The 57671-nt window shown below is 74.0% G+C and carries 26 protein-coding genes and 1 pseudogene (1 of these 27 running past the window's edge); 13 read left to right on the forward strand and 14 right to left on the reverse strand.

Annotation, left to right across the window (positions count from 1 at the left end):
• Positions 1-243 precede the first annotated feature (243 nt).
• The gene (locus ACZ4WH_RS32545) at positions 244-2754 is read right to left on the reverse strand and encodes an FtsX-like permease family protein (RefSeq protein ID WP_468187605.1); all 2511 of its coding nucleotides are present in this window, start codon (positions 2752-2754) and stop codon (positions 244-246) included.
• Complete coding sequence (locus ACZ4WH_RS32550; protein WP_468187607.1) at positions 2754-3557, reverse strand: ABC transporter ATP-binding protein; 804 nt, start codon at positions 3555-3557, stop codon at positions 2754-2756. Before ACZ4WH_RS32550 ends, ACZ4WH_RS32545 begins: the two co-directional genes overlap by 1 nt.
• Before the next feature lie 289 nt (positions 3558-3846).
• Here ACZ4WH_RS32550 and ACZ4WH_RS32555 point away from each other — a divergent pair, with 289 nt between their 5' ends.
• On the forward strand, positions 3847-4101 hold the full coding sequence (locus ACZ4WH_RS32555; RefSeq protein WP_468187609.1) for a hypothetical protein: 255 nt from the start codon (positions 3847-3849) through the stop codon (positions 4099-4101).
• A gap of 67 nt (positions 4102-4168) precedes the next feature.
• Here ACZ4WH_RS32555 and ACZ4WH_RS32560 read toward each other — a convergent pair whose 3' ends face one another.
• The 7 genes from ACZ4WH_RS32560 to ACZ4WH_RS32590 form a co-directional block, all read right to left on the reverse strand.
• Positions 4169-8032: a type I polyketide synthase gene (locus ACZ4WH_RS32560; protein WP_468187611.1), complete on the reverse strand. Its 3864-nt coding sequence runs from the start codon at positions 8030-8032 to the stop codon at positions 4169-4171.
• Positions 8033-8123: 91 nt separating this feature from the next.
• Positions 8124-23537: an SDR family NAD(P)-dependent oxidoreductase gene (locus ACZ4WH_RS32565; protein WP_468187613.1), complete on the reverse strand. Its 15414-nt coding sequence runs from the start codon at positions 23535-23537 to the stop codon at positions 8124-8126.
• A 67-nt stretch (positions 23538-23604) separates the two neighbouring features.
• Complete coding sequence (locus tag ACZ4WH_RS32570) at positions 23605-28353, reverse strand: type I polyketide synthase (RefSeq protein ID WP_468187615.1); 4749 nt, start codon at positions 28351-28353, stop codon at positions 23605-23607.
• Positions 28353-33908: a type I polyketide synthase gene (locus tag ACZ4WH_RS32575; protein WP_468187617.1), complete on the reverse strand. Its 5556-nt coding sequence runs from the start codon at positions 33906-33908 to the stop codon at positions 28353-28355. Before ACZ4WH_RS32575 ends, ACZ4WH_RS32570 begins: the two co-directional genes overlap by 1 nt.
• A 227-nt stretch (positions 33909-34135) precedes the next feature.
• Positions 34136-34984 (reverse strand): GRP family sugar transporter, encoded by an 849-nt coding sequence (locus ACZ4WH_RS32580; protein WP_468187619.1) that lies wholly within the window; start codon positions 34982-34984, stop codon positions 34136-34138.
• A gap of 193 nt (positions 34985-35177) precedes the next feature.
• A complete protein-coding gene (locus tag ACZ4WH_RS32585) occupies positions 35178-36128 on the reverse strand; it encodes a GlxA family transcriptional regulator (RefSeq protein ID WP_468187664.1) in 951 nt (316 codons plus the stop codon).
• Positions 36129-36151: 23 nt separating this feature from the next.
• The gene (locus ACZ4WH_RS32590) at positions 36152-36796 is read right to left on the reverse strand and encodes an HD domain-containing protein (RefSeq protein WP_468187621.1); all 645 of its coding nucleotides are present in this window, start codon (positions 36794-36796) and stop codon (positions 36152-36154) included.
• A 582-nt stretch (positions 36797-37378) separates the two neighbouring features.
• Between ACZ4WH_RS32590 and ACZ4WH_RS32595 the strand changes: the two genes are divergently transcribed.
• The 9 genes from ACZ4WH_RS32595 to ACZ4WH_RS32635 all read left to right on the forward strand — a co-directional run bounded on the left by ACZ4WH_RS32595 (position 37379) and on the right by ACZ4WH_RS32635 (position 50721).
• On the forward strand, positions 37379-39376 hold the full coding sequence (locus tag ACZ4WH_RS32595) for an AMP-binding protein (RefSeq protein ID WP_468187623.1): 1998 nt from the start codon (positions 37379-37381) through the stop codon (positions 39374-39376).
• A gap of 74 nt (positions 39377-39450) precedes the next feature.
• Positions 39451-40332 (forward strand): diiron oxygenase, encoded by an 882-nt coding sequence (locus ACZ4WH_RS32600; protein ID WP_468187625.1) that lies wholly within the window; start codon positions 39451-39453, stop codon positions 40330-40332.
• Positions 40332-40598, forward strand: coding sequence for an acyl carrier protein (locus tag ACZ4WH_RS32605; protein WP_468187627.1), 267 nt, complete (start codon positions 40332-40334; stop codon positions 40596-40598). Before ACZ4WH_RS32600 ends, ACZ4WH_RS32605 begins: the two co-directional genes overlap by 1 nt.
• A complete protein-coding gene (locus ACZ4WH_RS32610) occupies positions 40591-41412 on the forward strand; it encodes a class-II aminoacyl-tRNA synthetase family protein (protein WP_468187629.1) in 822 nt (273 codons plus the stop codon). Before ACZ4WH_RS32605 ends, ACZ4WH_RS32610 begins: the two co-directional genes overlap by 8 nt.
• A complete protein-coding gene (locus ACZ4WH_RS32615) occupies positions 41409-46760 on the forward strand; it encodes an amino acid adenylation domain-containing protein (protein ID WP_468187631.1) in 5352 nt (1783 codons plus the stop codon). Before ACZ4WH_RS32610 ends, ACZ4WH_RS32615 begins: the two co-directional genes overlap by 4 nt.
• The gene (locus ACZ4WH_RS32620) at positions 46757-47686 is read left to right on the forward strand and encodes a DMT family transporter (RefSeq protein ID WP_468187633.1); all 930 of its coding nucleotides are present in this window, start codon (positions 46757-46759) and stop codon (positions 47684-47686) included. Before ACZ4WH_RS32615 ends, ACZ4WH_RS32620 begins: the two co-directional genes overlap by 4 nt.
• A 7-nt stretch (positions 47687-47693) precedes the next feature.
• Entirely contained in the window at positions 47694-48458 is a 765-nt protein-coding gene (locus ACZ4WH_RS32625) for a 4'-phosphopantetheinyl transferase family protein (protein ID WP_468187635.1), read from the forward strand.
• Entirely contained in the window at positions 48455-49510 is a 1056-nt protein-coding gene (locus tag ACZ4WH_RS32630; protein ID WP_468187637.1) for a methyltransferase, read from the forward strand. Before ACZ4WH_RS32625 ends, ACZ4WH_RS32630 begins: the two co-directional genes overlap by 4 nt.
• Complete coding sequence (locus ACZ4WH_RS32635; protein WP_468187639.1) at positions 49507-50721, forward strand: M20 metallopeptidase family protein; 1215 nt, start codon at positions 49507-49509, stop codon at positions 50719-50721. The genes ACZ4WH_RS32630 and ACZ4WH_RS32635 overlap by 4 nt, the downstream gene beginning before the upstream one ends.
• 39 nt (positions 50722-50760) lie before the next feature.
• Here ACZ4WH_RS32635 and ACZ4WH_RS32640 read toward each other — a convergent pair whose 3' ends face one another.
• On the reverse strand, positions 50761-51387 hold the full coding sequence (locus tag ACZ4WH_RS32640; RefSeq protein ID WP_468187640.1) for a pyridoxamine 5'-phosphate oxidase family protein: 627 nt from the start codon (positions 51385-51387) through the stop codon (positions 50761-50763).
• A 101-nt stretch (positions 51388-51488) separates the two neighbouring features.
• On the opposite strand from ACZ4WH_RS32640, the pseudogene ACZ4WH_RS32645 reads away from it, so the two are divergent.
• Positions 51489-53197, forward strand: a pseudogene (locus ACZ4WH_RS32645) (CTP synthase).
• Positions 53198-53233: 36 nt separating this feature from the next.
• On the opposite strand, the gene ACZ4WH_RS32650 reads toward ACZ4WH_RS32645, so the two are convergent.
• The 3 genes from ACZ4WH_RS32650 to ACZ4WH_RS32660 all read right to left on the reverse strand — a co-directional run bounded on the left by ACZ4WH_RS32650 (position 53234) and on the right by ACZ4WH_RS32660 (position 55547).
• The gene (locus ACZ4WH_RS32650) at positions 53234-54463 is read right to left on the reverse strand and encodes a glycoside hydrolase family 88 protein (RefSeq protein ID WP_468187642.1); all 1230 of its coding nucleotides are present in this window, start codon (positions 54461-54463) and stop codon (positions 53234-53236) included.
• Between the two features lie 107 nt (positions 54464-54570).
• Positions 54571-55059, reverse strand: a complete 489-nt coding sequence (locus tag ACZ4WH_RS32655) for a GNAT family N-acetyltransferase (RefSeq protein ID WP_468187644.1) — start codon at positions 55057-55059, stop codon at positions 54571-54573.
• 44 nt (positions 55060-55103) lie between these two features.
• A complete protein-coding gene (locus ACZ4WH_RS32660; RefSeq protein WP_468187646.1) occupies positions 55104-55547 on the reverse strand; it encodes an ester cyclase in 444 nt (147 codons plus the stop codon).
• Positions 55548-55806: 259 nt separating this feature from the next.
• On the opposite strand from ACZ4WH_RS32660, the gene ACZ4WH_RS32665 reads away from it, so the two are divergent.
• Entirely contained in the window at positions 55807-56463 is a 657-nt protein-coding gene (locus tag ACZ4WH_RS32665; protein ID WP_468187647.1) for a maleylpyruvate isomerase N-terminal domain-containing protein, read from the forward strand.
• 16 nt (positions 56464-56479) lie between these two features.
• Here ACZ4WH_RS32665 and ACZ4WH_RS32670 read toward each other — a convergent pair whose 3' ends face one another.
• Positions 56480-57235: an FG-GAP repeat domain-containing protein gene (locus ACZ4WH_RS32670; protein WP_468187649.1), complete on the reverse strand. Its 756-nt coding sequence runs from the start codon at positions 57233-57235 to the stop codon at positions 56480-56482.
• A gap of 191 nt (positions 57236-57426) precedes the next feature.
• Between ACZ4WH_RS32670 and ACZ4WH_RS32675 the strand changes: the two genes are divergently transcribed.
• Positions 57427-57671 carry the 5' portion of a hypothetical protein gene (locus ACZ4WH_RS32675; protein WP_468187651.1) on the forward strand. 34 nt of this gene lie beyond the right edge of the window, so only the first 245 of its 279 coding nucleotides appear in the window; its start codon is at positions 57427-57429; its stop codon lies beyond the right edge, outside the window.

Below are 57671 nucleotides of genomic sequence, written 5' to 3' on the forward strand. Positions count from 1 at the left end.
GAAGGCCGCCCCAGGGGGAAAAAAGGGGGGGGAGGGGGGTGGTGGGAAAGAAGGGAACGCCCGACAGCAGCTCTTTGGGGGAAAGGCCCACCCCGACGGGGGTGTCCGGGGTGCCCCCCCCGCTCCCCCCCCCCCACGTGACCGGCACAGTCTTCATGTCCTCATGCTCCCATTCCCGGCCGCCGGTCATGGAGGGGCCGCCCCCGCTCGGGGGAAGCGGGGACGGCCCGGCCAGGGGGTGGCTCACGCGGCCTTCACCGTCTCCACGGCGGGGCTGCGCATGCCGCGCCAGGACGGCAGCAGGGTGGCGCCGAACACCAGCAGCAGCGATCCGCCGACGATGGCGAGGTAGATGCCGAGGGATCCGGACGGCAGGTAGGAGTCGCTCTTGACGAGGCTGTAGGGGACGATGGTCGTCGCGGAGGCCACGGTGCCGAGGACGGTGGCGACGACGCCGATCAGCACGCCCTCGACGGTCAGCATGCCGAGCACCTGGGCGCGGGTCGCGCCGGTGAGCCGCTGGAGGCCGAACTCCGCGCGCCGCTTCCGGGTGACCGACACCAGGGTGTTGACAACGGTGATCGCGGCGTACCCGACGATCATGGCGACGATGGTGTAGTTGGCGGACACCAGGATCTGCTGGATCTGGTTGTTCCGGCCGGCCAGCGAGGAGCTGTCGTCCAGTTCGGTGCCGGGTACCCGGGCGGCCAGCGCGGCGAGGCGCTCATGGACCTCGGCGCCACCACCGCGCGCGGTGCGGACCAGGATCTGGTGCGGCAGCCCGTCCCCGGTGTGCGGGGCGAGGGTGGCCGCGGGCAGCGTCAGGTACTCCTGCTTGGGGTTGTCGGTGTAGAGGGCCACGACGGTGGGGCGTACGGCGGTGCCGTCCCCGAGGTGCATCGGCAGCCGGTCGCCGACCTTCACCCCGTACTCCCGGGCCTTCTTGTCGGAGAGGGCCACCGTGTCGCCGCGCAGGCCGGTGAGGGAACCGGCGACGACGGGCAGGTCCAGGCTCTGCCGCACGCCGTCGGCGGAGACCCCGCGCAGGTCGACCTGGGCCGGGCCGCCGGGGCGGTCCACGAAGCCGCGGCTGGTGACGAACTCCGAGGCCGCTGCCACCCCGGGCGTGGCACGCACCCGGTCGACCACACCGGGCGCGAATCCGCCCGTCGTGGAGTCCAGGACGTAGTCGGCGAGGATGTTCCGGTCGTAGGAGGTCCGGGAGACGTGGTCCTCGGTGGACTGCATGTACAGGGTGCCGGTGGCGATGCCGATGAGCAGGACGATCGGCGCGACCGCCCCCGCCATGCGGACGTTGGCGGTGGCGGCGTTGCGCAGCGCCAGTTGGCCGGAGAGCCCGGAGAAGGCCCGGACCGGCAGGCGGAGCAGCGCCACCATGACCTTGGTGATGCCGGGGGCGAGCAGGGCGAGGCCGATGCAGAACAGCACGGAGGCGGGTCCGGCGGTGCTGGCGAGGGTGGGGCCGTCCTCCATGACGGTCGCGGTGGCGACGGCCAGGCCGATGCCGTTGGCGAGGAAGAACAGCGCGAGCAGCAGCCGGGGCACGCTGAACCAACGGGTGCCGGCGGTGGATTCGGCCAGCGCGGCGACCGGTTCGGTGCGGGCGGCCCGCCGTCCGGCGAAGCGGGTGGCGCCGGCCGCGGCGAGCACGGTGACGACCGCTCCGACGGCCATCGGCATCCATCCGGCGTGGTAGACGATCGCCGAGGACACCACGCCGCTGGCGGTCAGCACCCCGAACAGCAGCCGTCCGATGGCGTATCCGGGCAGCAGGGCGAGCAGGACGGAGCCCACCGACAGCACGGCCGTCTCGGTGAGGATCATGCGGCGCAGCTGGTGCGGGGTGGAGCCGACGGCGCGCAGCAGGGCCATCTCGCGGGCGCGCTGCTGGAGGGACAGGCCGAGGGTGGAGGCGACGCCGAACATGACGATCAGGACGACGGAGGAGCCGAAGACCGCCGCGAGGATGACGACGGTGCGCTTGCTGGACAGGGTGCCGGGCAGTTCGGCCAGTCCCCGGCGCTCGCCGGTGAGCACCTCGGCGCGGTCGCCGACCTCGGCGCGCACCGCGTCCGCGACCGCGGCGACCTCGGCCCCGGGGGCGGGGAGGACGCCGATGGAGTCGATCCGGCCACCGGCGAGGGCGCGGGCCTCGTCGTCCGTGAAGAACACGGCGGCGTCGGGGTTGTGGTCGCCGTGCTGTTCGGCGATGCCACTGACCAGGAACCTCCTGACCGTGCCCTGGACGACGATGTCGACGGAGGACCCCGGGCGCGCGCCGGCGCGCCGGGCGAGGTCCGCGTCGAGGACGGCCTCGCCGCCGGCGACGGGGGTTTTACCGGCGGCGAGGGTATAGGGGGTGAGCCGGGCGGAGGCCCAGCCGTGGCCGTACGAGGCCGACTTGCCGGTCACCGGCTTGCCGTCCTTGAGGACGGTGGCCGGGACCGACACGTCGCCGACGGCCGTGCGGACGCCCTGGACCCGGGCGACCTCGCCGACGAGGCCGGGGTCGATGCGGTGACGCTCGGTCAGGGCCGTGGAGTCGTAGGTCTGTTCACCGGTGACGACGACCGGTGCGCCGTTCAGGCGCTGCGGGTCGGCCGCCATGCGGACGCCCGTCTCCATCAGGCCGCCGCAGCCGATGACGATCGCGGCGCCGAGGAACATGGCGAGGAAGGTCGCGACGAAGCTCGTCCTGCGGAACTTCAGGGTGCGCAGTGCCAGGCGCCACATCAGTACCGCCCTCCCGAGGGCTGCGCCGCGCTCTGCCGGTGCGTGTCGTCCTCCCAGGCGCCGAGCCGGGTCATCCGGGCGGCGACGGCGTCGGCCGTCGGCCGGGGCAGTTCGCCGGCGAAGGCGCCGTCGGCGAGGAAGACCACGCGGTCGGCGTAGGAGGCGGCCACCGGGTCGTGGGTGACCATGACCAGCGTCTGGCGGGCGGTGTCGACGGACTCGCGCAGCAGGGCGAGCACGGAGGCGGCGGTGCGGGTGTCCAGGGCGCCGGTGGGCTCGTCGGCGAAGACCACGGCGGGGCGGGTCACCAGGGCGCGGGCGATGGCGACGCGCTGCTGCTGGCCGCCGGACAGCTGGGACGGCAGGTGGCCGAGCCGCTCTGCCAGGCCCACGCGCTGCACGACATTGCGGATCAGGCTCTTGTCGGGCCGCTGGCCGGCCAGTTGCAGCGGCAGGGTGATGTTCTGCATGACCGTCAGCGCGGGCAGCAGGTTGAAGGACTGGAAGATGAAGCCGATCCGGTCGCGGCGCAGCTTGGTCAGCCGGGTGTCGTCCAGGCCGGCGAGGTCGGTGCCGCCGACGGTGACCGTGCCGGAGGTGGGCTGGACGAGTCCCGCGGCGCAGTGCAGGAAGGTGCTCTTGCCCGATCCGGACGGTCCCATGACGGCGGTGAAGGTGCCGTCGGCGAAGCTCATGGTGAGCCCGCGGAGCGCGGCCACCTGGCTGTCTCCCCGGCCATAGGTCTTCGACACGGCGTCCAGCCGTACCGCCTCCGCCCGGCGGAGGTCGTGTGAAGTGTGCACTGGGGCTCCCCTACGAGATTTCGCGCTACTCACGCGGTGTCTGCGGACCACATTAGGAACGCCGGGCCCGCGGCACATTGGCATTGTCCGGCCGGTTCGAGGTAGAGGTTTCTCTACCTCGGACCGGAAGGTTTCGTCGGGGGCCCGCCACCTTTGTGCAGCGGTGTCATCACCCTTGTCCGCATATTTGACTCCCCTTGGAAAGGGCCGGTTGCCACCCGTGTCCCGGGGCGTGTGCGCGGGTACGGTCGAAACCGTCCGCAGAAATCCACGTAAGATGGGAAGTCCCATGGCCATCAGGCCTGAGCACGAACTGACCGCCCGGGTCCGGCCCGACGGATATCTTGAGCTGTTCTCCCGGCGCACCGGGAAGCGGCACCGGTGCGGCCCACGCGGTACGACGATGTGGCTGGCGCTCCAGCGGAGCGGCTGGCAGCCGGAATCGGCCGCGGATGAAATCGCCCTGCAATTAGGTGTCGATCCGGACAGTATCCGATGTGATATCCACGCGTGGTTGGCGCATTTCCGCGAGGCCGGCGAGTGAAGAAAAAGGCGGGGCGCGGGCGGCCTTTCGGCCGCCCTCGCCCCTTCTCTTTCGGCCGTCCCCTTTTTCAGGACGTGCGCCCGGCTTCCGTCGCCGTCAGCCACGACTCCACCGCCTCGGCGGTGGCCTCCGCGCGGTCCTCCAGCATCGTGAAGTGCGTGCCGGGTACGTCGGCCGGCTCGTGCTCCGTGGGCCATGTCGCCCGCCAGTCGCCGGTGCCGGTGGCGAAGGACCGCGTGGGCCGTACGAACAGCACGGGTGCCGTCAGGGCGCCGGGCAGGCAGTGCTGGATCAGGTCGCTGTAGCGGCTCATGGCGGCGAGGCGGGCGGTCCCGAAGCCGCCGAGGGCCGACTCGCGGTCCAGCATGCCGTCGAACATCTGCCGCCACAGGTCGTCCTTGCCGTCGTCCCCGGGCAGATAGGTGTCCAGCAGCACCACGCCGGCGGCCGGCTGTCCGGCCTTCTCCATGATCTCGGCCGCCGCGTGGGCGAACTGGCCGCCGGAGGAGTAGCCGACGAGCACGTACGGCCGCTCGTCCGGGCAGGCCCGGCGGATGCCCTCGACGACCACCTCCACCACCGCGTCCACGGAACGCGGCAGCGCCTCACCGGGGCCGAAGCCGGGCACCGCCGGCACCAGGACGTCACGGCGGCCGTGGAAGTGCCGGGCGAACCGGGCGTACTGGTGGGCGCCGCCGAGTGCCATCGGCGAGGGCAGGCAGACGAGCCGTGGGGCGGCGTCGCCGGTGGCCAGCCGCACCGGGTCGGCGACCGTACCGAGTTCGGCCAGGGAGGAGAAGCCGGGGAGGATCTCGGCGACGGTGCGCAGGAGGTCGATGGCCCGGTCCATCCGCCCGTCGGCCGCCGCGCGCCGCACCAGCCCGCCGACCGATTCGAGGTCACCGGCGCCGACCGGGTCCGGAGCGCCGTCGGCCAGGTGCCCGCGCAGGGCGGTGGCGAGGGCGGCCGGGGTGCGGTGGTCGAAGACGGCACCGGCCGGCAGGGTGCTGCCCAGTGCGGTACCGAGGGCGCCACGGAGTTCGGCCGCGGAGACGGAGTCCATACCGATCTCCAGGAAGACGGCGTCGGGTTCGACGGCCTCCGGTCCCGCGTGTCCGAGGATCGCTGCGGTCCGGGCCCGGATCACCTCGGTCAGCAGCGCCTCCTGCTCGGCCGGCGGGACACCGGCGAGCCGCTGTCGGAGCGGCTCGGCGTCCACGGCGCCGACGGCCGGCGCGGACAGCGCGGGCTCGGCCGCCGGAGGGGCGGTGAGGGCCACGTCGGCGTTCAGCCAGTACCGCTCGTGCCGGAACGCGTAGGTGGGCAGGTCGGCGCGGGCCGTACCGGGGAAGAGGGCCGCCCAGTCGGGGGCGAGGCCGTCGGTGTACAGCCGGGCCAGACCCGACATGAGGGCCACGGGCTCGCTGCCGTGGCGCCGGCCGAGGGCGACGAGGACGGCGCCGTCGGTGTCCGGGCACTCGCGGGCGAGGCCGGTCAGCACGGCGTCGGGCCCGAGTTCCACGAAGCGGCCGACGCCCGAGGCGGTGAGGGCGGCGACGGCGTCGGCGAACCGGACCGTCTCCCGCACGTGCCGCACCCAGTAGCCGGGATCGCGCAGCCGCTCGCCGTCGGCGGGGCGCCCGGTGAGGGTGGACACCAGCGGGATGCGCGGCTGGTGGTACGTCAGCTTCTCGGCCACCGCCCGGAAATCGTCGAGCATGCCGTCCATCAGCGGCGAGTGGAAGGCGTGCGAGACGGCGAGCCGCTTGGTCTTCGCGAAGCCCTCGGCGGCGGCGAGCACCGCCTCCTCCTCACCCGAGAGCACCACGGCGGACGGCCCGTTGACGGCGGCGAGCCCGACACGGTCGTCCAGCAGCGGCCGTACCTCGTCCTCGGTGGCCTGTACGGCGACCATCGCGCCGCCCTCCGGCAGCGCCTGCATGAGCCGTCCCCGGGCGGCGACCAGGGCACAGGCGTCGTCCAGGTCGAGGACGCCGGACACATGGGCGGCGGCGAGTTCCCCGACGGAGTGCCCGGCCAGGACGTCGGGCCGCACGCCGAAGGACTCCAGCAGCCGGAACAGGGCCACCTCGAAGGCGAACAGCGCCGTCTGCGCGTACCGCGTGCGGTGGACGGCGTCGGCGTCGTCGCCGGCCAGCACCCGGGCCAGGTCCAGGCCGAGCCGGGCGTCGATCGCGTCGAAGGCGTCGGCGAACACCTTGTAGCGGGCGCGCAGTTCGAGGCCCATGCCGAGGCGCTGGGCGCCCTGGCCGGTGAACAGGAACGCCGTACGGGTGCCGGCCCGCGCCCTGCCTGCGGCGGCCGTGGGGGCGGGCGTACCGTCGGCGAGGGCGCGCAGTCCGGCCAGGAGCTGGTCCCGGTCGGTGCCGGTGACGGCCGCGCGATGGTCGAAGGCGGTGCGGCGGGTGCCGAGGGCCCGTGCGACGGCCGCCGGGTGCAGCTCGGGCCGGTCCGCCAGGAAGGCGTGCAGGCGCTCGGCCTGCGCGGGCAGGGCCGGTGCGGAGCGGGCGGACAGGGGCCAGACGACCGCCGGGGCGTCCGGTTCGGCGTCCGCCGGGTCCTGCGCGGGCGCCTCCTCGATGATGGCGTGGGCGTTGGTGCCGCTGATCCCGAAGGAGGAGATGCCCGCGCGGCGCGAACGGTCCGTCCGGGGCCAGGGCTGTTCCTCCGTCAGCAGGCGCACCTGTCCCGCGTCCCAGTCGACCTTGGTCGACGGCTGGTCCACGTGCAGGGTCTTCGGCAGCACGCCGTTGCGCATCGCCAACACCATCTTGATGACGCCCGCGACACCGGCGGCGGCCTGCGTGTGCCCGATGTTGGACTTCACCGACCCCAGCCACAGCGGTCCGGTGCGCTCCTGGCCGTAGGTGGCCAGCAGCGCCTGCGCCTCGATCGGATCGCCCAGCGTCGTACCCGTACCGTGCGCCTCCACCACGTCCACGTCGGCCGCCGACAACCGGGCGGACGCCAACGCCTGCCGGATCACCCGCTGCTGCGACGGACCGTTCGGCGCGGTCAGACCGTTGGACGCGCCGTCCTGGTTGACGGCGGAGCCACGGACGACGGCCAGCACCTCGTGGCCGTTGCGCCGCGCGTCGCTCAGCCGTTCCAGCACCAGGACGCCCAGTCCCTCGGAGAAGCCGGTACCGGCCGCGTCGTCGGCGAAGGAGCGGCAGCGCCCGTCCGGGGAGAGGGCGCCCTGCCGGCTGAACTCCACGTACGTGCCCGGCGAGGCCATCACCGTCACTCCCCCGGCCAGCGCCAGGGTGCACTCGCCCTGCCGCAGCGCCTGCGCGGCCAGGTGCAGCGTGACCAGCGACGAGGAGCAGGCGGTGTCGACGCTGAGCGTCGGCCCCTCCAGGCCGAGGGTGTAGGCGACGCGGCCGGAGACGATGCTGCCCGAGCCGAAGCTGCCGAAGTAGTCGTGGTACATGACGCCCGCGAACACGCCGGTGCGGCTGCCGCGCAGCGAGACGGGGTCGATGCCGGCGTTCTCCAGCGCCTCCCAGGAGCCTTCGAGCAGCAGCCGCTGCTGCGGGTCCATGACGAGGGCCTCGTTCGGGCTGATGCCGAAGAACGCGGCGTCGAAGTCCCCGGCGTCGTGCAGGAACCCGCCCTCCCGGGTGGCGGAGCGGCCCGGCACGCCCGGCGTCGGGTCGTACAGGTCCGGGTCCCAGCCGCGGTCGTCGGGGAACGGGGTGATGCCCTCCGCGCCGTCCGCGACCAGCCGCCACAGGTCCTCGGGGGACCGGACTCCGCCCGGGTAGCGGCAGGCCATGCCGACGATCGCGATCGGTTCCCGGGCCGCCGCGGTCAGCGCGCGGTTGCGTTCCCGCAGCCGCTCGATCTCCTTCAGCGAGGCGCGCAGCGCCTCGACCATCCTGGTGTCCGGCTTCTCGGACTCGGCCATGGTCCTCTTCCTTGTCACGGGCGTCGTCACAGCACGTCGTCTCTGCGCGGCTTCACGGAACGCCGCCTCGGCTCGGCTCCACTGCGCGTCGTCACAGCGCGTCGTCGTCCCCGACGAGATCGTCGAGCGCCATGCTGATCAGGCTCTCGGCGTCCATCGCGTCGATCGACGCGCGGCCGGGTTCGTCGTCGTCGGCCGGCTCCGGCGCGGGCCGCAGTCCGGCGAGTTCGAGCAGGCTGTCCAGCAGTCCGGCCTCGCGCAGCCGTCCCACCGGGATCGCGGCGAGCGCGGCCCGCACGGTGTCCTCCTCGGCGCGCGGGCCGTCGCCGGTACGCGGGGTCAGCTCGCCGGCGAGGTGGTCGGTGAGCGCGGCCGGTGTGGGGTGGTCGAAGACGAGCGTGGCGGTCAGCCGGAGGCCGGTGGCCTCGTTGAGCCGGTTGCGGAACTCCACGGCGGTCAGCGAGTCGAAGCCGAGGTCCTTGAAGGGCAGGTCGGCCTCGAACTCCTCGATGCCGAGCACCGCCCGGGCCTCGTCCCGCACCAGCCGCAGCAGCCGTTCGGTCCGCTCGTCGGGCGCGAGCGCGGCCAGTTCGCGGCGCAGCGCCGACGCGGCGGCCGACGCCCCGGGCCCGGTCCGGCGCGGCGCCCGCACCAGGGAGCGCAGCAGCGGGGCGACCCGGGCGGCCTCGCGCGGGGCGAGGTCCAGGCGGGCCGGCAGCAGCACCGGTTCGGCGCGGCCCACGCCCGTGTCGAACAGGGCGAGCCCCGTCTCCGCGTCGAGGGCGAGCACCCCGCCGGTGGCCATGCGGCGGGCGTCGGTGTCGCCGAGCCGGTCGGCCATGCCGCCGCTGCCCGCCCAGGCACCCCAGGCCAGCGAGACCGCGGGCAGGCCGAGCGACCTGCGGTGGGCGGCGAGGGCGTCGAGGAAGGTGTTGCCGGCGGCGTAGCCGGCCTGGCCGGGGCTGCCGAGCAGGCCCGCGGCGGAGGAGAACAGCACGAACGCGGTCAGGGGCCGCTCGCGGGTCAGTTCGTGCAGGTGCCAGGCGGCGTCCAGCTTCGGCCGCAGCACCGCGTCCAGCCGCTCGGGGGTGAGCGAGGTGAGGACGGCGTCGGCGAGGACGCCCGCGGTGTGCACGACGGCGGAGACCGGGTGCTCGTCCAGGACGCGGGCGAGGGCGGCCCGGTCGGCGGCGTCGCAGGCGACGACGGTCACCTGGGCGCCGAGCGCGGTGAGTTCCTGCCGCAGGTCGGCCGCGCCGGGCGCGTCGGGTCCGCCACGGCTGAGCAGCACCAGCCGCTCGGCGCCGTGCGCGGTGACCAGGTGCCGGGCGACCAGCCGGCCCAGGGCGCCGGTGCCGCCGGTGACGAGGACGCCGCCGGAGAAGTCGGCCGGGGCGGGGTCGGCCAGGCGCGGCGCGCGCACCAGCCGGGGGACGCTCGATCCGCCGTCCCGCAGGGCCAGTTGGGGTTCGCCCGAGGCGACGGCGGAGGGCAGCAGACGGCGGGAGGCGTCGGTGTCGTCCAGGTCGGCGAGGACCAGGCGGTCGGGGTGTTCGGACTGGGCGGAGCGGATCAGGCCCCACGCGGCGGCGGCACCGGGGTCGGTGACGTCCCCCGGGCCGGTCGCACCGCGCGTCGCCACCACCAGGGTGGTGTCGGCGAACCGGGCGTCGGCCAGCCAGTCCTGCACCAGGGCGAGCAACTGCCGGACACCGGCCCGGACCGCGTCCGCCCCGTCGCCGCCGCTGTGCACGACGACCAGGGTGTCGGAGGCCTGTCCGGCGGCCTGGGCGAGGTCGTCGGCGACGGCGACCTCGGCGACCTCGCCGGCCAGGGCATCGGCCAGCTCCTGCCGGCCGGGGCCGAGAACGGTCCACCGCCCGGCCTGCGGGGCCGCGGGCACGGAGACGCGCACCCAGTCGAGCGCGAACAGGTCGTCGTGTCCGCCGGCGGCGGCCGCGGCGATCCGCTCCGGGTCCACCTCCCGCAGCGACAAAGACGCCACCCGGAGCACCGGCCGCCCGGTGTCGTCGGCGGCCTCGATGCGCACCGCGCCGGTGTCGGCCGGGGCGATCCGCACCCGCAGGGCGGTGGCGCCCGGCGCGTACAGCTCCACGCCGTTCCAGGCGAACGGCAGCGTCATGCGCTCCTCGGCTCCGGCGCGCAGCCCGATGGTGTGCAGGGCGGCGTCGAACAGCGCCGGGTGCAGGCCGAACGCGGCCCCGTCGGTAGGGACGGCGACCTCGGCGTACGCCTCGTCGCCGAGCCGCCAGGCCGCGCGCAGGCCCTGGAAGCGGGGCCCGTACTCGGCGCCCAGTTCGGCCAGCCGGTCGTAGACGCCGTCCAGGTCGACCGGTTCGGCGCCGGGCGGCGGCCAGGCCGTGAGGTCGTGGCCGGGCCTGTCCTCGGCGGGGCGGAGCGTGCCGGTGGCGTGGGTGGTCCACGGGTCGCCGTCGGCCGCGGCGGCGTACACACGGAAGGCGCGGGCGCCCGTCGCATCGGGTTCGCCGACCGTGCACTGGAGGCGGACGGCGCCGTCCTCGGGCAGCGGCAGCGGTTCGGTGACGGTCAGGTCCTCCACCGTGCCGCAGTCGACGCCGGCACCGGCGGCGAGGGCCATCTCGACGAAGGCGGTGCCCGGCAGCAGCGGCACCCCGCCGACGCTGTGGTCGGCGAGCCACGGATGGTCGGCGAGGGAGAGCCGGCCGGTGTGGAGAGTGCCGTCGGCGCCGGCGAGTTCGACGGCGGTGCCGAGCAGCGGGTGGTCGGCGGCCGGGCGGGGCAGGCCGACGTCGCCGGTCATCCAGTAGCGGCCGCGCTGGAAGGCGTAGGTCGGCAGGTCCGAGCCGTCCCGGTGGGGCAGCAGCGGCGCCCAGTCCACGGCGCGGCCGTGCACGTGCAGGGCGGCGAGCCCGGTGAGCAGGGCTTCGGTCTCCTCGCGGTCCTTGCGCAGCAGCGGTACGACGGCCGTCCCGTCGGGCAGGCACTCGCCGACCGCGGCGGTCAGCGCGCTGCCCGGGCCGACCTCCGCGAAGTGCCGTGCGCCGGCCGCGTGCAGGGCGGTGACGGCGTCGGCGAAGCGGACGGCCTCACGGGCGTGCCGTACCCAGTACTCGGGCGTGGACAGCTCGTCGGGGGCGGCCGGGGCTCCGGTCACGGTGGACACCAGCGGGATGCGCGGCGTCCCGTACGACAGGGGCGCGGCGATCTCGCGGAACTCGGCCAGCATCGGCTCCATCAGCTCCGAGTGGAAGGCGTGGCTGACGGCCAGTTCCCTGGTGCGCTCGAACCGGGCGGCCAGGGCACGGGCGGGTCCGGCGGGTCCGGAGACGACGACGGACGTGGGCCCGTTGACGGCCGCGATCCCCACGCCGTCCCCCAGCAGCGGCGTGATCTCGTCCTCGGTGGCGCGTACGGCGATCATCGTGCCGCCCTCGGGCAGGGCCTGCATGAGGCGTCCCCGGGCGGCGACGAGGGTGCAGGCGTCCTTGAGGTCGAGCACTCCGGCGACATGGGCGGCGGCGAACTCGCCGACGGAGTGCCCGGCGAGCAGGTCGGGCCGGACGCCGAACGACTCCAGCAGCCGGTACAGGGCGACTTCCACGGCGAACAGCGCGGGCTGGGTGTACTCGGTGCGCTCCAGCAGCTCGGCGGAGCCCAGGACGTCGGCGAGCGGCCGGTCCAGCAGCGGGTCGAGCTGTGCCCGGACCTCCTCGAAGGCGGCGGCGAAGGCCGGGAAGGCCGCCGCGAGGCCGGTGCCCATGCCCGGCAGTTGTGAGCCCTGGCCGGAGAAGAGGAAGGCGAGCCGGCCGTCGGTGGCGGTGCCGAGGACGCCGGCCCGCGGGGTACGGCCCTCCGCCAGGGCCCGGACGTCCGCGGTCAGTTCGTCGCGGGTGCGGCCGAGGACGGCGGCCCGGTGGCCGAGCCGGGTGCGGGCGTGGGCGAGCGCGCCGGCGAGGCGGTGCGGGTCGGCGTCCGGGGCGGCGGCCAGGTGCTCCAGCAGCCGTGCGGCCTGGGCGCGCAGAGCGTCCGGTGTGTGGCCGGAGAACAGCCACGGCACGAGGTCGGTCGGCGGCGCCGGGGACTCCTGGGCAGGTTCCTCGGCGGGCGGCGCGGCCTCGATGATCACGTGGGCGTTGGTGCCGGAGATGCCGAAGGAGGAGACGCCGGCGCGACGCGGGCGGCCCGGGTCGGGCCAGGGGCGGTTCTCGGTGAGCAGGCGGACGTTGCCGCCCTCCCACTCCACGTGCCGGGAGGGCCGGTCGACGCCGAGGCTGGCCGGCAGGGTCTCGGCACGCAGGGCCTCGACCATCTTGATGACACCGGCGACACCGGCGGCGGCCTGGGTGTGCCCCAGGTTGGACTTGACCGAGCCGAGCCACAGCGGGCGGTCCTCGGTGTGCTCGGCGCCGTACGTGGCGATCAGCGCCTGGGCCTCGATGGGGTCGCCGAGGGTGGTGCCGGTGCCGTGCGCCTCGACCACGTCGACCTCGGCCGCCGGGACGCCGGCCGCCCGCAGGGCGCGGCGGATGACGCGCTGCTGGGCGGGGCCGTTAGGGGCGCTGATGCCGTTGGAGGCGCCGTCCTGGTTGACGGCGGTGCCGCGCAGCACGGCGAGGATCTTACGGCCGTTGCGGCGGGCGTCGGAGAGCCGTTCCAGCAGCAGGACGCCTGCGCCCTCGCCGAAGCCGGTGCCGTCGGCGGCGTCCGCGAACGGCTTGCAGCGGCCGTCGCGGGACAGGCCCCGGTGCCGGCTGAACTCCACGAAGGTGCCCGGGGTGGCCATGACGGTCACGCCCCCGGCCAGCGCAAGGGAGCAGTCGCCCTGTCGCAGCGACTGCGCGGCCAGGTGCAGCGCCACCAGCGAGGAGGAGCAGGCCGTGTCGACGGACAGGGTCGGGCCCTCCAGGCCGAGGGTGTAGGCGACCCGGCCGGAGACCACGCTTCCGGAACCGAAGCTGCCGAAGTAGTCGTGGTACATGACGCCCGCGAACACGCCGGTGTCGGAGCCGCGCAGGGTGGCGGGGTCGATGGAGGCCCGCTCCAGCGCCTCCCAGGAGGTCTCCAGCAGCAGCCGCTGCTGGGGGTCGGTGACCAGGGCCTCCTCGTCGTCCATGGCGAAGAACGCCGGGTCGAAGTCGGCGGCGTCGTACAGGAAGGCGCCGTGCCGGGTGTAGCTGGTGCCGGGCCGGTCCAGGGTCGGGTCGTAGAGGTTCTCGACGTCCCAGCCGCGGTCGGTCGGGAACTCGCCGATGGCGTCCCGGCCTTCGGCCACCAGCCGCCACAGGTCCTCCGGGGAGGCGATGCCGCCGGGGAAGCGGCAGGCCATGCCGATCACGGCGATCGGCTCGTCTGCGGCGATGTCCCGGGGGGCGGTGCGGGCGGTGGTCTCGGCGAGGGTGCCGGTGAGTTCGCCGAGCAGGTGGCGGGCGAGTTCGGCGGGGGTGGGGTGGTCGAACACGAGGGTGGCGGGCAGCCGGAGGCCGGTGGCCGCGGAGAGCCGGTTGCGCAGTTCGACGGCGGCCAGCGAGTCGAAGCCGAGTTCCCGGAAGGCCAGGGTGCGGCCGACGTCCTGGGCGGAGCGGTAGCCGAGGATGGTCGCGACATGGCTCTGCACCAGTTCGGTGAGGAACGGTTCGCGCTCCGCCTCCAGCAGCCCGGCGAGCCGGTCCCGCAGACCGTCGGCGCCACCGCCCGCGCCCGGCCCGGTGGCCGCACCGGCCCGTCGTACGGGCACCAGGGCGCGGAACAGCGGGGCCAGGCCCTCGCCCTGGGCCCGCAGGGAGGCCAGGTCCAGCTTCACCGGCAGCACGGCGGGGTCGGCCCCGCGCAGGGCGGCGTCGAAGAGGGCGACGCCCTCCTCGGTCTCCAGCGGGGCGACACCGCCGCGGGCGATGCGCGTGAGGTCCGTCTCGTCGAGGGTGCCGGTCATGCCGCCGGCCTGCGCCCACAGGCCCCAGGCCAGGGAGTGGGCGGGCAGTCCGAGGGTACGGCGGTGCACGGCGAGGGCGTCGAGGTAGGCGTTGGCGGCGGCGTAGTTCGCCTGGCCCGGCGAACCGAGCGTGGCGGCGGACGAGGAGAACAGCACGAACGCCGCGAGGTCCGGGCCGGCGGTGAGTTCGTGCAGGTTCCAGGCGGCATCGGCCTTGGGCCGGAACACCGTGTCCATCCGCTCCGGCGTCAGGGAGGTGAGCACGCCGTCGGCGAGGACGCCGGCCGCGTGGATCACGGCGGTCAGCGGCCGGTCGGCCGGTACGGCGTCCAGCACGGCGGCGAGGGCGGCCCGGTCGGCGACGTCGCAGGCGGCGCTCGTCACCTCGGCGCCCAGCGCGGTGAGTTCGGCGACGAGGTCGTCCGGGGCGCCGCCGCGGCTGACCAGCAGCAGGTACCGGACGCCCCGCTCGGCGACCAGGTGGCGGGCGAGAATCCGTCCGAGGGCGCCGGTGGCACCGGTGAGCAGAACGGTGCCGGAGCCCAGGCCGGAGAGCTGACCGGCGTCCGTCCGCGTGTCGTCGGTGGCCGTCACGCGGGACAACCGGGGGACGTACCACGCGCCGTCACGGAAGGCCAGATGCGGTTCGCCGGTGGCCACTGCCTCGGCGAGGCGTTCGGCGTCCAACTCCTCCTCGGCCTCCGCCTCGGCCTCGACGAGCACGATCCGGCCGGGGTTCTCCGACTGGGCGGAGCGGACCAGGCCGCCGGCCGCGGCTCCCGCCGGGTCGGTGCCGGTGACGACGACCAGAGTGACGTCGTCGGCGGCGAGCCGGGTGCGCAGCTGGTCGAGGACCGCGTCGACGGCCGCCCGCGCCTCGGCGGCGCTCGTGCCGGCCGGGGCGCGCACCACCTCCGGTGCCGCGTCGGCGGGCGCGGCCGAGGGGGCCGGCACCCAGGTGACCCGGTACAGCGCGCCCGCGCGGGCCGAACGAGCGGCGGCGGCCAGGGCCTCGGTCCGCAGGGGCCGCAGGGTGAGCGCGTCGACGGCGGCGACCGGCGCGCCGGTGGGGTCGGCGAGCGTGAGCGAGACGGTGCCCTCGCCGGTGGGCCGGACATGGACGCGCAGCGCGGTCGCGCCGGTGGCGTACAGCCGTACCCCGGACCAGGCGAACGGCAGCAGGGCCTCGTCGCCGGCGGCGTCGGTGAGGCCGACGGTGTGCAGGGCGGCGTCCGACAGGGCCGGGTGCAGGGCGAAGCCGTCGGGTGCCGCGTCGGTCGCGACCTCCGCGTACAGCCCGTCCGGGGTGCGCCAGGCGGCGCGCAGGCCCTGGAAGAGGGGGCCGTAGCCGAGGCCGAGGGCGGCGAGTTCGTCGTACAGGCCGTCGAGCGGTACCGGTTGGGCGCCCCGCGGGGGCCAGGCGGTGAGCGGTTCGGGGCCGGCGGCGAGCGTGCCGGTCGGGGCGAGCAGGCCGTCGGCGTGCCGGGTCCACGGCAGGTCCTCGTCGGGGTTCTCCGGCCGCGACCAGATGGTGACCGGGCGGGTCTCCCCCTCCGGCGGGCCCACGGTGACCTGGAGCTGGACGGCGCCGTGGTCGGGCAGGACCAGCGGTGCGTGCAGGGTGAGTTCGGCGATGTCGCCGCAGCCGACCTGGTCGCCGGCGCGCAGCGCGAGTTCCAGATGCCCGGTGCCGGGGAAGAGCAGCCGGCCGCCGACCCGGTGGTCCTCCAGCCAGGGCTGGGTGCCCGGGGAGAGCCGGCCGGCGAGGACGACGCCCTCGCTGTCGGCCCGTACCATCGCGGCGCCGAGCAGGGCGTGGTCGGTGGGGGCGAGGCCGGCGGAGGTGACGTCGGCGCCGCTCGCGGTGGAGTCGAGCCAGTACCACTCGCGCTGGAAGGCGTAGCCGGGCAGCGGGACGCGGCGCGGCCGGCGGCCCTCGGCGACGGCGGCCCAGTCGACGCCCGCGCCGTGGGTGAACGCCTCGCCCAGGGCGGTCAGCAACCGGTCCCGGCCGCCTTCGTCGCGGCGCAGGGAGCCCACGGCGGCCACGGCGTCGTCGGTCTCCTGGATGCCGACGGTGAGCACAGGGTGCGGGCTGGACTCGATGAACAGGTGGTGCCCGTCGGCGACGGCCGCGCGCACCGCCTGCTCGAACAGCACGGTGCCGCGCAGGTTGGTGTACCAGTACCCGGCACCGAGTTCGGTGGTGTCGAGCGGGCCGCCGGTGACCGTCGAGTAGAACGGCACCTGGGTGGCGCGCGGCTCGATGCCGTCGAGGACCTCGGCGAGGCGCTCGCGCAGGGTCTCGACGTGGGCGCTGTGGGAGGCGTAGTCCACGGGCAGCCGCTTGGCGCGGACCTTCTCCTCCCGGAGCTGCGCGAGGAGTTCGTCCAGGGCGTCGGCGTCGCCGGACACCACCGTGGAGGCGGTGCCGTTGACGGCGGCGACGGACAGCCGGCCGTCCCAGGCGGCGAGCCGGGCGCGGACCGCGTCGGCGCCCTCGCCGACGGACATCATGCCGCCCGAGCCGGACAGCAGCTCGGCGATGGCCTGGGACCGCAGGGCGACGACGCGGGCGCCGTCCTCCAGGGACAGCGCGCCGACCGCGCAGGCGGCGGCGATCTCGCCCTGGGAGTGGCCGATGACCGCGGCCGGGGTGACGCCGTACGTGCTCCAGGTGTGCGCGAGGGACACCATCACGGCCCACAGCAGCGGCTGGACGACGTCCACACGGTCGAGGTCGCCGCGCAGCTCGGTGGCGAAGTCCCAGTCGGTGTACGGCGCGAGGGCGGCGGCGCACTCGGCCATGCGGGCGGCGAACACCGGGGATTCCTCGAGGAGTTCGGTGGCCATGCCGGGCCACTGGGAGCCCTGGCCGGGGAAGACGAACACGGGCCGGGCGCGGCCGGTCGCGGTGCCTTCGGCGAGGGTGCGGGCGGTGCTGCCGTCGGCCAGCGCGGCGAGGGCGCCGCGCAGTTCGGCCGTGTCGGCTCCGGTGATCGCGGCCCGGTACGGGAAGCGGGCGCGGGTGGTGGCGAGGGTCCAGCCGACGTCGGACGGATCGAGCCCGGGGTGCGTGTCGAGGTGGCCGAGGAGCGCGGCGGCCTGGCCGGCGAGCGCGGCGGGCGTCTTGGCGGTGAGCAGCCACGGCACGGCGAGATCCTGGGGTCCGGTGCGGTCCGGCTCGGCGGGGGTGGGCGGGGCCTGTTCGAGGATGACGTGCGCGTTGGTGCCGCTGATGCCGAAGGACGACACACCGGCCCGGCGCGGCCGGCCGTGCTGCGGCCAGTCCCGCTGCTCGGTCAGCAGGCGCACCTGTCCGGCGTCCCAGTCGACCTTCGTGGACGGCTGGTCCACGTGCAGGGTCTTCGGGAGGACCCCGTTGCGCATCGCCATGACCATCTTGATGACGCCCGCGACACCGGCGGCGGCCTGGGTGTGCCCGATGTTGGACTTGATCGATCCGAGCCACAGCGGGCCGTCCGGGGAGCGCTCCTGCCCGTAGGTGGCCAGCAGGGCCTGTGCCTCGATCGGGTCGCCCAGCGTCGTACCCGTGCCGTGCGCCTCCACCACGTCGACGTCGGCGGTGGTGAGGCGGGCGTTCTCCAGCGCTTCGAGGATGACGCGTTCCTGGGACGGGCCGTTGGGGGCGGTGAGGCCGTTGGAGGCGCCGTCCTGGTTGACGGCGGTGCCGCGGACGACGGCCAGCACCTCGTGGCCGTTGCGGCGGGCGTCGGAGAGGCGTTCCACGACCAGGACGCCGACGCCCTCGCCCCACACGGTCCCGGCCGCCGCGTCGGCGAAGGCGCGGGTGCGGGCGTCGGGGGCGAGCGCGCCCTGCCGGCTGAACTCGATGAAGGTCTCCGGGGTGGCCATGACGGCGACGCCGCCGACCAGGGCGAGGCCGGACTCGCCCTGCCTGAGCGACTGGGCGGCCAGGTGCAGCGCCACCAGCGAGGAGGAGCAGGCCGTGTCGACGGACAGTGACGGCCCCTCCAGGCCGAGGGTGTAGGCGACGCGGCCGGAGATGATGCTGCCGGATCCGAAGCTGCCGAAGTAGTCGTGGTACTGGACGCCGGCGAACACACCGGTGCGGCTGCCCTTGAGGCTGTGCGGGTCGATGCCCGCGTTCTCCAGCGCTTCCCAGGACGCCTCCAGCAGCAGCCGCTGCTGCGGGTCCATGACGAGGGCTTCCTTGGGGCTGATGCCGAAGAACGCGGCGTCGAACTCGCCCGCGCCGTGCAGGAATCCGCCCTCGCCGACGTAGGAGGTGTCGGGGCGCTGCCGGGTGGGGTCGACGACGCGGTCCACGTCCCAGCCCCGGTTGGCGGGGAACGCGGTGATGGCGTCGGTGCCGTCGGCGACCAGCCGCCACAGGTCCTGCGGGGTGCGGACGTCGCCCGGGTAGCGGCACGCCATTCCCACGATGGCCAGCGGCTCGTCCGCGCGGGCCTTGACAGTACGACGTCCCCGGCGGGCCCCGGTCCGGGCGCCGCCGTCGACCAGGGTGCCGAGGTGGGCGGCGAGCGCTTCGGGTGAGGGGTGGTCGAAGACGAGGGTGGCGGCGAGCCGCTGGTCCAGCTCGGCGGAGAGGGAGTTGCGCAGCTCGATGGCGGCGAGCGAGTCGAAGCCGAGGTCCTTGAAGGCCCGGTCGGTCTCCACGCTCTCCGGGTTGGCGTGCCCGAGCACGGCGGCGACATGGGTGCGGACCGTGTGCAGCAGCGCCTCGGCGCGCTCCTCGTCGCCGAGGGCGGCCATGCGCTCGGCGAAGCCGGCGTCGGCGCCCTCGGCGACGGCCTCCCGGCGCACCGGGCGGCCCGCCAGCGCGCGGAAGACGGGGGCGAGGCCGCTGCCCTGGGCGCGCAGCGCGGGCAGGCTGAGCCGCACCGGCGCCAGGGCGGGACGGCCGGCGTGCAGCGACCGGTCGAACAGGGCGGTGCCCTCCTCGGCCGACAGGGCGGTCATGCCGCCGCGTGCCATCCGGGCGCGGTCGGCCTCGTCCAGGGAGCCGGTCATGCCGCCCGACGGGGCCCAGGGGCCCCACGCCAGGGACAGCGCGGGCAGTCCCTGGGCGTGGCGGTGCGCGGCGAGGGCGTCCAGGAGGGCGTTGGCGGCGGCGTAGTTGCCCTGGCCGGGGGCGCCGACGGTGCCGGCGACGGACGAGAACAGCACGAACGCCCGGACATCTCCGGCGAGTTCGTGGAGGTGGAGGGCGCCGAGCGCCTTCGGCGCGAGGACCGTGTCGATCCGCTCGGGGGTGAGCGAGGACACCACGCCGTCGTCCAGGACGCCGGCGGCGTGGACGACCGCGGTGAGCGGGTGCTCGGCCGGGATGCCGGCGAGGACGGCGGCGAGGCCGTCGCGGTCGGCGGTGTCGCAGGCGTGGGCGGTCGCGGTGGCGCCGAGGGCGGCGAGTTCGGCGATCAGGTCGTCGGCGCGGCCCGACCGGCTGAGCAGGGCGAGGTGCCGGACGCCGTGGGCGGTGACCAGGTGGCGGGCGAGCACGGGGCCCAGTCCGCCGGTGGCGCCGGTGAGCAGGACGGTGCCCTCGGGGTCGAGGTCCGGCTCGGCTGATTCGGCGGGCACTTCGGCGCGCACCAGCCGGGCGGCGTGGGCCGTGCCGGCGCGCACGGCGATCTGCGGTTCGCCGGTGGCGAGGGCGGCGGGCAGGACGGCGTCGGCGTCCGTGCCCGGTTCGAGGTCGAGCAGGACGAACCGGTCCGGGTTCTCCGACTGCGCGGACCGCACCAGGCCCCAGACGGCCGCGCCGGCCAGGTCGGGCACGTCCTCCCCCGCGACGCCGACGGCGCCGTGGGTGACGACGGCCAGCGGGCGGGGGTCGTCGTCCTGGAGGGCGGCGAGCGCGGTGTGCAGCGCCTGCCGTACGGCTGCGGCGTCCGTGCCGGGCGTGCTGTGCAGCACCCGGTGGGCGGTGTCGGGGGCGTCGGCGTCCAGGGGCAGCGGCTGCCAGTCGAGGGTGAACAGGGCGTCGGCCGTCGTGTCGCGGGCGGCGCGCAGGTTCGTGAGCGGGCGGGAGGCCAGCGAGGTGACCGTGGCGACGGGGGCGCCGGTGGCGTCGGCCAGGTCGACGGCGAAGGCGTGTTTGCCGGTGGGTACCAGCCGGGCCCGCAGCACCGAGGCGCCGACCGCGTGCAGGGTGACGCCCGCGAACATGAACGGCAGCCGGGCGGTGTCGTCCGCCGATCCGTCGCCGAGCAGGGCGAGGGCGTGCAGGGCCGCGTCGAAGGCGGCCGGGTGCAGGCCGAAGCGGGGCGCGTCGGCGGCGGGCCGCTCCGGCAGCCGTACCTCGGCGTACAGCTCCTCGCCGCGCCGCCAGGCTGCGGTCAGCGCCTGGAAGGCGGGCCCGTACTCCAGTCCGGCGGCGGCGTGCCGCTCGTACAGACCGTCCGTGTCGAGGGGTTCGGCGTCCTCGGGGGGCCAGACGTCCAGGCGGCTGCCCGGGGTGCCGGTGTCCGCGGCGAGGAGGCCGGAGGCGTGCAGGGTCCACGGCTCGTCGGCGGGCAGGCTCTCGGCGCGGGCGTACACCTGCACGGTGCGGGCGCCGGACGGGTCGGGCGCTGCGACGGCGACCTGGACGCGCACGCCGTCGTCCGGGGGCAGCACCAGCGGTATTTCCAGGGCGAGTTCCTCCAGGCGTCCGCAGCCGACCTGGTCGCCGGCGCGGACGGCGAGTTCGACCATGGCGGTGCCGGGGACGACGACCGAGCCGCCGACGACGTGGTCGGCGAACCAGGCGTGGGTGCGCACCGACAGCCGGCCCGTGAGCACGGCGCCGTCGGTGTCGGCGAGCACGGTGGCCGCGCCGAGCAGCGGGTGGTCGGCGGGGTCCAGGCCGGCGGAGCCGACGTCGCCGACGGGTGCTGCGGTCTCGGGCCAGAACCGCTCGCGCTGGAAGGCGGTGGTGGGCAGGTCGACGGTGCGGGCGCCGGTGAACAGCGCGGTCCAGTCCACGGCGGCCCCGCCGGTGTACAGCTGGGCCACGGCGGTGAGCAGGGTCTCGGTCTCGTCGCGCTCGCGGCGGGTGGCGGCGGCGAGTACGGCGTCGGTGTCGGTGCCGTCGGCGGCCAGGCACTCGCGGGCCATGGCGGTCAGCACGGCGTCGGGGCCGAGTTCGAGGAAGCGGGTGACGCCCTCGGCGGCGAGGGCGCGTATCCCGTCGTGGAAGCGGACCGCCTCGCGCACGTGCCGCACCCAGTAGTCGGGGCCGGCGATGTCCTGGGTGGCGAGGGCGCCGGTGACGTTGGAGACGACCGGGACGGTGGCCCGCTGGTAGGTCAGGGACTCGGCGACCGCCCGGAACCCGTCCAGCATCGGTTCCATGAGCGGTGAGTGGAAGGCGTGCGAGACCGTCAGCCGGCGGCTCTTGGCGAAGTGGGCGGCCACCGCCTCGGCCTCGGCCGCGTCGCCGGAGATCACCACGGAGCCGGGGCCGTTGACGGCGGCGATGCCGACCCGCTCGGTGAGCAGCGGGCGGACCTCCTCCTCGGAGGCGCGTACGGCGATCATGGCGCCGCCCCCGGGCAGCGCCTGCATGAGCCGGCCGCGCGCGGCCACCAGTGCGGTCGCGTCCTTCAGGTCCAGGACGCCCGCCACGTGGGCGGCGGCGATCTCGCCGATGGAGTGCCCGGCCAGGTAGTCGGGCGTGAGTCCCCAGGACTCCACCAGCCGGTACAGCGCGACCTCGAAGGCGAACAGCGCGGTCTGGGTGCGGGCGGTGCGGTTGAGCGGCTCGGGGTCGTCGCCGAGGACGAGGTCACGCAGTTCGTCGTCGCCGAAGTGCGCGCAGATCTCGTCGAAGGCGCGGGCGAAGACGGGGAAGTGCGCATGCAGCTCCCGGCCCATGCCGGCGCGCTGGGCGCCCTGCCCGGTGAACAGGAAGGCGGTCTGTCCCTTGCGGACCCGGCCCGAGGCGGCGCCCGGACCGCCGTCGGCGACCCGGGTCATGGCCGCCAGGAGCCCGTCCCGGTCCGCGCCGAGGACCACGGTCCGGTACGGGTGGGCGGTGCGGGTGGCGGCCAGGGAGTGCGCCACGTCCACCGGGTCCAGCTCGCCGGCGGCGGCGACCAGGCGGGCGGCCTGCTCGCGCAGGGCGCGCTCGGTCCGGCCGGAGACCACCCACGGCACCAGCGGCGGCGCCGTGCGCGGCTCGGCCTGAGCCGGTTCCTCGGCGGGGGCCTCCTCCAGGATGGTGTGCGCGTTGGTGCCGCTGGCGCCGAAGGAGGAGACGGCGGCGCGGCGCGGGCGGCCGGGGTCGGGCCAGGGCCGGTTCTCCGTCAGCAGCCGGACCTGGCCCTGGCTCCAGTCGACCTTGGTGGACGGCTCGTCGGCGTGCAGCGTCTTGGGCAGCACGCGGTGCCGCATCGCCATGACGGCCTTGACGATGCCGGCGACGCCGGCCGCGGCCTGGGTGTGCCCGATGTTGGACTTCACCGAGCCGAGCCACAGCGGGGTGTCCGCGGGCCGGTCCTGGCCGTAGGTGGCGAGCAGCGCCTGGGCCTCGATGGGGTCGCCGAGCGTGGTGCCGGTGCCGTGTGCCTCCAGCAGGTCCACGTCGGCGGCGGTGAGCCGTGCCCCGGCGAGCGCGGCCCGGATGACGCGCTGCTGGGACGGGCCGTTGGGGGCGGTCAGGCCGTTGGAGGCGCCGTCCTGGTTGACGGCGGAGCCACGGACGACGGCCAGCACCTCGTGGCCGTTGCGGCGGGCGTCGCTGAGCCGTTCCAGCACCAGCATGCCGGCGCCCTCGCTCCAGCCGGTGCCGTCCGCCGCGTCCGCGAAGGACTTGCAGCGGCCGTCGAGGGCGAGGCCGCGCTGCCGGCTGAAGGCGATGAAGTTGCCCGGCGTGGCCATCACGGTGGCGCCACCGGCCAGGGCGAGGGTGCACTCCTTGTCGCGCAGCGCCTGGACGGCCAGGTGCACGGCGACGAGCGCCGAGGAGCAGGCGGTGTCGACGGTGACGGCCGGGCCCTCCAGGCCCAGGGTGTAGGAGATCCGGCCGGAGATCACGGCGGCCAGCACGCCGGTGCCGAGCGCTGCCTCGCTGTCCTCCGGCATCCTCGCCAGCAGGTCCTTGTAGTCCTGGCCGTTGGTGCCGGCGAACACCCCGATCCGGGCGCCGTGCGCCGAGTCGGGGGCGATGCGGGCACGTTCCAGGGCCTCCCACGACACCTCCAGCAGCAGCCGCTGCTGGGGGTCCATCGCGACCGCCTCACGGGGGCTGATGCCGAAGAAGTCCGGTTCGAACCCGGCCGCTTCGGACAGGAATCCGCCGCGCGTGACGTAGCTCTTGCCGGTGGCGTCCGGGTCGGGGTCGTACAGCGCGTCGAGGTCCCAGCCCCGGTCGTCGGGGAAGTCACCGATGGCGTCGGTGCCGTCGTGGACGAGCCGCCAGAACTCCTCCGGGGTGGTCACGCCGCCGGGGAAGCGGCAGCTCATCCCGACGATGGCGATGGGCTCCCGGTCCTGGCCCTCCACCTCGCGCAGCCGCTGACGGGTCTGGGCCAGGTCGGCGGAGACCCGCTTGAGGTAGGAGAGCAGCTTTTCGTCGTTGGTCATCGGGTGTCGCCACTCCTGTGCGAAGAGGTGGACTGCGGTGGGGCCGGGGTGTCGTGGGAGGGTGGGGTCACGCCGAGCCGAGTTCGTTGTCGATGAAGGCGAAGACGTCGTCCGCGGAGGCCTCCTCCAGCCGTCCGGCGACGGCGGCGGCGTCCTGGCCGAGGGTCTTGTTCAGGTCGCCCAGCAGTGACTGGAGGCGGGCGGTGATCCGTCCCTGCTCGATGTCCTCGGCGGTGAGGTCGCCGAGCCGGGCCGCGACCCGGTCGAGGTCGGCGAGGACCGAGTCCACGGAGGTGTCGGCGCCCGCGAGTTCGGTGCCCAGGTGCTTGGCGAGGGCGGCGGGGGTGGCGTAGTCGAAGATGAGCGTGGCCGGCAGCGGCACCCCGGCGGCGCCGCTGATCCGGTTGCGCAGGTCGACGGAGGTGAGCGAGTCGAAGCCGAGGTCGCGGAAGGCGGTGGTGGGCTCGACGGCGTCGGCGCCGCCGTAGCCGAGGACCGCGGCGGCCTGGCCGCACACCAGCTCCTGGAGGGCGCGCTCGCGTTCGCCGCCGGTGAGGCCGGCCAGCTTCTCGGCGAAGCCGTCGGCCGCGCCCGCCTCGGCGGGCGCGGCCGTGCCGCGCCGCGCCTCGGGCAGCTCGGACAGCAGGGCGCTGGGCCGGGTCGCGGTGAACGCGGGCGCGAACACGGACCAGTCGACGTCGGCGACGGTGACGGTGGTGTCGCCGCCGTCCAGGGCGCGGCGCAGCGCGGTCAGCGCGCGGTCGGGGTCGAGGAGGGACATGCCCATCGCGCGGGCGGACGAGCGGACGGTGCCGTGGGCGGCCATGCCGTCGCCGCCCCACGGTCCCCAGGCGATCGAGGTGGCGGGCAGCCCGGCGGCGCGCCGGTACTCGGCGAGGGCGTCGAGGAAGGCGTTGGCGGCGGCGTAGTTGGCCTGCCCCGCGCCACCGACGGTGGCGGTCAGGGAGGAGAACAGCACGAACGCCGACAGGTCCCGGTCCGCGGTGAGTTCGTGCAGGTGGCGGGCGGCGTCGGCCTTCGGGGCGAGCACCCGGGCGAACCGGTCGGGGGTGAGCGCGTCCAGGACGCCGTCGTCGAGGACGCCGGCCAGGTGCAGCACGGCGCTGAGGGGGTGCTCCGCCGGTACGGAGTCCAGCAGCGCGGCCAGCGCTTTCCGGTCGGCGACGTCGCAGGCGGCGAGGGTCACCTGGGTGCCCGCGTCGGTGAGTTCGCGGACGAGGTCGGCGGCGCCGGGCGCGTCCGTGCCGCGGCGGGAGGTGAGCAGCAGGTGGTCGGCGCCCTCGGCGGCGAGCCACCGGGCCACGGCCGCGCCGACGGCGCCGGTGGCCCCGGTGACCAGCACGGTGCCGGACGGCTTCCAGGGGGCGCCGGCGCGGGCCGGGGCGTGCTCCAGCCTGCGGCCGTAGGCGCCGGACTCGCGCACGACGACCTGGTCCTCGCCGCCGGCGTCGCCGAGCAGCGCGGCCAGCCGGGCGACGGTCCGCGGACCGATCTCGGCGGGCAGGTCGACCAGGCCGCCCCAGCGGTCGGGGTGTTCCAGGGCGGCGACCCGGCCGAGGCCCCACACCGGGGCCTGGGCGAAGCCGGTGACGGCGGGGGCCGTGCCGTGGGCGACGGCGTCGCGGGTGACGCACCACAGCGGCGCGGTGATGCCGGCATCGCCGAGGGCCTGCACGAGGGCGGCGGTCGCGGTGAGTTCGGTGGCCGGTGCCAGCAGGGACAGCACACCGTCGACGCCGCCCCGGCCGGCGAGCAGCCCGGCCAGCGCGGCACGGTCGGCCGTCTCCGGTGCCGTGAGGGTGTCGAGGCGCAGCCCCTGGTCGGCGAGCCCGGTCAGGACGGCCGTGGTCCACGGGTCGTCGGCCGCCGGGACCACGGCCAGCCAGTGGCCGCCGAGCGCGGGGGTGGCGGCGGGGGCCAGCGGCTCCCAGGCGACGCGGTGACGCCAGCCGTCGGCGGCGGCGTTGGCCCGCCGCTGCTCGTGCCAGGCGGCCAGGGCGGGTACGACGGCGGCGACGGAGGTCTCGTCGGCGACGCCGAGGGTGGCGGCGACGGCGGTCACGTCCTGGTCCCGGACCAGCTCCCAGAACGGGTCGGCGCCGTCGCCGCCCGCACGGGCCGCCGCGGCGCGCTCGGCCTGGAGGATGGGGGCGTCCTCCCAGTGCCGGTCGCGGCGGAACGGGTAGGTGGGCAGGTCGACCTTGCGGCCCCCGGCGAACACGGCTCTCCAGTCGGGGCCGGTGCCGGTCAGGTGCAGGCGGCACACGGCGTCGACGAGGGCTGCGTCCTCGGCGCGGTCACGGCGCTGGGCGGCGATGACGTGCGGTACGACGTCCTGCGCCATGGTGGAGAGCACCGCGTCGGGGCCGACCTCCAGGAAGCGGGTGGCGCCCTCGGCGGCCAGCGCGGTGACCCCGTCGTGGAAGCGGACGGCCTCGCGGACGTGCCGCACCCAGTAGTCGGGCGAGGTCAGTTCGTCGGCCGGGCGGCCGGTGACGTTGGAGACGACCGGCAGGCGGGGCTCGTGGAAGGTGAGGCCCGCCAGCACCTCGCGGAACGCGTCGAGCATGGGGTCCATGCGGTGGGAGTGGAAGGCGTGGGACACCGTCAGCCGCTTGGTCTTGTCGAAGCGGGCGGCCACGGCGGCCACGGCCTCCTCGTCACCCGAGACGACCACCGCGCGCGGGCCGTTGACGGCCGCGATGTCGACGCCGTCGGTGAGCAGCGGCGTGACCTCGGCCTCGGCGGCCAGCAGGGACACCATCGCGCCGCCGGCCGGGAGTTCCTGCATCAGCCGGCCACGGGCGGCGACCAGGGCGACCGCGTCGGGCAGGTCCAGGACGCCGGCGACGTGCGCGGCGACGACCTCGCCGATGGAGTGCCCGGCGAGCAGGTCCGGGCGGATGCCCCAGTGCTCCAGCAGCCGGTACAGGGCGGTCTCGAAGGTGAACAGGGCGGCCTGCGTGTAGACGGTCCGGTGCAGCGGGGCGGGGTCGGTGTCCTGGTCGAACATCACCTCGCGCAGCGGCCGGTCCAGGTGGGCGTCGAAGGCGGCGCAGATCTCATCGAAAGCGGCGGCGAACACCGGGAACGCGGCGTGCAGGGTGCGGCCCATGCCGGGCCGCTGCGAGCCCTGGCCGGTGAACAGGACGCCGAGCCGGCCGGGTTCGGGGGCCACGACGGCGGCCTGGCTGCCGTCGGCGACGGCGCGCAGACCGGCCAGCAGCTCGTCCCGGTCGCGGCCGGTGACGGCGGCCCGGTGGGTGAACACGGTGCGCGTGGTGGCCAGCGAGTACCCGACGTCGTACGGGTCGAGGTCACCGGCGACGGCGAGCAGCCGCTCCGCCTGCCGCTGGACGGCGTCGGCACCCTTGCCGGACAGCACCCACGGTACGACGGGCAGCGCGGCCCGCTCCGCCGGCGCCCCGTCCGTCCCGACGGGCGGCGCCTCCTCCAGGATGGTGTGGGCGTTGGTGCCGGAGATGCCGAAGGAGGAGACACCGGCGCGGCGCGGGCGGCCGTCGGGGGTGTCCCAGGGGCGGGGCTCGGTGAGCAGCCGGACGTCGCCCGCGTTCCAGTCGACGGCGGCGGACGGCTTCTCGACGTGCAGGGTGCGGGGCAGGGTGCCGTGGCGCATCGCCATGACCATCTTGATGACGGCGCCGACCCCGGCGGCGGCCTGCGGGTGGCCCATGTTGGACTTGATGGAGCCGAGCCAGACGGGTCGGCCCTCCGGCCGGTCCTGCCCGTAGGCGGCGATGACGGCCTGCGCCTCGATGGGGTCGCCGAGCGTGGTGCCGGTGCCGTGCGCCTCGACCGCGTCGATGTGGTGCGGGGCGAGCTGGGCGTCGGCGAGGGCCTGCCGGATGACACGGATCTGGGCCGGACCGCTGGGCGCGGTCAGGCCGTTGGAGGCGCCGTCCTGGTTGACGGCGGAGCCCCGGACGACGGCCAGCACCTCGTGGCCGTTGCGCAGGGCGTCCGACAGGCGCTCCACGAGCAGCATGCCGGCGCCCTCGGCCCAGGCGGCGCCCGCCGCGTCGTCGGAGAAGGAGTGGCAGCGGCCGTCCGGGGACAGCGCGCGGCGCTCGCTGAACTCGATGAACATCTCGGGGCTGGCCATGACGGCGGCGCCGCCGGCCAGCGCCAGGGAACACTCCCCCTTGCGCAGGGACTGGATCGCCGAGTGCAGCGCGACCAGGGAGGAGGAGCAGGCGGTGTCCATGGTGACCGCCGGTCCCTCCAGGCCGAGGGTGTAGGCGATGCGGCCGGAGACGATGCTGCCGGAGATGGTGCCGCCGATGTAGTCGTGGTGCATCAGGCCGACGAAGACACCGGTCGGGGTGCCCTTCACCGTGGTGGGGTCGATGCCGGCCCGCTCGAAGGCCTCCCAGGTGACCTCCAGCAGCAGCCGCTGCTGCGGGTCGGTGCCGGGGGCGTCCTTGGGGCTGATGCCGAAGAAGGCCGGGTCGCACTCGGCGGCGTCGTGCAGGAAGCCGCCGTGACGGACGTAGGTCCTGCCGGGGGCGCCGGGCTCGGGGTCGTAGATCGCCTCGACGTCCCAGCCGCGGTCGGTGGGGAACTCGGTGACGACGTCGATGCCCTCGTCGACGACGCGCCACAGGTCCTCCGGCGTGCGCACGCCGCCGGGGTAACGGCAGCCCATGCCGATGATGGCGACGGGCTCGTGGTCCTGCTCCTCCAGCTCCCGTACGCGGCGGCGGCTGCGCTCCAGCTCGGTCGTGGCCCGCTTGAGGTAGTCGCGGAGCTTGCCGGCCGTGGCCGAGTCTTCCATCACAGGGCTCCCAGTTCGTTGTCGATCCTGGCGAAGAGTTCTTCGTCGCTGGCGTCGCCGAAGTCCGCCGGCGACCCGGGCTCGGTGGGGCGCGCGTGGCTGTCCTGCCAGCCGCGCAGCAGCGCTTCGAGGCGCGCGGTGACCCGGGCGTGGCTGCCGTCCTGGTCGGGCAGGGCGTGCAGGGCGGCTTCGAGACGGTCCAGTTCGGCCAGCGCGGAGCGGGCCTGGTCGGCCGGTCCGGGCACGAGCGCGGTCTTGAGGTGGCCGGCGAGGGCGCGCGGCGTGGGCTGGTCGAACACCAGCGTCGCCGGGAGGGTGAGGCCGGTGGCGCCGGCGAGGAGATTGCGCAGTTCGACGGCGGCGAGCGAGTCGAAGCCCATCTCCTGGAAGGCGCGTTCCGGGTCGACCGACTCCGGCGAGGGGTGCCCGAGGACGGCGGCGACATGGGTGCGGACCAGCTCCAGCAGGGCGCGGTCCCGGTCGGCGTCCGGCAGCGACGCCAGCCGCTCGCGCCAGGAGCCGGCGGGGGCGCCCGCCGCGGGTTCAGTGCCGCGCCGCCGGGCCGGCCGCACCAGGCCGCGCAGCAGGGCGGGTACGCCGTCCGGCCGGGCGCGCACGGCGGCGGCGTCCAGGCGTACGGGCACCAGGACGGCGTCCTCGCCACCGAGGCCGGCGTCGAAGGTGCGCAGTCCCTGGGCCGGGGTGAGCGGTGGCAGGCCGAGCCGGCGCAGCCGCTCCAGGTCGGCGGCGTCGATGCCGGCGCTCATGCCGCCGGAGCCGGACCACAGGCCGTAGGCGAGGGAGACGGCGGGCAGGCCGAGCGAACGGCGGTGGGCGGCGAGACCGTCCAGGAAGGTGTTGGCGGCGGCGTAGTTGGCCTGGCCGCCGCCGACCAGCAGGCCGGCCGTGGAGGACAGCAGGACGAAGGCCGACAGGTCCGTGTCGCGGGTCAGTTCGTGCAGGTTCCAGGCGGCGTCCACCTTGGGCCGCAGCACCCGGTCGACCTTGTCCGCGTCCAGGGTGGCCAGCACGCCGTTGTCGACGACACCGGCGGCGTGCACCACCGCCCGCACCTCGTGCGCGGCGAGCAGCGCGGCCAGGTCGGCCCGGTCGGCGGCGTCGCAGCGGGCGAGGGTCACCTCGGCACCCGAGTCGGCCAGCTCCTCGCGGAGTTCGGCCGCACCCGGCGCGTCCGCCCCGCGCCGGCCGGCCAGCAGCAGGCGCCGTACGCCGTGCTCGGTGACCAGATGACGGGCGATGAGGGCGCCGAGGCCACCGGTGCCGCCGGTGATCAGGACGGTGCCGTCCTGGTCCCAGGCGACCGGGCCGCCGGGCTTGGCACGGGCCAGCCGTGGCACCCGCACCTCGCCGTCCCGCACCGCGACCTCCGGCTCACCGGCGGCGAGCGCGACGGCGAGGGCGGGGCCCGGGGCGGCGCTGCCGTCGCTGTCGACCAACAGGAACCGGCCGGGGTTCTCGGCCTGGGCGGCGCGTACGAGTCCGTACAGCGGGGCGTGGGTGAGGTCCCCGGTCCGCAGGAGCACGGCGAGCCGGCTGCCGGCCCGGCGCTCGTCGGCCGGCCAGGCGCGGAGGGTGTCCAGGGTGGCGTTGACCCGGTCGCGGACGAGGGCGGGCAGGTCCGGCACGGGGGCGGGGGCGGCCGGTACGGGCAGGACGACGAGGTCGGGCAGGGGGCCGGCGGTGACGAGCGCGGCGAGGTCGGGGTGATGGGGGGCGTCGAGGGCGGTGTCGTAGGTGCCTGCCTCCGTCACGCCGGTGTCGCCCGCGCGGGTTTCGCCCACGCCGCTGTCGCCCGGACCGGTGCCGTCCACCTCGGTGTCGCCCGAGCCGGCGCCGCCGAATCCGCAGACGGCCAGGGCAGGGAGGTCGGCGGTCGCCGGGACCGGTGCCGGGACGAGGTCGACCCGGTACAGCGGGTCGTCGCCGTCCCCGGCGAGCTGTTCGGCGGAGACGGGTCGGGCCACGAGGCTGCGCACGGTCGCGACCGGCGCTCCGGCGGCGTCGGCGAGGGTGAGGCTGACGGCCTCGGCGCCGGACGGGGCGAGGTGCAGGCGCAGGGTGTCGGTGCCCGCCGCGTGCAGGGTGACGCCGCCCCAGGCGAACGGCAGCACCGCCTGGCCGCCGGGCAGGTCCAGCAGGTTGACGTGCAGGACGGCGTCCAGCAGCGCCGGGTGGACGCCGAACGAGGCGGCCGTGGCGCGGGCGCCCTCGGGCAGTGCCGCCTCGGCGAACAACTCGTCCCCGCGACGCCACATGGCGCGCAGACCCTGGAAGACCTCGCCGTAGCCGTAACCGGTGCGGGCCAGGCCGGGGTACAGGCCGTCCAGGTCGACGGGTTCGGCGTCCCGGGGCGGCCAGTCGGTCAGGGCGGCCGGGTGCGCCGCGTCGGCGGGTGCGGTGGTGAGGACGCCGGCGGCGTTGCGGGTCCAGGGGGCGTCGGGGCTGTCGGCGCGCCGGGACCAGACGGTCAGCTCCCGCCGTCCGTCCCGTTCGGCTCCTACGGCGGCCTGTACGGCGAGTGCGCCCTGCTCGGGCAGGATCAGCGGGGCGTGCAGGGTGAGTTCCTCGACGGTGTCGCAGCCGGTGCGCTCGGCGGCCTGGAGGGCCATCTCCACGAAGCCGGTGCCGGGCAGCAGCACGGTTCCGTGCACGGCGTGGTCGGCCAGCCACGGGTGGGAGGCGAGGGAGAGCCGGCCGGTGAGGACCGCTCCCCCGGTGTCGGGCAGGTCGGTCGCGGCGGTCAGCAGCGGATGCCCGGTGGCGCTCTGCCCGAGGCCGTCGGCGTCGCCGCCGGCGGCGGTGGCCTCCAGCCAGAGGCGTTCGCGTTGGAAGGCGTAGGTGGGCAGCTCGGTGCGGCGGGCGCCGTGCGGGGCGAAGAACGCCGGCCAGTCCACGGCGGTGCCGGCCGCGTGCAGCCGCGCCACGGCCGTGACCAGGTCGCGTTCCTCGTCGCCGTCGCGGCGCAGCCCGGGGACGGTCACGCTGTCCTCGGGCAGGCAGTCCACGGCCAGGGCGGTGAGGGCCGCGTCGGGGCCGACTTCGAGGAACGCCCGGGCGCCCAGTTCGTGCAGGGTGGTCAGGGCGGGGGCGAAGCGGACGGTCCCGCGGACGTGGTCCACCCAGTAACCCGGGGTGGTCAGCCGGCCGGGGTCGGCGAGGGCGCCGGTGAGCGTGGAGACGATCGGGATGCGCGGCTCCGAGAAGGAGCACGTGGCGGCGACCGCGGCGAAGTCGGCGAGCATCGGCTCCATCAGCGGTGAGTGGAAGGCGTGCGACACCGTCAGCCGCTTGCTCTTCCCGAAGCGGGCGGCGAGGGCGTCGACGGCCTCCTCGGCACCCGAGATGACCACGGACCGGGGGCCGTTGACGGCGGCGACGGCGACCCGGTCGTCCAGGTGGGGGGCGACCTCGCCCTCACCGGCACGCAGCGCGGCCATGGCGCCGCCTGCGGGCAGGGCGGCCATCAGGGTGCCGCGCGCGAGCACGAGCCGGACGGCGTCCGGCAGCGACAGCACCCCGGCGACGTGGGCGGCGGCGAGTTCGCCGACGGAGTGGCCGGCCAGGAAGTCGGGGGTCACGCCCCAGGACTCCAGCAGGCGGTACAGGGCCACTTCGGTGGCGAACAGGGCGGTCTGCGCGTAGTCGGTCCGGGTCAGCGACTCGGCGTCGGTGTCGATCACTTCGGCGAGCGGCCGGTCCAGGCCCCGGTCGGCGAGCGCGCACACCGCGTCGAAGGCCTCGGCGTACACCGGGAAGGCCCGGTGCAGGGCCCGGCCCATGCCGAGCCGTTGCGCTCCCTGCCCGGTGAACAGGAAGGCCGTCCTGCCGCCGGCGGGGGTGAGCGGGGTCGCGGCGGCGAGCCCGGCGAGCAGTTCGCCGGTGTCCCGGCCGACCGCGACGGCGCGGTGCTCGAAGTGGGCGCGGGTGGTGGCCAGCGACAGCCCGAGGTCGGCCGGTCGGGCGCCGGGGCGCGCGTCGACGTGGTCGCGCAGGCGCGCGATCTGGGCGGTGAGGGCCTGCCGGGTGCGGCCGGTGACGATCCAGGGGACGCAACCGCCTTCCCTGACCGGCGCGTTGATGTGGTCCTCGGCGGGAGCCTGATCGGCCGTAGCCGGATCGGTGGGACCTTGATCGGCCGGAGCCGGATCGGCGGGTGCCTGCTCCAGGACGACGTGCGCGTTGGTGCCGCTGATGCCGAAGGAGGAGACGGCGGCGCGGCGGGGCCGTCCGGTGGCGGGCCACGGGCGCCGCTCCAGGGCGAGTTCGACGGCGCCCGCGCTCCAGTCCACCTGGTCCGTGGGGGCGTCGACGTGAAGGGTGGGCGGCACCTCGCCGTACCGCATGGCCAGCACCATCTTGATGACGCCCGCGACACCGGCGGCGGCCTGGGTGTGCCCGAGGTTGGACTTGACCGACCCGAGCAGCAGCGGCCGGTCGGCGGGGTGTTCGCGGCCGTACGTCGCGAGCAGCGCCTGCGCCTCGATGGGGTCGCCGAGCGAGGTGCCGGTGCCGTGCGCCTCGACCACGTCGACGTCGGCGGCGGTGAGCCCGGCACCGGCCAGGGCCTGCCGGATGACCCGTTGCTGGGACGGGCCGTTGGGGGCGGTCAGCCGGCTGCTGGCGCCGTCGGAGTTGACCGCGCTGCCCCGGATGACGGCGAGCACCGGGTGCCCGTTGCGCCGGGCGTCGGCGAGTCGTTCCAGCAGCAGCATGCCGGCGCCCTCGCCCCAGCCGGTGCCGTCGGCCGCCGCCGCGAACGCCTTGCAGCGGCCGTCCGGCGCGAGTCCGCGCTGCCGGCTGAAGTCGATGAACGTCTCCGGGGTGGACATCACGGTGACGCCGCCGGCCAGGGCGAGGGAGCACTCCCCCGAACGCAGCGCCCGCACCGCCCAGTGCAGGGCGACCAGGGAGGAGGAGCAGGCGGTGTCGACGGTGACCACCGGGCCTTCGAGGCCGAAGGTGTAGGCGACGCGCCCGGAGGCGATGCTGGCGGCGCTTCCGTTGGCGAGGTAGCCGTCGAGGTCGTCGGGGACGGAGGTCAGGCGGGTGGCGTAGTCGTTGTACATCACGCCGGCGAACACACCGGTACGGCTGCCGCGCAGGGAGGCCGGGACGATGCCGGCCCGCTCGAAGGCCTCGTACGAGGTCTCCAGCAGCAGCCGCTGCTGCGGGTCCATGGCGAGGGCCTCGCGAGGGCTGATGCCGAAGAAGTCGTGGTCGAAGTCGGCGGCGTCGTGCAGGAATCCGCCGGTGCGGGCGTAGGTCTTGCCGGGCCGGGCCGGGTCGGGGTCGTACAGGGCGTCCACGTCCCAGCCGCGGTCGGCGGGGAAGTCCGAGACCGCGTCGGTGCCCGTCGCGACCAGCTCCCACAGGTCCTCGGGGGTGGTGACGCCGCCCGGGTAGCGGCAGCCGATGCCGACGACGGCGATGGGGCCGTGTGCGCGTTGCTCGTTCTCGCGCAGCCGTCGCCGCGCCTCCCGCAGATCCGCGGTCGTCCGCCTGAGATAGTCGAGCAGTTGCTCTTCGTTGTTCACCAGCGCGCCATCCGATCGAGATCGAAGTGAGGGCCTCGGCCGTGCGGATCGCCTCCGGACGGTTTCCGGTCCGCTTCCCCTCCGCTGTCGGAGGCTAGGCAGGGGCCGATGACGCAGGACACCCCTACAGCCCCCAGGGACCCCTGCCGTCGTTAAGGGGTCCCCACGGGATCACGCGGCACGACGAACGGCGGATCTCACCTGGCGGTGCCGCTTCGGTACGGGGTTCAGCGCAGGGCGATGAGCGCGATGGCGGCGGCGGCGCACAGCAGTCCGGCGGTCTGCCGGCGGGTGAGCCGCTCGCGCAGGAAGGCCAGTGCGAGCAGCACCGGGATGGCCGGGTAGAGCGCGGACAGCACGGTGGCCACGGCCATCAACTGGTGCCGCGTGGCGGCGAGATACAGGATGATGGCCACCGTCCCGACCGCACCGCCCATGGCGGCCGCCGTCGCGGGCCGGCCGGGCATGGTCACCGGGGCCCGGTACGGGACGAGCGCCACGGCGATCACCGCCACGGACGCGACGCGGCTGACGACGACGGGCCACAGGCCACCGTCCGCGCCCACCTGCGCCATCGCCAGGAACTGCACCCCGAAGCCGGCGCTCGCGGCCAGCGCGGCGGGCACTCCCGCGGTCACCGGCACGGCGGTACGGCGGTCCGTGCGCGGCCCCGCGGCCTGCGCGACGAGCCACAGCGCCGGTACGGCGACGGCGATCCCGACCCAGGCGACGGCGGCCGGCCGTTCGCCGAGGAAGGCAACCCCCACCAGGACGGGAAGGGCGACGGCCCCCACATCGCTGACCGGTACGACGACGCTCATCTGCCCCTGTGACATAGCCCGGTACAGGAACGCGACGCCGACGCCCGTACCGACGCCCGACAGCGCCCCGAACCAGTAGTCACCCGCCGTCCCGTCACCGGAGGACGCGAGCGCCGGCACCACCGCGACCGCGGTACCGGCGAGCTGTGCGTAGAGGGCCACGGTGATGCCGTCGCTCCTGCGCGAGACGAGTCCGTTCACGAAGTGGGTCAGACCGAAGCAGAGCGCGGAGGCCAGCGCCGGCGCCTCACCCACGGGCCCGCCCCACCGACAGCGGCAGACCTTCCCGGGACGGCGGGACATCGGCGCACACAGCCATACCGACGGCCCTACCCGGAATCCTGGTCATGATGACAACTCGCCTGACCCCGGCGGGCGTTCGGGGTCAGGGGGTGCCGGCCTCGTCATGAGAACGTCGTGTGCGCCGCCGGAGGGCATGCTTTCGGGCTCACCCGGGGGCGGTCGTACGGAAGCGGGCCCGGTAGACCGTCGGTGAGATGCCCAGTGCGTTCTGGAAGGCCCGCCGCATCGCCTCGGCCGAGCCGAAGCCCGCTCGTGCCGCGACGGTGTCGACGGGCTCGCTGCTCGCCTCCAGGAGAGCCTGGGCCGCTTCGAGGCGGATGGACTCGGCGTAGCGGCCGACCGTCATCCCGGTGTGCGCACGAAAGAGCCGGCTCAGGTGACGTACGCTCACCCCGGCCCGGCGCGCCAGGGCGGTCAGGTCATGGTCGGCGCTCGGATCGGCGCCGACGAAGTCCATGATCCGCCGGACGGCGGGGTGCGCCGACTCGCGCAGGGTCAGCCGCGCGCTGAACTGGGACTGACCACCCGGGCGCGCCATGAAGACCACCAGCTCGCGGGCGACCTCGCGGGCCACGTCGGGGCCGTGGTCCTCCTCGACCAGGGCCAGGGCGAGATCGATGCCGGCGGTCACTCCGGCCGAGGTGACGACGTTGCCGTCACGGACGAACAGGGCGTCCGTCTCCACGGTCACGTCGGGATAGGCGAGCGCCAGTTCCCGGGCCGGTCGCCAGTGCGTGGCGGCCCGCCGCCCTTCGAGCAATCCGGCTGCGGCCAGCATGAAGGCGCCGGCGCACACGGAGGTCACGCGGCGGGCGCGCCCGGCCAGTGCCGCCGTGCCGGCCACCAGCGCCGGGTCGGCGACGGCCTCGCGCCACTCCCGCCGTCCCGGGACCACGAGCGTTCCGAGCTGCGCCGGCAGCTCCTCCCAGCTGCCGCCGGCGTCCAGCCGTACCTGCGCGGAGGTGGCCACCGGCCCTTCGGCGGCGGACACGATCCGCACGTCGTACCGGGCCCCGTAGGCGTTCGCCGTCGTGAAGACCTCCGCGGGTCCGGCCACGTCCAGCAGCTGGACCCCGGGGAAGGTCAGCACGGCCACGACATGCCGCGGGCGCGTGGCGCTCACTCCGGCCACGGCGACTCAAGGATGGTCCGCACGAAGTCACCTCGCTCGAATCCTGGTACGTAGTGCTCCAGGACGTCGGCCTTGACGTTCCCGAAGGTGGTCTCGGGCTTGGGCCGGATGCCTTCGGTGAAGGCCTCCAGGATCTGCCGCTTGAAGTCGGGGCGGGGGTGCAGTGCGACGACGGCCGCGCGGTCGGCGGGGGCGATGTCCTCGTATCCGATGCCCAGCACGTCGTACTCCACACCGGCGGTGACCAGCGCCACCTCGGGTCCCATGAACTCCGGGACGCCGGGCGTGGTGTGCAGGGCGATCGCCGTCCACACGCGGCGAATGCTGTCCTCGGGCACGTCATGGTCCCGCAGGAACCGCCGGGCCGCCTCCGCCCCGTCGACCTCGAAGCGCCGGCCGCTGTCGTGGAAGCGCGCACCGAGACCGAGGTCGTGGAACATGGCGCCGATGTACAGCAGTTCCGGGTCGAAGCCGAGGTCGCGTCGGCGGCCCTGTAGCGCGCCGAACAGATAGACGCGGCGCGAGTGGTGGTAGATCAGGTCGCTCGTCTCGTCCCGCACCAGCTGCGTCGCCTCCCGGGCGAGCTTGGTGTCGGGCACGGTGACTCGGCCGGCCAGGGACTCGTCAGCCATCCTTGCACCTCATGTCTGCCAGTCGTATGCGCGCAACGGCGCCGTGACCTCAGTGTCGTTCCGCGGAACCGGGCGGCACCATGTCCATGGGGACAGGCATCCCACAGATCTGGACATCCGCCGGCGAAGGCACCCCTCCCTCCCATGCGCACGCAGGCGCGACCGACCGAAACCACCCCCGTTTCCTGTCATGTTTCAGACAAGATCCCGCGTCGCCCCGACGCGCGGACCACACCGGACGCGCGCCCGGCGAGGTGGCGCGGCGAGAGCGGAGCGACAGGGGAGACTCCCGCGCCCTGCGCGCCGATCGCCACCCCTGCCTGCGGGAACGGCACTGCGCCCACCCCCTCCCGATCTGCCGCTCCGGAACGCCGTACGCCTCCCCGCCGCGCGCCGCGAAACACCGCCGCAATGTTTCGCCAAGATCCGCCCACCGGCTCCGGTGGCAGAATATCGGCGACCAATGTCCACGGCACCTACCACCGGATTGACGTGGCCTGGACCTGGTTTTAGTGTTGCCCCTCGTGCGGCCAGCAGGTAGCTGAACGAAACGGTCTTATCGCGTCCGGAGGGGCGGTCAGTATGCCCGCAATCTCGTCGCCGACACCCCCTACTCTTGTTCATATACTTCGGGACAGAGCATTAGAAAAGCCAGACGCCACCGCATACGTATTTCTCGCCGACGGCGAGGACGACGAACGCCGGATCACTTACCGGCAGCTGTACGCGGCGGCCGCCGACGTGGCCGACGCGCTGGGCGCTCGGCACGGGCGGGGCGAGCGGGCGCTGCTCCTCTTCGCCCCGGGCCTCGACTACATCACCGCGTTCTTCGGCTGTCTGCTCGCGGGCGTCGTGGCCGTACCGGCCTACCCGCCGCAGGACGCGCGCGGCCTCGGCCGACTGGATGCCATCATCGCCGACGCCGGCGCGAGCATCGCCCTGACCACGAAGGATCTGCTGCCGATCGCCCAGTCGGCACTGGACGCCCCGCTGGAGTGGCTCGCGACCGACGCTCTGGACACCGGCGCCCCGGAGGCGGGCGGGCGGCTCGCGGCCGACGCCCGGCCGGTCGCCGCGGCGTCCGAGGACCTCGCCTTTCTCCAGTACACCTCCGGCTCGACCCGGCTTCCGCGCGGCGTCATGCTGACGCACGCGAACCTCATCCACAATCTGGAAGCCATCTATCAGGCCTTTGCGGGGTCCGCTCACGACGTCATGGTGAGCTGGCTTCCCCCGTATCACGACATGGGGCTTATCGGCGCCATCCTGGAGCCCCTTTACGGTGGATTCCCAGGCATTCTGATGGCACCCCTGCATTTCCTTCAGAAGCCCTATCGATGGCTGAAAGCGATCTCCGTGCACCGGGGCACGATCAGTCCGTCCCCGAATTTCGGATACGAACTGTGTCTGCGGAAGATCGACGACGAACAGCGGGCGTCGCTCGATCTGAGTTCCTGGCGTGCGGCCGTCAATGGTGCGGAACCCGTGCGCGTGGAGACGGTCGAGCGGTTCTCGGAGCGGTTCGCCCCGGCCGGCTTCGATCCCGGTACCTTCCGTCCCAGTTACGGCCTGGCGGAGGCCACCCTGCTGGTGACCGCCGATCCGGTCGGCGAGAGCGTGCGCCGCTTCCCGGTCGAGGGTGTGTCCCGGATCGCCTGCGGGACCGCCCGTGGCGATCAGTCCGTCGTCGTGGTGGACACCGCCACACTGGCGCCGGCCGAGGCCGGGCAGGTCGGCGAGATCTGGGTGTCGGGACCGAGCGTCTCGGCGGGTTACTGGGGCCGTCCCACCGAGAGCACGGCGCTGTTCGGCGCCACGCTGCCGGACGGCCGTGGCCCCTATCTGCGCACCGGGGATCTTGGGGCCCTGGACGTGGAGGGCGCGCTCGCTGTCACGGGCCGGCTGAAGGATCTGCTCATCCTGCGGGGCCGCAATGTGTATCCGCACGACGTGGAGGGCGCCGCCGAGCGGAGCCACCCCGCCCTGCGCCCCGGATGCGGCGCGGCCTTCACGGTTCCCGTGGACGGCGAGGAGCAGCTGGTCCTGGTGTTCGAGGTCGCGGACGGCGCGGACACGGAGGCCGTCGCACTCGCCGCCCGCCGGGCGGTGCGCGAGGAGTGCGAGGCGGACCTGCACGAGCTGGTGCTGATCCCGCCCCGGACCATCCCCAAGACCTCCAGTGGCAAGATCCAGCGCCGCGCGACGCGCGAGGCGTATCTGTCCGAAGCCCTGTCGCGGGTGGGCGGCTGGCGGCCCGAGGGTACGGCGGCGGCATCCGGCGAGCAGGCCGCCGTTCCTCCGCGTACGCCGCTGGAGGCCCTGATCGCGGGCATCTGGGCGGAGTTGCTCGGCCAGGAGGAGGTCGGTGTCCACGACGACTTCTTCGCGTCGGGGGCGCAGTCCCTCCTCCTCTCCCAACTCGCCGTCCGCATCGAGGCGGAGCTGCCGGTGCGGGTCACGACCGGCGACCTCTTCCAGGCCTCGACCGTCGCGAAGCTGGCCGCGCTGCTGGAGAGCAGACCGCTCACCGTGGACGAAGAGCAGGTCGCCGGTCTGATCGCCCGGAGCGACAACGGCTGAACAGCGCAAGCACCGACCTCTTGGACCGAAGGTCTCACCGTTCCTGACGCACGCTGATCCCAGCAGGGGGGCACATGGATACGACGGACGTGGTGGAAACGCTGGACAATCTGGTCGCCGACGCGACCGACCACCACTACAGCCCCTACACACGGTTCGACTGGGTGGACGAACTGGCCGAGGAGCAGTGGTGGATGACACCCGACCTGCTCACCGTGGCCGGCACACGGTACGCACGGGAGCTGGACGAGAAACAGCTCATGCGGCTGAGCAAGTGGGAGAGCGTCAACTTCTTCAGCCTCAACATCCACGGCATACGTGAGCTGCTCATCGAGGTGACCCGGCGGATCCACACCCGTGGCTTCGAGCTGCCGTCCGAGTTCTTCCATCGCTTCCTCGGCGAGGAGAACGGGCACATGTGGTTCTTCGCCCAGTTCTGTCTGCGCTACGGCGGCAAGATCTACCCCGACAAGTCGCTTCCGGTCGCCACGCCGGAGGAGGACGCCGCCGTGGCCAACTTCCTCGTCTTCGCCCGCATCCTGATCTTCGAGGAACTGGTCGACCACTTCAACATCAGGATGGGCCGCGACGCCACCCTGCACCCCCTGATCAGGGAGGTGAACCAGGTGCACCACGACGACGAGTGGCGGCACATCATCATGGGCCGCAAGCTCGTGGGCCTCCTGTACGAACCGCTGCGGGAGCGCGGCGACCAGGAGCTGCGCGAGCGCCTCGACGTCTACCTCCGGCGCTACATCACCGCGAGCGTGCAGTCGCTCTACAACCCCACGGTGTACCGGGACGCGGGCATCCCCGAGGCGTTCGCCTTCCGCGAGGAGCTGGTGCGGGACCCGGCACGCGTCGCCTACCACGAGACGTTCTTCAAGCGCATCACCCGGTTCCTGGTGAGCCAGGACATCATCACCGCCTCTCCGTTCCAGGAGGCCGCGGCCTGATGGGGACGGACGTGATCGAGCAGGTGCGGGCGTGGCTGCTGGCGCGCAATCCGGAGGTCACCGCCATCGGCTGGGACGAGGACCTCATCGACAGCCGGCTCATCGACTCCCTCGACTTCCCCCAGCTGCTGCTCCTGCTGGAGGAACTGGCCGGCCACGAGCTGGAGCTGACCGCGGAGAACGTCGTCGGGTTCCGGACCCTGCGCGGCATACGCGACACGGTCCTGGCGGACACCACCAGCGCCGGTGCGGTGAGCCATGAGTGACCTCTACACGGAGCGCGGCGGACTCGTCGCCCTCGGCCCGGAACTTGTCCGCCTCATGGACCTGCTGGACGAGCGCTTCCGGAGCTGGGCGCGGGAGTGCGGCGCGACCCCGATGCTCTTCCCGGCGGTCATCAGCACGACGGACCTGGCGTCCATCGACTACTTCGACAACTTTCCCCAACTCGCCCTGATGACCGCCCCGTTGAGGCTGCCGGCGGAGAAGGTGGCGGACGGCGCGGCGCTGCCTTCCGACCGGCTCGGCGAGAGCGCGTACGGACTGGTCTCGGCGGCCTGCTACAACGTGTATCTGCACCACCGGTCCGAGACCCTCGCCGGACCCCGGTATGTCACCACCGTCGCCAAGTGCTTCCGCAACGAGGACTACTACGACGGGCTGCGCCGGCTGCACGGCTTCACCATGCGGGAGATCGTGTGCCTGGGGCCCCGTGAGGCGGTGCTGGAGCATCTGGCCGCGTTCCGGCCGAAGGTGGTGGAGTTCGCGGCCCGGCTCGGGCTCGACCTGGCCGTTCAGCCGGCGTCGGACCCGTTCTTCGAGAAGAGCGGCGGGCGGGCGCTGCTGGCGCAACTCTTCCCGGTGAAGGAGGAGTTCGTGCACGGGGGCGCACTGGCCATCGGCTCGCTGAACTTCCACCGCAACTTCTTCGGAGAGCGCTGCGACATCTCCCTGGCCGACGGCGGACCGGCCTTCACCGGATGTGTCGCCTTCGGTCTGGAGCGGTGGATCGCGGCCCTCCTGGAGACGCACACGAACATCGACGACATCCTTGAGCGGGTGGCGGAGGCGGCTTCGTGAGCGATCTCCTGGGACACCTTGCCGAGTTGTCCGGGCCGGAGCGCGCGCGCTTCATGGCCCGGCTGCGGCAGCGCTCGGCGGCGCCCGCCGCGCACCCCTTCGACCCCACCGCCGCCTCCGACGCCCAGCAGCGGCTGTGGCTGCTCCAGCGCCTCGACGCGGACAGCCCGGCGTACCACCTCTCCGCCGCGCTGCACCTGGAGGGGCCGCTCGACGTCGAGGCGCTGCGCCGGGCGCTGACCGAGATCACGGCCCGGCACGAGTCGCTGCGCACGGCGTTCCACGAGCGGGACGGCCGGCCGGTGCGGCACGTCATCACGGCCCGGCCCGTCGAACTGCCCCTGGTCGACCTCGGCGACCTGGAACCGGCGGAGCGCGAGCACCGGGCGCGCCGGGCGCACGCGGAGAACGGCAAGCGCCCGTTCGCTCTGGACCAGGCGCCCCTGGTCCGCTTCACGCTCTACCGGTTCACGGCCGAACGGCATGTGCTGACCGTCGTCGCGCATCACCTGGTCTGCGACGGCTGGTCGATGGGTGTCTTCACCGCCGAACTGACCGCGCTCTACGAGGCCTTCGCCGAGGGGCGCCCGTCTCCCCTGCCGCCGCCCGCCGCTCTCCCGGCCGGCGAGCGGCGTCCGGCCGACGCGGAGCACGACCGGTCGGTCGCGTACTGGCGCGGCGAGCTGTCCGGCGAGCTTCCGGTCCTCGAACTCCCCACCGACCGGCCCCGGCCGGCGCGGGAGGCGATCGAGGGCGCCCGGCACGGCTTCCGTGTGTCCGCCGGCCTCCACCAAAAGCTGCGCGCCGCGGCCGGCCGTGACCGGTCCACCGTCTACGGCCTGCTGCTCGCCGCGTACGCCGTCACGCTGCACAGGATCACCGGCGGCCTGGACCTCGTCGTCGGCGCCCCCGTGGACGAGCGCAAGGGAGCCGGCGAACAGGCGCTGATCGGCTTCTTCGTGAACACGCTGCCGCTGCGGTTGCGGCTGCGGCCCGGGCAGACGTTCGCGGAGACGGCCCGGCACGCCGGTGAGGTGGTCAGGGGGGCGCTGACGCACGACATCCCGTTCGGGGACATCGTGCGGGAGACGAACCCGCCCCGGCTGCCCGGGCGCACGGTGCTGCGGCAGACCGCCTTCTCGCTCCAGCCCGCCGTCACCGCGGGCCGGCGCGCCGGACGGCTGACCGTCACCCCGGCCGCCCCGGACGACTTCGACCTCGGCGTGTCCCCCCTCGACCTCAGCCTGCACCTGCGGGAGCAGGACGGCGAGCTGCTCGGCTGCTTCGAGTACCGCACCGACCTGTTCGACACCGCCACCGTCGCCCGCTGGGCCGAGGAGTTCCAGGAGGTGGTCCGGCAGGCCGTGCGGTCGCCGGAGGCGATCGCGGTGACGGGCGGACCGGAACCCGAGACCAACCTGACGGACAGCCAACTGGCGCTGTGGTTCGGCAAGAAGACCGCCGGGGACGTGCGGCTGTACTACGAGAACGTCACCGCCCTCTACACCATCGCCGGCCCGCTCGACCACGACCGCTTCCAGCGTGCCTTCCAGAAGCTGGTGGACCACAGCGACGCCCTGCGCAGCACCTTCCACGAGGTGGACGGCGTCCCGCTGCGGCGGGTGACCGAGACCGTCCCGGCGCCGGTGGACCTGGTGGACCTCACCGACGAACCGGACCCCCACGAGGCCGCCCTGCGCTGGGCCCGGCGGCGCAGCGAGTCCGGGCTCGACCCGGCGCGGTCCGTCTTCGACTCCGCCCTGCTGAGGCTCGGCGACTCGGCGTACGCCTGGTACCTCAACGTGGACCACCTGGTCTGCGACGCGTGGTCCATGTCCCTGTTCCTGCGCACCCTCTCCGCGTACTACGACCTGGACCGGCGCGGAAGCCTCGACGAGGCCACGCCGCTGCCGCCGTTCCAGGCGTACGTCGACCACGAGCGGTCGCTGCGCGGCTCCGAGCGCCTGGGCCGGGCCGAACGCCACTGGCGCGAGACCCTGGCCGAGCCCGTGGAGCGGCTGGCCTTCTACGGCAGGGAAGACGACGTGGCGGGCACGACCCGCACCGCCCGGCTCACCCTGGACCTCGGCGCCGGACGCAGCGCCCGCATCGCCGAGTTCGCCCGGCGGGAGGGCCACGCCTCGCCCGCCGTCGCGTTCGCCGCCGCGCTCTTCGCCTACCTGCGCCGCGTCGGCGGCGGTGAACTCCTGCGCGTCGGCACACCGTTCGCGAACCGTCCGGCCGAGTTCCGCGACACGGCCGGCCTGTTCATGAACGTGCTCCCGCTGCAACTGCGGGTCGGCGGCGACACCACGCTCCGCCACCTCGCCCGGGAGACGCAGCGCGCCTTCCTGCAAGCGGCCCGGTACCAGGACCACGTGCCCCGGCATCGCGGCGGCGCCCGCCTGTACGACGTGTACCTCAACTACCAGAACGCGGTGTTCGAGGGCTTCGGCGGCACGGTCGGCTTCGACCTGCTCGACACCGGCCACTCCCCCGACCGGCTCACCCTCCAGGTCCGTGAGCTGCGCCGGGACCCCGCCGCGCCGCCGCGCTTCGTGCTCGACTTCGACTTCAACACCGTCTGCTTCGACGAGGTGCAGCGGGAGCGCACCACCGGGCACTACCTCGCCCTGCTCGACGCCCTGCTGACCCGGCCCGACGAAGCGGTGTCGGCCCCGCAGATGCTGTCGGACGAGGAGCTGAAGCAGCTCGACGCCTGGAACGACACGGCCCGGTCCTACGACCTCGACATCCCGCTGCACGCGCACATCGAGCGGCAGGCACGCCGTACCCCCGACGCGACCGCGCTCGTCTTCGAGGACCGCTCCCTGACGTACGCGGAGCTGGACGCGGCGGCCGGCCGGCTGGCCCGGCGCATCCGGCGGGCCGTCGGGGAGGACCGCTTCACGCCCGGTGCGACGGTCGCCGTGCGCATGGAGCGTTCCCTGGAGCTGGTCGTCAGCCTGCTCGCGGTCCTCAAGGCGGGCGGGGCCTATCTGCCGCTCGATCCGGCCACGCCCGCGGAGCGCATGGCGTTCATGCTCGCCGACGCCGGCACCGAACTGGTCCTCACCACCGGGTCACCGGACGCCCTCCCGGACGACGTACCGGTCCTGCGGGTCGACCTGACCCAGATGGCGGAGCCGGAGGACGCGGGACCGGACGTGGTGGTGGCGCCCGACCAACTGGCCTACCTCATCTACACGTCGGGCTCCACGGGCACACCCAAGTGCGTCATGCTCACCCACCGGGGCATCTGCAACCGCCTCCTGTGGATGCAGGAGGAGTACGGCCTCACCGCGGCCGACACGGTCCTCCAGAAGACCCCCTTCACGTTCGACGTGTCCGTGTGGGAGTTCTTCTGGCCCCTCATGACCGGTGCGCGCCTCGTCGTGGCCCGGCCCGGCGGCCATCGCGACCCCGGGTACCTGGCCGAGGTGATCCGCCGTGCCTCGGTGACGACCGTGCACTTCGTCCCGTCGATGCTGCGGATCTTCCTCGCCGACCCGGCGGCCCCCGGCTGCGGTGCGCTGCGCCGGGTGATCGCGAGCGGCGAGGCCCTGCCACCGGACCTCGTCCGCCGGTTCTTCGAGGTCTTCCCGCCGCCCGCCGTCGAGCTGCACAACCTGTACGGCCCCACCGAGGCGTCCGTCGACGTGTCGGCGTGGCAGTGCGGGCCTGAGGACGCGGCAGGCTCCGTGCCCATCGGCCGCCCGGTCGCCAACACCACGCTCGACGTGCTGGACGACCGGCTGACGCCGCTGCCCCTCGGCATCGTGGGGGAACTGCACATCGGCGGGGTGCAGCTCGCGGCCGGGTACCGGGGCCGCGACGAACTCACCGCCGAGCGCTTCGTGCCCGATCCGCGCCGGCCCGGCGGACGGTTGTACCGGACCGGCGACCTGGTGCGGCAACGGCCCGACGGCGCCTTCGAGTTCATCGGCCGCGCCGACGGCCAGGTGAAACTGCGCGGCTACCGCATCGAACTCGGCGAGATCGAGGCGCGGCTGGCCGCCCACCCGTCCGTGCAGGCCGCCGCGGTCCGGCTGGTGGACGACCGGCTGGTGGGGTACGTCGTACCCGCCGCCGGAGCCGAGCCGCCCGGGCCGCGGGAGCTGCGGGCCTTCCTGGAACGCTCCCTGCCGGACTACATGGTGCCGCCGGTGTTCGTGCCGCTGGCCGCCCTGCCCGTCACCGCCAACGGCAAGCTCGACCGCGCGTCCCTGCCGGCGCCCGCCCCGGCGCCCGCGGCCACCACCGCCCCGGCCCGCGCGGCCGGGACCGCTCTCCAGCGCACGGTCGCCGGGCTGTGGGCCGAGTTGCTCGGGCGGGACGTGGACACGATCGGACAGGACGACGACTTCTTCGAGCTGGGTGGTCACTCGCTGCTCGCGGCACGCCTGATGGCGGTGGTGGCCCGGCGTTTCGGGGTACGGCTGCCGCTCACCGCGCTGTTCGAGGCGCCCACGGTGGCCCGGTTCGCCGAGCTGATCTCGGCGGGGTCCGAGCACTCGCTGATCCTGTCGCTCCGGGCGCCGGTCACGCCCGCGCCGCTGTTCCTGCTGCATCCCGCGGGCGGTGACGTGATGGCGTACCGGCAACTGGTCACGCTCCTGCCGCAGGGGCGGGAGGTGCTGGGCATCCGGTCGCGTGCCCTGTCCGGCGAGGCCGAGGCGGACAGCCTGGCCGCGATGGCCGCCCGGTACGTGGACGTCATCCGGGAGCGCCGGCCGACCGGGCCGTACCACCTCGCGGGCTGGTCGATGGGCGGTGCCCTGGCGGTCGAGGTGGCGGCCGGGCTGGAGGCGGCGGGCGAGCGGGTCGCGCTGGTCGCCCTGCTGGACTCGTCCGTGCCCGGGGAGGGCGAACCCGATCCGCTGCTCGCGCCGGCCGTCGCCCTGGCGGACTCGCTGCCCGGGCTCGACGTCACCGCCGAGGACACCGCGGCACTCCGTGACCGGCTGCGCGGGCTGCCGCTGGCGGAACGGCTGAAGCTGCTGATCACCTGGGCCGAGGAACGCGGCTCGCGCGTGCTGCCGTCCGAGGCCCTGCTCCGGCAGGCGGAACTGGCCGAGCGGCACGAGCAGTTGATGCTCACGCACCGGCCGTCGGTCGTCGATGCCCCGCTGACGATCTGGTGGGCCCGTGACCAGCTCCGTGAACACCGCGCCTCCTGGGCGCGGCAGACCCGGGGCGGTGTCCGTGAGGAGGCCACGCTCCCCGGAAACCACTTCACCCTGCTGCGCCCGCCCCATGTCGCGCAGGTCGCGCGGCGGCTGGCGGCGGCCCTGGACACCTCTGAGCGAACCGTCCCCGTAGAACGACAAGGAAGTGAACATCTGTGACCTCTGCGCAAGCCAATCAGGGGACCGCTTCACCGGATTCACCACAGACTCCGGCCCCGTCCTCGGGCACGCCGCCGCTCGCGGTCGCGGCCGGGCTGCTGACCGTCTTCCTGTGGGCTTCCGCGTTCATCGGCATCCGCGCGGCCGGAAAGGACCTCGATCCGGGCGCGCTGACCCTGGCGCGGCTGTTCATCGGTGCGGTGCTGCTGGGCGCGGTCGTCCTGGTCCGCAGGGTCCCGTTGCCGCCTCGCTCCGACATACCGCGCCTGGTGCTGTGCGGTCTGCTGTGGTTCGGCGTGTACAACGTGGCGCTGAACGCCGCCGAGCAGCGGATCGACGCGGGCACCACGTCCATGATCATCAGTCTGGGTCCGGTGCTGATCGCCGTACTGGCCGGGTTCCTCCTCAAGGAGGGCTTCCCGCGCCCGCTGGTCGTCGGCGGCGTCGTCGCCCTCGCCGGTGTCCTGCTGATCGGCCTCGCCACCTCCAGCAAGGGCCTGGAGGCCGGGACGGGCAGCGCGCTGGCGCTGCTGGCCGCCGCCGCGTACGCGGGCGGTGTCATCACCGAGAAGCCGCTGCTCGGCAACAGTTCGGCCCTGGTGATCACCTGGCTGGCCTGTGTCGTCGGCGCGGTGCTCTGCCTGCCGTTCCTGCCCCAGCTGATCGACAACCTCTCGCACGCGAGCGGCGAGGCGATCGGCTGGACGCTGTACCTCGGTGTCTTCCCGACCTCGGTCGCCTTCACCACCTGGGGCTACGCGCTGGCCCGCTCCACCGCCGGGAAGATGGGGGCGCTCACTTACCTGTCCCCGCCGATCGCGGTGACCCTGGCCTGGCTGATCCTCGACGAGACACCGCCGTGGCTCGCGGTGGTCGGCGGTGCGCTGTCGCTCGCCGGTGTCGTCTACAGCCAGCGCAAGAAGTGAGGAGCCGGTGACGACGGTCCTGACCGTCGCCGTCACGGAGACGGACCGACTTCTGGCCCTGCCCGGCGCGGACGCGTCGGTCCTGACCGCCGCCGAGCGGCAGCGCCTCGCCGCCGCGCGCACCGGGCGGGCCCGGGCGGACTTCCTCGCCGCGCACGTCCTGGCCCGGATGTGTGTCGCACGCCGGACCGGCGCCTCGGCCCGGGACGTCGTACTGGACCAGCGGTGCCCGCTCTGCGCGGGCCCGCACGGCCGGCCACGGGTCACGGGCGCGCGGTGCGGAGTCAGCCTCTCGTACGCGGACGGGGTGGTGGCGGCCTCGGCCGCCGATCACCTCGTCGGCATCGACGTCGAGCGGCTGCCCGGGCCGGCCGCCCGAAGCGACGGGCCCGACCTGCGAGGGTTCGGGTCCTTCCTGACCCGCGGTGAGATCGACCGGATCCGCGGGTCTCCCGCTCCTCACTCCGCGTTCCTGCGGATCTGGGTACGGAAGGAGGCACTGGTCAAGCTCACCGCGCGAGGCCTGCCCGCGATGGCGGACGTGGACCTCTCGCACCTGCCGCTCACCCCCACGGGCCGGGACCGGCCGTACCGGCTCGGCCGGCGACTCCTGTACGACCTGCCCGACGTGCCGGCCGACGTGGTCGGCGCGGTCGCCGTCACCGCCCCGGACGCCTTGGCCGGCCGGGGTTCCACAGCCGCCTCCGGCATGCAGTCGCTCACCACAGACGACCTGATCGACACCCTCTCATTCCAGGGAGAAGCATCATGACCGAGGTACAGACCCAGCCCGAGAGCGTCGTCCCGGACGCCCTGACCACCGTGCTGCTCGGACACAACGCCTTCCAGTTCACCCGCGCCGGTGTGGAACTCGGCCTCTTCGACCTGCTGGAGCGCAGCCCCGGTACGCCGCGTGAGCGGATCGGCGCCGAACTGGGCCTCGCCGAGCGGTCGTTGGACATCCTGCTGCTCGGTGTCACCTCGCTGCGGCTGGTCGAGCGCGCCGAGGAGGGGTACTTCAACTCCAAGTCGATATCGGACCTGTTCACGGGCGGGCACTGGGAACTCGTCAAGGCGGTCGTCGGGTTCGAGGCGTACGTCACCTACCCGGGCCTCGTCGACTTCACCGAGTCCCTGCGGGCCAACAGCAACATCGGCCTGCGCCGCTACCCGGGCGACGGCGCCACGGTCTACCACCGGCTCAGCCAGGACCCCGAACTGCTCAAGGTCTTCTACCACTTCATGGGCACCTGGTCGGCCGTCGCCAGCAAGCACCTCATCAAGTACGGCGACTTCAGCTCCTCCCGGAAGATCCTCGACGTCGGCGGCGGTGACGCGACGATGGCCATGGCGGTGGCCAAGGCCCACCCGGACGTCGAGGTCACGGTCCTGGAGATCCCGAAGGTGGTCGACCTCGCCCGGAAGCGGGTGGCGGAGGCGGGGCTCAGCGACCGCGTCAAGGTGGTCGAGGGCGACATCTTCGCGGGTGACTACCCGGAGGGGCACGACACCGTGATGTTCGTGCACCAGTTGCAGATCTGGCCGCAGGACCGCATCCGCGTGCTCCTGGGCCACGCCCACGACGTGCTGCCGGACGGCGGCCGGGTGCTGATCCTGAACTCGATGTCCGAGGACAACTACGACGGTCCCCTCATGGCCGCCCTGGCCAGCCCCTTCTTCGCGGCCGTGGCCGGCGAGGGCGGGATGCTCTACTCCTGGGAGGGTTACGAGAAGTCGCTGAAGGAGGTCGGGTTCGACCAGGTGCGGCGCACCCGCTGCACCGAGGCCATCACCCCGCACGGCATCATCACGGCGGTCAAGTGAGCGGGCGGCAGCCCGACCCCGGCCTGGTGGAGGACCTCGTACGGCTGCGTGAGGACCTCCACCGGGAACCGGAACTCGGGCTCGATCTGCCGCGGACCCAGGCCAAGGTGCTCGCGGCGCTCGACGGACTGCCGCTGGAGATCACGACCGGCAGCGGGCTGTCCTCCGTCACCGCCGTGCTGCGCGGCGGGGGCACGGACGCGGGGGACGGCGACCGTCCCGTCGTCCTCCTGCGCGCCGACATGGACGCGCTGCCGCTGACGGAGACGAGCGGCGTCCCGTACGCGTCCAAGATCGAGGGCCGGATGCATGCCTGCGGGCACGACCTGCACACGGCCATGCTGGTCGGCGCGGCCCGGCTGCTCGCCCGGGAGCGGGACGGGCTGCGCGGTGACGTGGTGTTCATGTTCCAGCCGGGAGAGGAGGGGCACCACGGCGCGCGGCTGATGATCGAGGAAGGGGTGCTGGACGCGGCCGGACGGCGCCCGGTGGCGGCGTACGCGGTGCACGTGGCCTCCTCGATGCTGCCGTCCGGATGGCTGCTGACCCGCAAGGGCCCGCTGCTGGCCGGAGGCGACGCCCTGCGGGTGCTCGTCCGGGGCCGGGGCGGGCACGACTCCCAGCCGCAGCTGCTGAAGGACCCGGTCCCGGCCGCGGCCGAGATGATCCTGGCGCTCCAGACGTACGCGAGCCGGGGCTTCGACCCCTTCGACCCGGTGCTGCTCTCGGTCGGCAGCGTCCACGCGGGCACGTCGGCCAACATCATCCCGGACGAGGCGGAGCTGAAGATCGGTGTCCGCACCTTCGGGCCGGGTGCCAAGGCCCAGGTCGTGGACGGGGTGACCCGGGTGCTGGAAGGCGTCGCCGCGGCCCACGGGGTCACGGTGGCGATGGAGCACTCCATGGACTACCCGGTCACGGTCGTCGACCCGGACGAGGCGGACTTCGCCGCGGGCACGGTCGAGAAGGTGCTGGGACCGGGCCGGCTCCTCTGGGCGCCGAACACCCTCAGTCCCTCGGAGGACTTCTCCTTCGTCCTGGACCGGGTGCCGGGGGCGATGCTCTTCCTCGGTGCCTGCCCGCCCGACCGCGACCCGGGGACGGCGAGCTTCAACCACAGCCCCGACGCTGTGTTCGGCAACGAGGTCCTGGGCGACGGCGCCCTGCTCCTGGCCTCCCTGGCCGAGGACCGGCTGGCCGCGGTCGGCTGACCGGAGCCGGGCGAGCGCCGTCGCGGCTCGGGGTCGGGCTCAGGTCCGCGCCCCGAGCCGCGAGCGCAGTTCCCGGTTCTCCTCCTCCAGGCGCACGATGCGCTCGTACACGTTCTCCAGCGCGTCCGCGAGTTCCGCCTCGGAGAACCGCGGGGTGATGTGCTGGGCGCAGTTCCAGGCGAGGCCCTCGACCCGTACGACCATCAGCGACTCCTCGTGCCCGTCGGTGCGCGCGTCCCCCGACCGGCCGGCAAGGCCCTGGAATTCAGCGGCGTCCCTGATCTCGGCCCGGCCGAATACTTTCAGCCGGGTGCGGTGCGCGTAATCCATGAAGAACAGCGAGACCCGGTCGTTTCCGCGAATATTTCCGGCCGTGATGTACTGACGATTTCCGCGCACATCGAGGAAGGCCAGCGTCTGCGCGTCAAGGACGTGCACGAATCCGGGCGGTCCGCCGCGGAACTGGATGTACGGCCAACCGGTCTCGCTCACGGTGCCGAGGTAGAATCCGTCACGGGCCGCGATGAACTCGGCCTCGTCGGCGCCCAGTCGGTCGGCGCGTTCGGGGTCCGAGGCGAGAAGCCGGTGCATCGCGGAGGCGCTTCCCCGCTCTTCCTGGACGCGTCGGACGTTTTCGGTGAAGGCCACGTGGGCGTATCGGCTCATGCGGCGCTGCCTCCCTTTCGAGAAATACAGCCGGGGCAAGCGGAAAGAGCAGCGAAGAACAGCTTGGTCCAGAGCTTAGTTCAGAAGTCCTGGGAGACTCCATGAGTTCGGTGAACACCACCAAGTACGTGTTCGTCACCGGCGGGGTGGCCTCGTCGCTGGGCAAAGGCCTCACGGCTGCGAGCCTCGGCAGGCTCCTCACGCTGCGCGGCCTGAGGGTCACCCTCCAGAAACTGGACCCCTATCTGAACGTGGATCCGGGCACGATGAGCCCGTTCCAGCACGGTGAGGTCTTCGTCACCGACGACGGCGCCGAGACCGATCTGGACATCGGCCACTACGAGCGGTTCCTCGACACCGACCTCGACGCGACGGCCAGTGTGACGACCGGTCAGGTGTACTCCACGGTGATCGCCAAGGAGCGGCGCGGGGAGTATCTGGGCGAGACGGTCCAGGTCGTCCCGCACATCACCGACGAGATCACGTCACGGATCAGGCTGATGGCCGAGAAGGACGTGGACGTCGCCATTGCCGAGGTGGGCGGGACCGTCGGTGACATCGAGTCGCTCCCCTTCCTGGAGGCGATCCGCCAGCTGCGCCACCAGGTGGGCCGCGAGAACTGCTTCTTCCTCCACATCTCGCTGCTTCCCTACCTCAACCCGTCCGGGGAGCTGAAGTCCAAGCCGACCCAGCACTCGGTCGCGGCCCTGCGGAACATCGGCATCCAGCCGGACGCGGTCGTGCTGCGCGCGGACCGCGAGGTCCCGGCCGGGATCAAGCGCAAGATCTCCCTCATGTGCGACGTGGACGCGGACGCGGTGGTGGCCTGCCCGGACGCCCCGTCGGTCTACGACATCCCGGGCCTGCTGCACACCGAGGGCCTCGACTCCTTTGTGGTGCGCCGCGGCTGAACCTGCCGGCCCGGGAGCCCGACTGGGCGGTCTGGGAGGACCTGCTGGACCGCGTGCACCGGCCCGCCCGCGAGGTGACCGTCGCCCTGGTCGGCAAGTATCTCGACGTCCCCGACGCCTACCTGTCCCCCGCGGAGGCGCTGCGGCACGGCGGCTTCGCCCATCACGCGCGGGTCGTGGTGCGCTGGGTGCGCAGCGACGACTGCGCCACTCCCGACGGCGCGGCTCGCGCGCTGGACGGCGTCGACGGAGTGCTGCTCCCGCCGGGTTTCGGCGCCCGTGGCTCGGAGGGCAAGATCGCCGCGTCCCGGCACGCCCGCGAACACGGCATCCCGGTGCTGGGGCTGTGCCTGGGGTTGCAGTGCATGGTCGTCGACGTCGCGCGGCACCTGGCCCGGCTGGACGGCGCCAACAGCACGGAGTTCGATCCGGAGACCGCCCATCCGGTGATCGCGACCATGGCCGAACAGCAGGACGTCCTGGAGGGCCTGCGGGACATGGGCGGCAGCATGCGGCTCGGTGCCGCCCCGGCGGTCCTCCGGGAGGGCTCGCTCGTCGCCGGCCTGTACGGCACGACACGGGTCGAGGAGCGGCACCGCCACCGGTACGAGGTCAACAACGCCTACCGGGAGCGACTTGAGGAGGCGGGGCTCACCTGCTCGGGGCTGTCGCCCGACGGCACGCTGGTCGAGTACGTGGAACTGCCCCGCGCCGCACACCCGTTCTTCGTCGCCACGCAGGCCCACCCGGAGTTCCGCTCCCGCCCGACCCGTCCCCATCCGCTGTTCCGCGGGCTGGTGGCGGCCGCCCTGCGCCATGCGGACAGCCGCCGCGGGGCCGTCACCCGGGCGTCGGTTCCTCGACGCGTGCCCTCGTCCGTGGCGACGGAGAGTCGCTGAGTTCTCGGCCGAGCGGGCCTGTGGCGCGGCGCCGTCTCACGCCGGCTGCGACAGGTCGATCGCCCGGTCGACGTCCTCGGGCCGGAGCACGCGCAGGATGCCTTCGAGGAGGTAGTAGTCGGCGTAGGGCAGCGAGACCTCGATGCCGTCCTCGGCCGGGCGGTTGCGGGTGCAGCGGGCCACGACGGCGTCGGCGCGGGCCGAGTTCCTGGTCAGGCAGGTGTCCGCCAGCGCGGTGAGGAGCCGCAGCGCCACCTCCCGGTAGGTGTGTCTGCCCGTCGCCGCGTACAGGTCGAGCAGGCCGCACGCCATGATGGCGCCGGCGGAGGCGTCCTTGATGTCGTGAGGCTGCTGCGGTGCCCGGTAGTCCCACACCGGCACGTGGTCCGGGGTCAGCGCTCCGATGGCGAAGTCGGCGAGTTTCCGCGCGGTGTCCCGGAACTCCTTGTGCCCGGTGCGCCGGTACATCGTGGTGAAGCCGTAGATGCCCCACGCCTGCCCGCGCGACCAGCAGGAGGTGGGGCTGTAGCCCTGCACCGTGTTGGGGCCGATGGCGTCGCCGGTGTCCGGGTCGAAGTCGAACACATGCGGGGTGGATCCGTCCGGGCGGGGGAAGACGCGCTGCGCGGTCCTCGCGTGCTCGACGGCGATGTCCAGGTAGGTGTCGTCGCCGGTCTGCCGGCTCGCGAACGCCAGCAGATCGAGGTTCATCATCGTGTCCATGATGACGCGGCCCGCGTTGGCGCGATCCGTCAGCGCTCCCCAGGCCCGGATGAACTTCCCGCGCGGGTTGTACCGCTGGATCAGGGAGTCGGCCGCCCGTATCGCGCCCGTCCGCCACTCGTCGTCGCCGGTCAGGCGCCAGGCGGTGACCCAGGAGGGGGAGAAGAGGAAACCGAGGTCGTGCGTGCTCGTGTCGTACTGCCGGGGGGCGAGGTTCCGTGCCGACTCGACCGCCCACGCGCGGAAGGCGTCGTCCTCGCTGTACAGCCAGGCCATCCACAGCGTTCCGGGCCAGAAGCCGCCCACCCAGTCCCCGTTGCGCGAGTACGTCCACTTCTCGAACTTGGTCCCGACCGGGAAGCCCGTCACGCCGGGCGCGACGGTACGGACCTTCTCCACGGCGTAGTCCGCCGCCGCGCGGAGTGTCCGCGGGGTCGCTCCTGATGACTGCCGGTCCGCCGCCGCGGCGGCCGGCACCGCGGAGGCCCCTACGGCCGCCGCACCAGCCGCCGTGGCCAGCAACGCACGCCGGGAAACGCTCATGCTCGCGCCCTCCAACTCCACAGTGGACAAGAGAAGTTGGCTGAGCCTTGCACACCGACCTCAAGCATGTACACCCATGTGTGTGGAGTTCATCAGTGTGAACCAAGTCAGTGGCGCGGGGCGTCGGAGTCATGCCGGAGCCAGACGTAGCCGACCGGCTGAGCGGTGTTCCAGTTCTCGGCGAGGCCGGGATCGACCGGACGGAACCCGGCGCCCAGGTAGCACCTGAGCGCTCGGGCGTTGTCGGGGTGCACCCGCATGTGGACATCCGCGAACCCGGCCCGGACAGCACGCGCGAAGAGCCCCTGGACGAGCACGCGGCCCAGCCCCGTCCCGCGGGCCTCGGGCGCCACGATGATCCGCGCCAGTTCGGCCTCGTCCTCCTCGGCGTCGAGCCACACCTCGCCGTACCCGAGCACCCTTTGCCCGTCCACCAGCACATGGGCCGTGACGTCGTCCGCCTGGTGCCACCCGGCGACCGTCTGCTCGGACACGGGGAACTCATGACTCCCGCACCACATCACGGCCTCCGCCGCCGACGTCGGCCAGGCCGCGACGAGGGCCGCGTGAGCGGGAGCACAGGGAAGCAGATCCATGACGCGCCGACACTACGCGGCCGGGGCGGGCTCCGGACACGTGTTCAGGACGGGCCGCCGGGGACCATGCCCAGTTGCCGCATCTGCGTGAAGACGTCGACGACGCCCCAGATCTCGGCGACGCGGTCGTCCGCGAACCGGACGATGAAGATCTCGTCGTACCTGACGGGCTTCCCGGTGGGCGGGAGGCCCCGGTACTCACCCTGGTGGGTGCCGGTGACCGTGTTCCGGAAGACGACCTTGTCCCCCTCTGCGATCGCGTCCTCGATCTCGACCCGCAGGTCGGGGAACGCGCGCAGAAGCACCTCCCACACGAGTTTGAGGGCCTGCACGCCCGTCCTCCCCATCGGCACCGGCGCGTGGAACACCAGGTCCGGCGCGACCACCTCGTCGATCGTCTTGGACACGGTTTCCGGGTCACCGGTGCGGACGGCCTCGTGCAGGCGACGGAACGTCGCCTTGTTGCGTGCTGCCTGGGCTGTCGTCATGGGGCTGCTCCTCGGGTCTCCGTGAGGCATCGGGTCGGTACTCGCTCGTTCGCCCTCTACGACGAGACAGCCCGCCAGGACGTGACACGGCGCCGTCGATCGACGTGTCCCACTTCGTTCCTCCCTCGCGTCCCCCCGCCGGCCGATGCCGCCGACCACAGGCCCTTGTCCGGTCAGTGACCCGATGACCGGCGTCGAGGCGTCCCCGGCCGACCGGAATTCGGTCGAAGGGCGGGCCACCCGCTGCTACTTTGCGCCCGTGGAACTCTTCTCACGCTCGTGGACGGCCTTGCGTACGGCGGTCGCCGGCCTCCCCGACGAGGACTTCGCGCGGCCGTCCGGCTGCACCGGCTGGCTCGTCCGTGATCTGGTGTGCCATCTGATCATCGACGCTCAGGACGTGCTGATCACCCTGGTGACGCCCACCACGGCGGAGCCGACGCACGACGCGGTGACGTACTGGAACGTCACCGCCACCCCGCCGACCGGCGACGATCCGCTGGACGCGCTGACCGTCCGGCTGGCCGCCGCGTACGAGGAGCCACGGCTGCTGAAGTTCCACCTCGACGACGTCGGTTCGGCCGCCGGGCGCGCGGCGGAACTGGCCGACCCCGGGCAGCGGGTGCGTACGCAGGACATGGTCCTCACCGCGGGCGACTACCTCCGCGCGTACGTCCTGGAGTGGACCCTGCACCACCTGGACCTGATCGCCCACCTCCCGGACGCGGCGGAACCCCCCGCCGAGAGCCTCGCCCGGTCACGCGCCATGCTGGAGGAGATCGCCGGGGCGCCCTTCCCCCCGTCGTGGTCCGACCAGGACGCCCTGCGCGTCGGTACGGGGCGCCGCCCCCCGACCGCCACCGAGCGGACCCGACTCGGCCGACTGGCCGGGAAACTCCCCCTCGTCCTCGGGTGAGCCTGTGGGGCAGGTGTCATCCGGCCTGTTCCGGTGTCCCGCACGGCGGGTAGAACGGGGTCATGCCCGCGTGGGGCAGGGGGGACGGGGGGTCGTAGCCCGTGGCCGGGGTGTCCGTCGTGTAGGTGCGGGTGTCAGGTGCCAGGCCCGTGTGCGGATCGCCGAGGCGGGCCTGGATCTCGTAGGTGCCGTCGCCGGAGTAGGTGTACGCCGTCAGGTCGGGATACCGATCGTGGTTGTAGTCGGCCACGGCGATGTCCTTCGTGGCGCGCAGGTCGAGGGGGACGGTCCGCCGGCTGCGGCCGGTGTCGGAGAACGGGCCCAGCCTCAGCTCGGCCACCCGGGGCTGGATCGGGTCGTCTCCGCCCTGCTCCTCCCCCGCCACGACGACCAGGTCGCTCCATCCGTCCCGGTCGAAGTCCGCCACGACGGCGCTCACATACTCCTGCCGGGCGGCGGTGCGGTCGGCCAACCCCCGTGCCCGGACCGTCGTTTCGTGGGGCGAGCCGATGCCGAAGGTGAGGGTCAGCTGGGCTCCCCGGTGGGACGGGTCGCTGATCCGGTCCGGCCGGCCGTCGTTGTCGACGTCGGCGATCAGGTTCCCGGACCGCGTCAGACACGCGGTGACGGCGGGCGGTGCGGTCGGGCGCGGTGGGGGCTTCCCCAGGGAGTCCTCGCCGCCGGCGAGCAGCAGCACGCCGCCCGCCAGCAGGAACCCCATGCGGGTGAGCCGTCTCGGCCGGAAGGTACCGCTGTGTTCACGCACGGGCATGGGGACGGATCGTAGTCACCGGGCCGGGTGCGCCCGGGGCCGGGGCCTCGGGCGGATGTTCTCCCCTGTGCCATTGACATCAGGAGCCCGTCCTTTCATCCCGTCCGAGGTCCGCCGGCAGGAGAAGGGCATCACCTGGCGGCAGACCACCGAAGACGACCCTGAAGGCCACCCCGGACGACCCGGACGTCATGGCCGTCCTGCACGGGCCGGTGGTGCTGGCCGGGGCGTACGGCGACACGGCCAACCGGTGGCTGCCCCGGCTGGACACCTCCAGCATCCGGCAGGCCTCGGCCGAGCCGCTGCGGTTCACGGCGCCCGCCGACGGGAAGCCGGTCATGCTGCTGCCCGTCGCCCGCGTCCACCACCAGTACTACGACGTCTACTGGCTGACCGGCCAACCTCCGTCCCCGCCACCGGAGTTCGCGGCCTGGCG

Source organism: Streptomyces sp. NPDC029138 (assembly GCF_055564375.1).

What these genes read in the sequence shown, in the direction of transcription:
- ACZ4WH_RS32545 (WP_468187605.1), bottom strand. Translation starts at nt 2,754, where the DNA reads ATGTGGCGCCTGGCACTGCGCACCCTGAAGTTCCGCAGGACGAGCTTC.
- ACZ4WH_RS32555 (WP_468187609.1), top strand. Translation starts at nt 3,847, where the DNA reads ATGGCCATCAGGCCTGAGCACGAACTGACCGCCCGGGTCCGGCCCGAC.
- ACZ4WH_RS32560 (WP_468187611.1), bottom strand. Translation starts at nt 8,032, where the DNA reads ATGGCCGAGTCCGAGAAGCCGGACACCAGGATGGTCGAGGCGCTGCGC.
- ACZ4WH_RS32565 (WP_468187613.1), bottom strand. Translation starts at nt 23,537, where the DNA reads ATGACCAACGACGAAAAGCTGCTCTCCTACCTCAAGCGGGTCTCCGCC.
- ACZ4WH_RS32570 (WP_468187615.1), bottom strand. Translation starts at nt 28,353, where the DNA reads ATGGAAGACTCGGCCACGGCCGGCAAGCTCCGCGACTACCTCAAGCGG.
- ACZ4WH_RS32590 (WP_468187621.1), bottom strand. Translation starts at nt 36,796, where the DNA reads ATGGCTGACGAGTCCCTGGCCGGCCGAGTCACCGTGCCCGACACCAAG.
- ACZ4WH_RS32595 (WP_468187623.1), top strand. Translation starts at nt 37,379, where the DNA reads ATGCCCGCAATCTCGTCGCCGACACCCCCTACTCTTGTTCATATACTT.
- ACZ4WH_RS32600 (WP_468187625.1), top strand. Translation starts at nt 39,451, where the DNA reads ATGGATACGACGGACGTGGTGGAAACGCTGGACAATCTGGTCGCCGAC.
- ACZ4WH_RS32605 (WP_468187627.1), top strand. Translation starts at nt 40,332, where the DNA reads ATGGGGACGGACGTGATCGAGCAGGTGCGGGCGTGGCTGCTGGCGCGC.
- ACZ4WH_RS32610 (WP_468187629.1), top strand. Translation starts at nt 40,591, where the DNA reads ATGAGTGACCTCTACACGGAGCGCGGCGGACTCGTCGCCCTCGGCCCG.
- ACZ4WH_RS32630 (WP_468187637.1), top strand. Translation starts at nt 48,455, where the DNA reads ATGACCGAGGTACAGACCCAGCCCGAGAGCGTCGTCCCGGACGCCCTG.
- ACZ4WH_RS32640 (WP_468187640.1), bottom strand. Translation starts at nt 51,387, where the DNA reads ATGAGCCGATACGCCCACGTGGCCTTCACCGAAAACGTCCGACGCGTC.
- ACZ4WH_RS32650 (WP_468187642.1), bottom strand. Translation starts at nt 54,463, where the DNA reads ATGAGCGTTTCCCGGCGTGCGTTGCTGGCCACGGCGGCTGGTGCGGCG.
- ACZ4WH_RS32655 (WP_468187644.1), bottom strand. Translation starts at nt 55,059, where the DNA reads ATGGATCTGCTTCCCTGTGCTCCCGCTCACGCGGCCCTCGTCGCGGCC.
- ACZ4WH_RS32660 (WP_468187646.1), bottom strand. Translation starts at nt 55,547, where the DNA reads ATGACGACAGCCCAGGCAGCACGCAACAAGGCGACGTTCCGTCGCCTG.
- ACZ4WH_RS32670 (WP_468187649.1), bottom strand. Translation starts at nt 57,235, where the DNA reads ATGCCCGTGCGTGAACACAGCGGTACCTTCCGGCCGAGACGGCTCACC.